This window comes from Streptomyces acidiscabies (genome assembly GCF_020010905.1).
In the GTDB taxonomy this organism is placed as follows: domain Bacteria; phylum Actinomycetota; class Actinomycetes; order Streptomycetales; family Streptomycetaceae; genus Streptomyces; species Streptomyces acidiscabies.
In genome coordinates this window covers 4,654,057-4,711,106 of the sequence record NZ_JAGJBY010000001.1, presented here as the reverse complement: position 1 = coordinate 4,711,106, position 57,050 = coordinate 4,654,057, and the positions used below count along the sequence as shown (strand labels likewise).

Below are 57,050 nucleotides of genomic sequence, written 5' to 3'. Positions count from 1 at the left end.
CCCCTTGCGCGGACGGGAGTTGCTTCGCCAGCGTCAGGCCGCCGACGATGCAGCCGATGGCCTGGTTGCCGGCCTCCTGCGGGTTGAAGAACGTCGCCTCGGTGAGCCAGCGCCAGTAGCCCTGGGCCACGTCGAGGAGCCGCGCCCGCTGGTCCTCGGGGACCAACCCGTCCGACAACTCAAGGACGTTGAGCGCCTGGAGCAGCGCCCACACCGTGCTCGGCCAGTCCCCGATGGGGTGCGCGCCGGAGGCGAGGACGTAACGGGCGTACGGGAACCCGGAGCCCCGGACCCGAAGGTTCGGGTAGCCGGGGTTGTCCTCGGTGTAGACGCGCTGGTCGAGGTGGAAGGCGAGGCTGCGGCGGACGGCGTCGGGGAGCCGCTCGTCGCCGGACCGCTGCCAGGCGAGCGCCAGCAGCGAGGTCATGCCGAGGGACGTGTCGCCGATGTCGTCGTCGCAGTCGGGGTGTTCGAGGTTGCCCTCGGGGGTCAGGCGGGCGAGGGCCTGCTCGACGACGTCGGCGAGGACGGCGTCGTACGCCTCGGGGCTGTCGGGAAGGTCGTGCAGGGGGCCGCGTTGGTGGAGGAGGTGCACGCGGGTCAGCCCTTCATGCCGGAGGTGGCCATGCCTTCGACCAGCCTCTTCTGGAAGATGAGGAAGCAGATCAGGGTGGGCGCGAGGGCAATCGTCGACATCGCGAACATGGCGCCGTACGAGGAGCCGCTGGTCTGGTCCATGAAGAGGGTGAGTCCGAGGGGGACGGTGAACTTGTCGTTCTGCTGGAGGTAGACGAGCTGGTGCAGGAAGTCGTCGTAGGTCCAGATGAACGTGAAGATCGTGGTGGTGACCAGCGCCGGCTTCATCAGCGGCAGGATGATCTTCCAGTAGATCTGCCAGGGGTTGGCGCCGTCCATCATGGCCGCCTGGTCCAGCTCGCGCGGGATGGAGCGGATGAACTGGACCATCAGGAAGATGAAGAAGGCGTCCACCGCGAGGAACTTGGGCACGATGAGCGGCAGGTAGGTGTTGATCCAGGTCAGGTTGTAGAAGATCGTGTACTGCGGGATCAGCACCGCCTGCGTCGGCAGCATCAGCGTGCCGAGCATCAGGCCGAACCAGAGCTTCTTCCAGCGGAACTCGAAGCGCGCGAAGGCGTAGGCGGCCAGCGAGCAGGAGATGATGTTGCCGATGACCGCGCCGATCGTGACGATCAGCGAGTTGGTGATGTACAGCGAGAAGGAGTTGCCGGAGCCGCTCCAGCCCTTGCTGTAGTTCTCGGGGTTGAGCTTGTCGGGGATCAGCCCGGGGTGGGTGAAGATCTCCGTGTCGGGCTTCAGGGAGCTGCTGAGCATCCACATCAGCGGGTAGAGCATGACGATCGCGACACCGATGAGGACGGTGTGGATGAAGATACGGCGGGCGCCGGTGGCGGAGCGAAGCCTCTGCAACGGCGACGGGGTGATGGCGGACATCGAAGCTTTCCTCAATCGTCAGACGGCGTCAGGCATTAGTCGTCGTAATGAACCCAATAGCGGCTGGCGATGAAGTTGACCGCCGTGAAGCCCGCGATGACCAGGAAGAGCACCCAGGCCAGCGCCGAGGCGTACCCCATCTGAAGGTCGGTGAAGCCCTTCTTGTAGAGGTACAGGGAGTAGAGCATCGTCGAGTTGAGCGGCCCGCCCGAGCCGTTGCTGATGACGAACGCGGGGGTGAAGGTCTTGAACGCGTCGATGATCTGGAGGACGACGTTGAAGAAGACGATCGGGGTGAGCAGCGGCAGGGTGATCTTGAAGAACCGGGTCGCCGGGCCGGCGCCGTCGATCTCGGCGGCCTCGTAGACGTCCCTGGGGAGCTGCTTGAGTCCGGCCAGGAAGATGACCATCGGGGTGCCGAACTGCCAGACGGCGAGCAGGATCAGCGTGTAGAGCGCGGTGTCGGGGCTGGAGATCCAGTCCTGGCCCTTGATGCCGAACCAGCCGAGGAAGTCGTTGAACAGGCCGTCCCCGCCGAAGACTTGCCGCCACACGATGGCGACGGCGACCGCGCCGCCGAGCAGCGAGGGCAGGTAGAACGCGGCCCGGTAGAAGCCGATGCCCTTGATGTCCCGGTTGAGGAGCATGGCCACGCCGAGCGCGAGGCCGAGCTTGAGCGGGACGGAGACGACGACATACAGCAGGGTCGCGTGGACCGAGTCCCAGAAGACCGGGTCGTCGGTGAACATCCGCTCGTAGTTGGCGGTGCCGACCCACTTCTCCGGGGTGAGCAGGTCGAAGTCGGTGAACGACAGGTACAGCGAGTCGAGCATCGGATAGATCGTCAGCCCGAACAGGCCCACGAACCATGGGGCCAGGAAGAGGTACGGCCACCAGCCGCCGCCTCGCTTCCTCGCGAGGCGGCGCCGCTGCCGGTCGCGCTCCCGCTGGTCGGAGGGGGTCGCCGCAGGCGACTCCTTCACGACCTCGTCGGTCTTCGCGGTGGTCATACTCATCTCCCTGGCCCTCTTTTTCGTACGTAGGCCCGCTCAGGCGGACAGAATGCCTGCCGCCTGATCGAAGAACTTGCCCGACTGCGACTTGATGGTGGCCTTGCCGAAGGCCACGGCGAGGTTCGACTGGAACAGCAGGTCCCAGATCTGGTCGGCGCCCTGCGGCGGCGGCACCGGGTTGGGCAGCACGTTGGCGGCCTTGCCGACCCGCTGGGAGATGTAGTCGGCGCTCGCCATGTTCAGCTTGTCGGTCGCGGTGAGGCCGGAGGCGATCAGGTTGCGGGCCTTCTCCGTCGGCGGGATGCCGCGCAGCAGCTGCATGTCCTTGATCGCGGAGTCGTTCTGCGCGAAGAAGGAGATGATCTTGACGGAGTCGGCGATCCGCTTGCTGGTCTTGGTGGCGCTCAGCAGCACACCGCCGTTGACGTAGTTGCCTTCCCGCGCGCCGGACCAGTTGCCCTGCGGGGTGGGCAGGAAGTCGAGCTGCGCGTCGGTGATCGAGCCGCCCGCGCCGTAGACGCCGGAGTCGAAGGTGAACAGCGCCTTGCCGATGACGACCGCGTTCTTCGTGAGGTCGTTGTGGGCGGCCGACGTGATCGCGGCCGGCGGGCAGGCGTTGGTCTTGCGCATCTCGGCCCAGAACTCCCACCACTCCTGGAGGGTGTCCGGGGTGAAGCCGATCTTCTTGCCGTCGTCCGAGAAGAACTGCTGGCCCTTCTCGCGGGCGAAGATCTCGAAGCACTGGAGGGTCCCGCCGCCGCCGTCGTCGACGCCGTACGTCTTGCCGCCGCTCTTCTTGTAGATCTCCTGGCTGATCGCCTTGAGGTCGTTCCAGGTCCACTCGCGGTCCGGGAGCTTCAGGCCGAGCTTCTCCAGCGCGCTGCGGTTGACGGTGAGCTGGTTGACGCCGATGCCGGAGGGGACGCCGTAGAGCTTGCCGTCGACGGTGCCGGCGGCCAGGAGCGTCTTGGAGAAGCCGGTGAGGTCCAGGGACTTGCCGACGTACTCGTCGATCGGCGCGAGGACGCCCTTGCGTGCGTACTGCGCGACGAGCGCGGTGTCCATCTGCATCAGGTCGGGGGCGGAACCGCCCGCGACGTTGGTGTTGAACTTGTCGAAGTATCCGTCGTACCCCTGGTAGGTCTCCTGGATCTCGATCTTCGAGTTGTCCTTCTGGAAGGTAGCAAGCGCTTTCTTGTACGCCGCGTGACGCTGGTCGCTGCCCCACCAGGTCATCGTCAGCTTGGAGTTGCTGCTGCCCGCTCCCGTGCCGCCGCCGCAGGCGGTCAGCGTGGTGCCGAGCGCCGTCGCGACGGTGATGCCGCTCGCGGCGCGGAAGATGGTTCTGCGCGAGATCTGGTGACCCACCGGGTCCCTCCCTGGATGTGCGTGACGGAATCTTCCGGCCGGTGAGGCGGCTCGGGGTCCTGTTACTGGAGTGCGCTCATGGTCCGCGACCTCGCCCGGTCGCGCCACCTCGACGAGCGGGATCCGCCCACGAACACGCCCTCGTGGGTCCGTACGGTCCGTACGGCCGGATTCGCCGCTCTGTGCCGGGGTCCCGCCCGGCTAGAAAGCGCTTGTCCGGACATTGGCAGAAGCTGACGGAGTCCGTCAATGCCTCTTGTCCGACCCCTCGGTCACGGTTTGGATTCCCCGGGCCACCGCGAGGCGCGCCGCGCCGGCCACCGTGGCGTCCTCACCGACCTCGCTGCCGACCACCTCGGTGGGCCAGCTCAGCCGCGCGAGTTCGGCCCGGACACCCGGCAGGAGCTGCGGGTTCGCGCCGATCCCGCCGCCCAGCACGATCAGGCCCGGGTCCAGTACGGCGACGGCGGCAGCCGCCAGCCTGCCCACCTCCCGGGCGTGTCCGGCGACGAACCGTGCCGCCGCCTCGTGCCCGTTTCCGGCCAGCGCGAAGAGTTCGGCGGCGCCCTCCGGTACGCAACCCTCCGTCCACCCCTCGCGCACTCTGCGCATCAGCGAGCCCGCGCCGACGTACGCCTCCATGCCCTCCAGCACGGACTCCCGGTCCGGCAGCCACGGGTACGGCAGCCGCGCGATCTCCCCGGCGGCGCCACCGGCTCCCCGCAGCACGTGTCCGCCGACGACGATCCCGAGGCCGATGCCGTAGCCGACCTGGAGGTACCCGAAGGTGTGCCGCCCCTTGGCCGCGCCCTCGTGGAGTTCGGCGAGGGCGGCGCAGTTGACGTTGTTCTCGATGTGGACGGGGAGGTGGGAGGGGAGGGCCAGGGCGTCTATGGCTGCGGCGATGGAAGGGGTGGCGGGGTAAGGGCGGGACGGGGGGTGGGTGTCGGAGGCCGGGTCGGCGCCGGAGGCTGGGCGGGCGCCGGAGGCGGGGCGGGGGTCAGCGGCGAGGCGATCATCGTCTTGTATGCCCGCACCTCGCCCGCCCGCACCCGGCCCGCTCACCCCCCGTACGCCACCCCCAAGCCGCACCACATCCGGTACCGCCACCACCACCCCCCGCACCGGCCCCAGCTCCTCCCGCGCCAACCCCCACAACACCCCCCGCACAACCTCCGCCGGATTCCCCTCCTCACGCGCCGTGTGCGACGCGACGACCGTCCCGTCCAGCGTGCACGCGCGAACCGCCGTATGCGTGGAGCCGAGGTCCACCGCGAGGACCGTTCCGGCGGCGGGGCCGATGCGGTAGACGGCGGCCGAGCGGCCGGTCGTGCCGCTCGTCGTGCCCGTGCGCGCGGCCAGGCCCGCCGACTCCAGTTCGGCCACCGCGCTGGAGACCGTCGGCTTGGACAGGCCCGCGAGCTGGGCCAGCCGGGGCCGGGTGACGTCGCCCGCCTCCGCGAGGACGGTGAAGACCGCGCCCGCGCTCTCACTCAGGTGCTGCACAGCTCCCCCAACAGAAAAGGTCGGCGAGCACTCCGGCGCATTGTGTCGCCGGAGTTACGAATGATTGAATGTCTGGACAGCCAGCGACCGACATCCGCCGTATGACAACGGTGTCGCCTCCCATACGCAGGCAGAACGGGTCACCCACCCGTCACCTGCGGAACGCGGCTCTCACAGGGTGCACAACAACCTCTTGACGCACCCTACTTCGTTAGTTAGCTTCCTAACGAAATCCCTACGGTACTCGCCTGCCGTGTCCGACCGAAGCCCGTCCCGGGGCTTCCCGAGAAAGTTCAAGATCCGTTCACACTCCGCACGGTTCGCCCGCCGTCGCAGCTCAGCGCACACGCCCGGCGCTGTTGATGTCTCGACGAAGGAAGAACCCGTGCAGGACGCACCCCCCTCACGCCCGCTCCTGGTCGGCATCGACGTGGGCGGCACCAAGACGCACCTCCGCGCGCTCGCGGGGGACGAGACGGTCGCCGACCACGTCCGTGCCAGCAGCGGCTGGCGCCCGCACGACACCGACGCCGCCGCCCGCTGGCTCGCCGACCTCGTGAGCGAGGCGCTGCCGCCGGGCGCGCGTCCGTCCGCCGTCGCGGTGGGCGCGCACGCCTGCGAGACGCCGCGCCAGTGCGCGGACATCCGTACCGCCCTGCAAGAACTTCTCGGCGTCCCCGCGTCGATCGTCGGGGACGCCGAACTCCTCGTGCCCGCCGCCGGGCTGAACCAAGGGGTCGGGCTCGTCGCCGGCACCGGCTCGGTCGCGGTGGGCCGGCTCGCGGACGGCTCGGCGGTCCAGGTCGGCGGCTGGGGCGCGGTCCTCGGCGACGAGGGCGGCGCCGCCGGTCTGGTCCGCGAGGCGGCGCGCGCCTCCTGGGCCGCGCACGACCGGGGGGAGGCCCCCGACTCCCTGGCCCAAGGGCTCGTCGAGGCGCTCGGCGTGCCCGAAGTCCCGGCGCTGGGCGCGGCGTTGGAGAGCGCGGCCAACGCCTCCTCCGACTGGGGGCGGCACGCGCCGGTCGTCTTCTCCGCCGCCGCCTCCGGCTCCCCCGTCGCCCACGCCGTCATCGCCGAGGCCGGCCAGGCCCTCGCGGCGCTCGTCGCCCGGCTCGCCGCGCGCGGGGTGCCGGTGGACGACGTGGTGGTGGCGGGCGGGACCGTCCTCGGCCAGCCGGTGCTGTACGACGCGTTCACGGCGGGCCTCGCCGAGGCCGTACCCGGCGCGAAGGCACGGCCGCTCACGGTGGCGCCGGTCGAGGGGGCGGTGGCGCTGGCCCGCGCGCTCCTGTAGAACTCTCTCTCCTTATATATGTGCACGGCGTCGGCCGAACTGCCCGTTCACCCACGGGACATGATCCGGTTACCGTTCCCACCCGGAACGGTCACGACTCCGCCGTAGATCTTCGCTGGTACGCATCACCCGGCTCAGTCGACGGCAGTTGCCTCCGAGCCGCACCCGATCGCACGATCCTTGTCGCTTCCAGAGAGGCACCCGCATGTCGTCCCCCGTCGCAGTGAACAGAAGGCGTTTCCTCAAGACCTCCGTGGGCGGTTCGGCCGCGCTGGTGGCCGCGCCGACGCTCGTGTCGTGGCTCGGCGCCGCCGACGCCAAGGCCGCGACCCCGGCTCCGGCGGCGTTCGTCGACGACTACAAGACGAACATCCCCGCGAACCTCACGCCCGAGACGAACGCCGTGGTGCGCGTCCTCGGCGGGATGACGAAGGTCTGGAAGACCGGCGACGCCTGGAACACCGGCACCGTCCTGGACCGCGAGGTGCTGCGCGCCAACGTGCGCTACAGCATCCAGCTCACGCACGCGCGCACCGAGGCCCAGGGCAAGGAGGCGTTCGTCTACGACCGCCAGCACCAGAGCTACGCGACGATCGGCGGCCTCGGCCCGCTGGCCCCGCTGTACCGCTCCGGCGCCAAGGCGGTCACCTCGATCACCGCCGCGCCCGACGGCGTCCCGGCGACGAAGATCGACGACGCCGTCCCGGCCGACGCGCCCGCCGGTTCCGCGCTCGGCGCCGGTTCGCACGACTCGGACCTCGGTCTGGTCGCCACGCTCGTCGACACCCTGCGCGGCAACTACGCGTCCGGCAACCAGGGCAAGTACGCCTACCAGTACCCGCGCCCGTGGCGCATGAACGAGGACAGCCAGGTCGTCGACACCGGCAAGACCGACGATCTCGGCTTCCCGGTCTACGACTCGAAGGTCGTCGTCGTCCCGCAGCTGCTGCGCCAGCGCAACATGTCGCCCAAGGACGACGGCGGCTACCCGAGCGGCCACACCAACGCCTTCCACCTGGCCTCGCTCGCCTACGCGTACGCCGTCCCGGAGCGCTTCCAGGAGCTGGTGACCCGGGGCATCGAGCTGAGCCACACCCGGATCATGTCCGGCATGCACTCCACGGTCGACGTGATCGGCGGCCGGATCATGGCCACCGCGCTCGCCGCCGCGACCCTCGCCGACCCGGCGAACGCCGAGCTGAAGGCCGCCGCGCGCGCCCAGGCGCTGGCGTACTTCACGGCGAAGACCGGCACGAACGCGAACACCCTGTACGCGTACGCCCACTCGGACGCCTCCGACAGGTACGCCCACCGCGAGGCCAACGCCCACCTGGTCGAGCCGAAGCTGACGTACGTCCTGCCCCGCAGGGGCCGCAAGACCCCGCTGACCGTCCCGAAGGGCGCCGAGGTCCTCCTGGAGACCCGCCAGCCGTACCTGACGGCCGCACAGCGCCGCGCGGTGCTGCGGACGACCGCGCTGGAGTCCGGGTACGTCCTGCTGGACGGCTTCGAGCAGTGGGGCCGCCTGAACCTGTTCGCGGCGGCGGACGGCTACGGCTCCTTCGAGTCGAATGTCACGGTCACCATGGACGCGGCCAAGCACGGCTTCCACGCGGCCGACGCCTGGCGCAACGACATCGACGGCCCCGGCGGTCTGATCAAGAAGGGCTCCGGCACGCTCACCCTCACCGGCCACAACCGCTACCACGGCGGCACGGCTCTCAAGGAGGGCACGCTCGTGGCCGGTCACGCCAACGCGCTGGGCGAGGGCCATGTCACCCTCACGGGCGGCACCCTCAGCGCCGCGCTGCCGGTGCGGGTGCGCGGCCCCTGGACGCAGGGCGCCGCGACGCTCGACCTGACGGTCGCCAAGGGCCACGGCACCCTGCTCACCGTCTCCGGCCGGGCCCGTCTGGAGAAGGGCGCCACGCTGGTGCTGAACCTCGACGCCAAGCACCCGCCGGCCGCCGGGACGGTCGTCCACGTCCTGCACGCCACCCAGCTGCGCGGCCAGTTCGACAAGGTGAAGCTGAACTCGGCCCACCTGCGCGCCGTACCCCACTACACGGCGGACGGTCTGTCGGTACGACTCGTGAAGCGGTGACGTAACCGAGGGGTGGGAGCGGCCTAATCTGGGCAGAACGGGCGCTCCCGCCCCGTACGGTCACCTAGGGCGGACGATGGCGAGCACAGCACTCCTGCGAGACCCCCCGGCACTCGTCCGGGCCCGTCAACGCCCTTGGCTGGTCCCCCTGTTGGTGTTCCTGCTGCTGGCCCAGATGGCGGCGGCCATGGTGACGACGGCCGTCCAGCAGACGCCGACGATCGACGAGCCGGTGTACGTCGGGACGGCGGCCGACTACCTGCACGCGCACGAGGTCCGCTACAATCCCGAGCACCCGCCGCTGGGGAAGCTGATCGTGGCCCTCGGCGTGGCCGTCGCCGATCCGCACGTCGACGATCAATTCACCGGCAACCAGGGCGCGTTGGGCCGTCACCTGCTGTACGAGTCCGGCAACGACCCCTGGGACGTGATGTTCTGGGCCCGGTTGCCCGTCATCGCCCTGACGCTGCTGTTCGGCCTGGTCGTCTTCTTCTTCGCGCGGGACGTCGCCGGGCGCGCGGCGGCCTTCGTCGCGCTCGCGCTGTACGCGTTCTCGCCGGACGTCATCGCACACGGTTCGCTGGCCACGCTGGACGTCCCGGCGGCTGGGTTCCTGCTGACGTCGGCGTGGCTGCTGTGGCGGGCGGACCGGAATCCCCGGCTGTATCTCGCCCTGGCCGGGCTGGCGTTGGGGGCGGCGCTGGCGACGAAGATGAGCACGCTGACGGCCGTACCGGTGTTCGCGGGGCTGGCGGTGGTGTCGCTCTGGCGGGCAGGTTGGCGCAAGGCGCTGTTGGGTGCGTGCGGGGTCGTGGTGGCGGCGTTCGTCGTCGTGTGGGTGTCGTATCTCGTCGTCGATCCCCGGTTGCGGTGGAGTCCGGCGCCGGGTGAGGTTCCGTCAATTCATGGTCTGCGGGGGCTGGTTGTGGATCTGCTGCCGGTGCCGGAGTCGTACCGGGACGGGATGCGGGTGCAGTTCAGGTTCGAGAACCAGCAGTGGCAGGGGTTCCTGTTCGGGCAGGTCTACAGCGGGTCGCGGTGGTACTACCTGCCGGCCGCGCTGCTGGTGAAGACGCCGCTGGGGATGATCGCGCTGTGGGTGGCGGGCGTGGTGGCGATGCTGTCGGTGCCGAGGCTGCGGCGCGCCGCTGTGTATGTGCTGGTGCCGACAGGGGTGTTGCTGGCGTCGGCGATGACGGGGGCGCGGGATCTGGGGACGCGGTACGCGGTGTTCGTGCCCATGTTCCTTGCCGTGGCTGCGGGTTGTGCGCTGGCGCTGCGGCGGGTGTGGGTGGTGTGGGCGCTGGTGGCGTTCGTCGCGGTGAGTTCGCTGCGGACGTTTCCCTACTATCTGCCGTACTCCAACGAGGCGTTCGGGGGTCCGTCCCGTACGCATCTGCGGCTGCACGACTCCAACGTGGACTGGGGGCAGGATCTCGGGCGGCTCGCGGAGGAGTACCGGGGTGAGCCGATGTGGCTCGTGTACAAGGGGGCCGGGGTGCCGTCGTACTACGGCGTCGAGGCGAGCGATCCGCTGACCGTGCCGATCGAGCGGGTCCGGGGGCTGCTGGTCGTGTCGGACTCGGCGGCGGCGAAGGCGAAGGGGCGGCTCGCCGAGCTGCTGCGGACCAGCCGGGCGGTGGACGAGGTGGGGTACTCGATCACCGTCTACCGGCGGTGATCCTGGGTTATGTTGAGGCGCGTGGGAGACACAGGAGGAGGCTCCGGGCCCTCGGAGCAGCAGGCACGGGCGCAGGCGTCGGCGATCACCTCGGGGAAGGCCGTACCGGAGACGGAGCTGTCCCCGGCCTCGCAGCTGCGGGCCCTGTTCGACGGTCCGCACCTCTCCCCCGGCCAGCGGCGCATCGCGCAGTACCTGATCGAGCACCTCACCGAGGCGTCCCTCCTGTCGATCACCGACCTCGCCGAGCGCGTCGGGGTGAGCCAGCCCTCGGTGACCCGGTTCGCGGCGGCCGTCGGCTTCAGCGGCTACCCGGCGCTCAGGGAGCGGCTCCAGGCGCTGGCGCTCGGGGCGCACGGCACGGCCGAGGTGAACCGGGGCAACGAACTCCAGGCGGCGGTGGACGCCGAGATCCGCAACCTGGAGAACCTGCGCCGTGACTTCGCCGACCCGGACCAGGTCATCGAGGTGGGCCGGGGTCTGTCGGAGTCGACGCCGCTGACCGTGCTGGGCCTGAGGATCTCGGCGTCGCTCGCCGAGTACTTCACGTACGCGGCGCGCCGGGTCCACCCGGACGTGCGGCCGGTGACGCGCGGCGGGAGCGTCGCCTACGACGCGCTGCTCCAGGCCCGGGCGGCGGGCGGGACGTGGGTGCTGGCGTTCTCGATGCCCCGGCACGCGCACGAGACGCTGACGGCGGTGCGGGTGGCGCGCGGGGCGGGCCTGAAGGTGGCGCTGATCACGGACCTGGCGCTGGGCCCGCTGGCCGACGAGGCGGACGCGGTGTTCGCGACGGGGACCGGGTCGCGGCTGGTGTTCGACTCGTACGCGGCGCCGGGCGTGATGGCGGCGGCGCTGCTCCAGGCCATGACGGACGCGGGCCCGGAGCGGACGCAGGCGCGGCTGGAGGAGTACGAGCAGGTGGCCGACCGCCACCACTTCTTCCTGCCTGACTGACTGACTGCCTGACTGCCTGATGCCGCTTACGCGCCGGTAACCGGAGCGTGGAGTTCCCCTGGCGAGGCGGTGAATGTTTCCATACGTCTTGCAAAGGCGACGGCATATATAAATACTGCTCCGGTCGCACTGCCGCACATCGGAAGCCATGCTCATGAGTCTCACGACGACGCGCCTCAGCCCGGACTGGCCCCGCCACGTCAAGACGCCCGGCAGTTACGACTGGGAGCGTTCGGCCGTCAAATGGCTGCGCGACCTGGTGCCCGCGCGCTACGCGGGCTATCCGGCGCTGCTGCGCCACCCGGTCCTGCTCGCCCGGCACGCGCACCTCCAGGTCCAGCAGGAGGTCCGGGTGGCCCGCACGGCGCTCCAGACGGCCCGCGCCGACCTGCCGGCCCTCGGCCTGCACGAGGCGGCGATCGAGCACACGATCAAGATGTACGCCGCCGAGCTGACACAGCTCCAGCACCTGGCGCGCGGCGTGCGGGCGGTCGCGGAGGCGCTGGCGGCTCAGTCGTCCCCCTTGCGGCGCTGACGCCAGTACCAGACCAGCCCCGCCAGCAGGGCCACCAGGAAGATCACGGGCAGGACGAGGCCCGGGACGCGCGAGACGGACATGGCACGGCTTTCGGCTCGGTGGGCCGGAGTGCCGGACGCCCACCGGCCCACTGTGCATAGTGACATGGGACACAGTCACCGAGCCCCGTGTGTCAGGAGGTGCGCGACTCCAGGTCGTGGCGCGTGTTGTCGCCGTACACCCCGGACTCGTCGCCCCGGATGCCGTACCAGACCTGGAAACGGGCCACGGCCTCGGTGAGTGTCGCGTCGTACTCGCCGTCGGTGGCGCCGTGGTCGTACACGTTCGGGATGCGGCGCAGGCGCTCCTGGAGGGTGACGACCTCGGGGCCGGTGGCGCCCTCGCGCAGGACGCCGGTGGTGTCGGGGGCCTCGCCGGGCTCCTCGGCGGGGGCGCTCGGGGTCGGGGTCGGTGCCGGGTTCTGCTGGGCGGGGGCGCTGCTGACCGGGGGCCGGGCCGCCGCCGCGTCGCTCTGGCGGCCGGGCAGCAGGAGGATCGCGGCGGCGAAGCCGACCAGGGCGGCGGCGGAGATCGCGATGACCCCGGCCGCTCTGCGCACGCCCTTGCCGGTGGCGGGCGGCGGCGGTGGCGGGGCCGTGCGGCGGCGCGGGGGCAGGGGCGGGAGCGGCGGGATGCGCTGGGTCTGCGGCTCCTTGGAGACGGTCACCGCCTCGTAGGCGCGGGTCTTCTCCTGGTCCGGCGGGTCGTCGACGCTCAGCTCGGTCAGTTCGCGGAACAGGTCCGCGAGCGCGTCGGTGCGGCGTGGTCGGAGCACCACGATGGGTTCCAGGACCTCACGCTCGAACGGTTCGCCACTGGTCTCCGGTGTCGGCACGCCGGTCTCCCCTCTCCTGTGATCCCTCCGGAGAGATACGGGTGGGTGGCGGGAGTGGTTCAGTGACGTGGGCGGCCGGTGATTTTCGTACGACCGCACAATCCGTCCGGCGCGGGGTACCCCACTCGGGCGACGTACGATGGAGTGACGGGGGCCGAGGACGTCACCGGCCTCCCGACCGGCGTCTTCGTCCCGAAGGGTTTTCTCCTCCCGTGACCACCGCGACACTTCTCGACGGCAAGGCCGCTGCGGCCGACATCAAGACCGAGCTGGCCCAGCGGGTGAGTGCGCTCAAGGAGCGCGGGATCACCCCCGGCCTCGGCACCATCCTGGTCGGCGAGGACCCGGGCAGCCGCTCCTACGTCGGCGGCAAGCACCGCGACTGCGCGCAGGTCGGCATCGCCTCCATCCGCGTCGAACTCCCCGCCGACGCCTCGCAGGCGGACGTGGAGGCGGCGGTCCTGCGCCTCAACGAGGACCCGGCCTGCACCGGCTTCATCGTCCAGCTCCCGCTGCCCGCGCACATCGACACGCACGCGGTCCTCGAAATGATCGACCCCCGCAAGGACGCGGACGGCCTGCACCCCACCAACCTCGGCCGGCTGGTCCTCGGCATCCCGGGCCCGCTGCCCTGCACCCCGCGCGGCATCATCGACCTGCTGCGCCGCAACAACGTGGCCATCACCGGCCAGCAGTTCTGCGTCATCGGCTGCGGCATCACCGTCGGCCGTCCGCTGGGCCTGATGCTGACGCGCTCCACCGAGCACGCCACGGTGACGCTGTGTCACGAGGCCACGCAGGACGTCGCCGCGCACGCCCGGGTCGCCGACGTGGTGGTGGCCGCCGCCGGTGTCGCCCACCTCGTCACCCCGGACTGGATCAAGCCCGGCGCGACCGTCCTGTCCGTCGGCCTGACCCGCACGGTCGAGGGCATCCTCGGCGACGTCCACCCGGACGTGAGCGACGTCGCGGGCTCGTACTCGCCGCCGGTCGGCGGGGTGGGTCCGATGACGCGGGCGATGCTGCTGACGAACGTGGTCGAGGCGGCGGAGCGGCAGTAGCACTCAGTACCTCCGTGGCAGGGAACTGAGTGCCATCGCGTGCTACGTTCCCTGCCATGAGCAAGCCCTCCATGCGGGACGCGCTGGTCGCGGCGGCCTTCCGGCTGTTTCTGGAGCGCGGGTACGAGCAGACCACGGTGGACGACATCGTGGCGCTCGCCGGGGTCGGACGGCGGTCCTTCTTCCGGTACTTCCCCTCCAAGGAGGACGTGGTCTTCCCCGACCACGAGCGGTGCCTCGCCGACATGACCGCGTTCCTCGCCGAGGACGACACGGGGTTCGAGCCGGTGCGGCGGGTCTGCGACGCGGCCCGCCTCGTCCTGCGGATGTACGCCGAGAACCCCTCCTTCTCCGTCCAGCGCTACCGGCTCACCAAACGCGTCCCGGGGCTGCGGGCCTACGAGTTGTCGGTCGTGTGGCGGTACGAGCGGGCGCTGGCCGAGTATCTGCGCCAGCGGTTCGCCGGGCTCCCGGACGGGATCCTGCGCGCGGACGTCATCGCCGCCGCCGTGGTCGCGGCGCACAACAACGCGCTGCGGTCGTGGCTGCGTTCGGACGGTGCGGGGGACGCGAGCGCGATGGTGGACCACGCGCTGGAGTACGTCCAGTCGACCTACAGCTCCCCCTCTCCCGCGCCGGTGGCCGAACACCCCGAGGACGTCGTCGTGGTCGTCTCCCGGCGGGGTGCGCCGCTGTGGCGGGTGGTCCAGGAGATCGAGACGACACTCGGCCGAAGCTGAGGAGCCCTGATTTCCGGGGTACGCAGTGCCTTTACGACTGGCACTGAGTGCCATACGCTGCTCGTGTGCACGGTGGCACACGCGAGCGCCCCGTGCCGTTCCGTCCGGGCGAGCGCAGGGAGATCAGCGTGTACCACCACACGAACGCCACGCAGCGGGCGGCCGGCGGGGCCGCCGTACTCGACCGGCGCACCGTCGACCACGAGGCGATCCTCTTCCAGCGCTGCAACTACTGCGGTACGGCGATGTACCACCGGCTGCTGTGCCCGGTGTGCCGGGGCAGCGACCTGCGTACGGAGCGCGCCGAGGGCACCGGCACCGTCCGGCACACGACGGTCGTGCACCGCAACACCCCGGCCGCGCGGAACGTGTCGATGGTCGAGATGGCCGAGGGGTTCGTCGTACGCGGCCGGGTCATCGGACCGGCGATCGGGATCCACAGCGGGGACCGGGTGCGGCTGACGACCGCCCAGGACCCGGTGCGGGGCGAGCCGGTGTTCCAGCTGCTCGAAGAGCCGTACCGGTCCTGGTAGTCGGCCGGGTTACCGGTCGGGCATCTTCTTGAAAGTTTCAGAACTGGCTGAAAAACGTTGGCCGTTGATCCGAACAGAGATCCCACAGCCAACCCATAGGACATGCTTCGCATCCTCAGTGACGTGCGAGGCACCCGGTTCCGACGGGACGCCCGCACTCCATGTGCGAGGAGGCAACTCCCTTGTCCCGTTCCCGGCGAATAGGTGTCACCGCTGTGGCCGCGCTCGCGGTCCTGGCGGGTTCACCGGGGTTGGCCACGGCGCAGGAAGCGCCGTCGGCAGCGAACATGCTTCCGCCCGGCTGGCGAATATCCGGCCATGATCTGCTGTGGCGCGCGCCGCAGCCCGTGCCCATGGGCGACGCGCGTGTGGAGTTCCACGCGAACGGCCGTCTCCTGGGCCTCCCCGAACAGGCCGCCGACGGCCGTACGTTCACTCTTCCCCTCGACGACGCCGCGCAGGCCGAGCAGCTCACGCGGCTCCAAGTGCAGTCGAGCGGGCGCCGGTTGGACGCCGAGGAGTCCGGGGCCCGGTCCTCCCTCGCCGCTCCGCAGGCCGCTCCCGCGCTGCCGGTCAACCCGGTCGATCCCGGCAAGCCGGGCCCGTACCGCACGACGCGCGGCGAGTACTCCCTGCCCTCCGTGAAACTCCCCGGCTTCAAGGTGCCCGTGGAGATGCGGGGTCTGGTGATCGCGCCGAAGGGTGCCGCCGGGAAGCGTCCCGTGGCGCTGTTCCTGCACGGCCGCCACTCGACGTGCTTCAAGCCGGGCGGCGGTGACGACTCCGCCACCGGCGACTGGCCGTGCGCCAAGGGCTTCAAGGAGATCCCCAGCTACCAGGGGTACGTGAAGGACCAGCAACTCCTCGCGTCCCAGGGCTATGTGACGGTCTCCATCTCAGCGAACGGCATCAACGGCCAGGACTGGGAGGCCGAGGACGCGGGCGCCCAGGCCCGTTCCTCGCTGGTCCGCCGTCACCTGGCCGACTGGGCGGACTGGGCCGCGAAGCCGTCGTCCGCACCCGCGGTCGTCCGCAGCGCGCCGAAGACGGACCTGTCGAAGGTGCTGCTCGTCGGGCACTCGCGCGGCGGTGAGGGTGTCAACCGCGCGGCGATGGACAGCCTCTACCCGCCGCCGGCCGCCGAGGACGGCGCGCCCGGCAAGGCGCGCTGGCACGTCAGCGGCACCGTCCTGATCGGGCCGACGATCTTCGGCCAGAATCCGGTGGCCGACGTCCCGTCCGCGACGATCCTCCCGGGCTGCGACGGCGACGTCTCCGACCTCCAGGGCGAGGTGTACGTCGACGGCACGCGCGGCGTCAGCAACGGCAAGGCGCTGCACAGCGCGGTGTACGTGGTCGGCGCCAACCACAACTACTTCAACACGGAGTGGACGCCGGGCAAGGCTCAGGCCCCCGCCTGGGACGACTTCGGCAGCGACCCCGACCACCCCGACCCGATCTGCACCCCCGGCAAGGCGACCCGCCTGACCGCCGACCAGCAGCACCAGGTCGGCTCCGTCTACATCGCCGCCGCCGCGCGCCTGTTCGTCGCCGGCGACGACCGGGTCCGCCCGCTCCTCGACGGTACGTCCGTGCGCGCCGCCTCCGCCGGGAAGGCGCAGGTCCTCACGCACGCCGTGGGCGCGAACCGGGGTGCCGGGTTCCTGCCGGACGGCGCGGTGAGCGTGTCCGGCGCCCGCCTGTGCGACGAGGTCAACGCCGACGAGAAGAAGGGCTGCGGACTCGACCGGGCCAAGGGCTCCTCACCGCACTTCGCGCAGTGGGACACCCAGCGGGAGAGCGGCCGTCGCGCGGTCGCCGTCTCCTGGACCAAGCCGGGTACGGCCGCGCGGATCACCCCCGCGAAGGCGCTCTCGCTGGCCGGTTCCTCCTCCGTCGCCCTGCGCCTCTTCGTCCCGCCGAACACCAGGGGCACGCAGTTCGACGTCACGCTCGTCGACTCCGCGAACCGGCGCGCGGGGCTCGGTCGGGTCACCGTGGACGGGCTGCCCGGCTCCGCGCAGACCGCCTCCTACTGGGCGCGTGAGGTCCGGGTCCCGCTGAAGACGGCGCGGACGTTCGACCTCAAGCGCGTCAAGTCCCTTGAGATCACGCCGCGTTCGAAGTCGGGCAAGGCGTGGCTGATCGACGCGTGGGGCTGGCGTGCCGGTACCCCCGCCGCGCAGGCCGCCGCGCTGCCGCGTGTCGACGTCGGCCGGCTCACGGTCCTGGAGGGCTCCTCCGGGACGCGTACCTACCGGATACCGGTGAAGGTGTCCGGGAAGGGCAGCGGGCAGGTCCGCTACTACGTCCTGGACCCCAAGTCCGGGACGGCCACGGACAAGGTGGTGACCGTCCGGCCGGGCGCGAACGCCATCGACGTACCGGTGATGGTCAAGGGCGACACCCGGTTCGGGTACGACCTCCAGCAGGACATCGTCGTGAAGGCGGTGCACGGCGCGGTCGTCGGCAAGTACCGGGGCGGGGTCACCGCGAAGAACGACGACCCGGAGCCCAAGGCGACGCTCGTACCGGTGGCCGACAAGGTGACCGAGGGCGGGACGCTGCTGTGGCGGGTCACGCAGTCGGAGACCGCGGACGTCGACATCTGGCACCCGATCCGGCTCGTCCCGGTGACCGAGGGGGCCGAGCTGTCCACGAAGGACGTCGATCCGAAGTGGCTGGAGGACAACTCGGGCCAGAAGCCGGACCCGGAGCGCCCGCTGTCCCAGGCGGACGTCTGGGTGTGGGTGGTCGTCGAGGCCGGGAAGACCACGGCGGACTTCGACGTGCGGACCGTCAAGGACTCGGTGACCGAGCCGGTGGAGTCGGTACGCGCTGTGCTGACCGACCAGGACGGCAAGGAGATTCCGGGGACGGGCGTCACGGGAACGGTGACGGACGCGTCGTAAGGTCGGCGTGAGGTCGGCGTGAGGTCGGCGTGAGGTCGGTGCGAGGTCGGTGCGATTTTAGGATCGTACGACTGGAGGGGTACGAGCCGCAGGTGGCTCGTACCCCTCTCTCATGTCAGCTTTCATGTCAGCGTGATGCGGATGCCGACGGTCCCGTCCAGCCCGCGCCGCAGCTTGCTCCCGAACAGCGTGAGCCGGCCGATGATCCCGTACTTCCGGGCGATCAGCGTCCGGTACCGGGCCGTCGTCTCCGCGTCGCAGATCTCCGCCGTCCCCGGAACCGGCTCCCCCTTCGGGTTGCCCCGGGCGTCGCAGGGACCGACCAGCACGTCCCCGCGCGCCCTGATCCGCTTGACCTTCCAGGAGCCGGACGCCGTCCACGCGCCCAGCGCGTCACCGTCGGGCACCACCCACACCGGCGTCGCAACACCGGTCCCGTTCTTGCGGTAGCTGGTGATGAGCAGATACTTTCCCGCAGCCAGATCCTGTGTCATGCCCGCAGTCTAGGGACCTACCAGCGCGGAAGCTTCAGCTCGTACTCGGGCTGGAAGTTCTGGATGTAGCCGGTGTCGTCGCGACCGCGCATCCCGGAGTCGAGATAGCGGCGGTGCAGGCGCTCCAGGACGTCGTGGTCGAGGTCGACGCCGAGGCCAGGTCCGGTCGGGACCTTCACCTCGCCGCCCTCGATCTTCAACGGCCCCCCGACGATGACCTCGTCGCCGCTGTTCCACGGGTAGTGCGTGTCGCAGGAGTGGTCGAGGTTGGGGATCGCGGCGGCGACGTGGGTCATCGCGGCGAGGCTGATGCCGAGGTGCGAGTTGGAGTGCATGGACAGCTTGATGCCGAACGCCTCGCAGACGGCGGCGAGTTCACGGGTGCGGCGCAGGCCGCCCCAGTAGTGATGGTCCGTCAGCAGGACCTGGATCGCGTTCTGTTCGATCGCCGGCTTGAGGTGTTCCCAGGCGATGACGCACATGTTGGTGGCGAGCGGCATCGGCGCGGTCCTGGCGACCTCGGCCATGCCCTCGATGCCCCGGGTCGGGTCCTCCAAGTACTCCAGGACGCCGTCGAGTTGCTCGGCGACGTACCGCGAAGTCTCCACGGTCCAGGCGACGTTGGGGTCCAGGCGCAGGGGCCGGCCGGGGAACGCCTCGGCCAGGGCGCGGATCGCGGCGATCTCCTCGTCGGGCGGGAAGACGCCGCCCTTCAGCTTGAACGACGTGAACCCGTACCGCTCCTGCATGAGCCGGGCCTGCTCGACGATCCCGGCGGGGTCGAGGGCGGCGCCCCAGTCGTCGGTGATCGCGGGACGGCCGTCCAGCTCGGGGTGTTCGGCCCACTTGTAGAAGAGGTACGCCGCGAACGGCACCGCGTCGCGGACCTTGCCGCCGAGGAGGTCGCTGACCGGGCGGCCGAGGAGCTTGCCCTGCGCGTCGAGGCAGGCGACCTCGACGGCGGAGTGGGTCCAGCCGCGCTCGTGGGAACTCGGAACGGTCGGCCGGAGCGCCTTGTCGATGGCGGCGCCGATCGCGGTCGCGTCGAAGACGTCCATGCCGACGACCGTCTTCGCGGCGATCTCAAGTCGCTCCAGGCGCGCGGCGCCGCCGGGGGACTCGCCGAGGCCCACCGTGCCGTCCTCCAGGACGAGTTGGAGGATGATCCGCAGGGCGAGGGGCTCGTGGCAGCCGTTGGAGTTGAGGAGCGGCGGGTCGGAGAACGCGATCGGGGTGATGATCAGTTCGCGGATGCGGGTGGCGCTCATGCGGCGACGGTCTCCAGTCCATGGTCGAGGAGTTTCGCGAGCCTGTCGAGGTGGTCCGGGCTCGGGTCGACGAGGGGGGCGCGGACGCCGCCGACGTCCAGGCCGCGCAGCGTGACCCCGGCCTTGACCAGGGCGACAGCGTATCCGGGGACCTCGTCGCGCAGGGCGACGAGGGGGGCGTAGAACTCGTCGAGGAGGGTGGCGACGAGGGCCGTGTCCCCCTCGGCGAGCGCCCGGTGGAAGGCGAGGGCGATCTCGGGGGCGAAGGCGAAGACGGCCGAGGAGTAGAGGTCGACGCCGATGCCCTGGTAGGCGGGGGCGGTCATCTCTGCGGTGGGCAGGCCGTTGAAGAACTGGAACTCCGGCTGCCGCGCGCGCACCCGGCGCACGATGCGGTGCAGGCGCTCCAGGTCGCCGAGGCCGTCCTTGAGGCCGACGACGTTCGGCAGGGCGGCGATCTCGGCGGCCGTGTCCTCGGTGAGGCGGGCCGTCCCGCGCTGGTAGAAGATCGCCGGGAGACCGGTGGCGGCGGTGACCTCGGCTGCGTACCGGACCAGGCCCTGCTGGGGCGCGGTGACCAGGTACGGCGGGAGCAGCAGGATGCCGTCGGCTCCGGCGCGGGCGGCGCGTACGGCGTGGTCGCGGGCGACCGGGGTGGGCCCGCCGGCCGCCGCGAGGACCGGGACGCGTCCGGCGGTCGTCTCGACGGCGACCCGGGTGGCGCGCTCGACCTCGTCCGGGGTGAGGGCGTGGAACTCGCCGGTCCCGCAGGCGACGAAGACGCCGCCCGCGCCCGCCGCGACACCGCCCTCGATGTGCTGGGCAAGGCGGTCCTCGTCGAGGCCGCCGTCCCTGTCGAAGGGGGTGACCGGGAAGAACAGCACTCCGTGGAACTTCATGTCTTCTCTCAACTGGGAGTGTTTCAGCCCTTGGTGGCACCGGCCGCGATGCCGGTGACCAGCGAGCGCTGGAGGAGCAGGTAGACGATCAGGCTGGGGACCAGGGCGATGACCGCGCCGGCCAGCAGCACCCCGGAGCCGACCTCGGGGTCCGTACGCAGGACCGACAGGGCGACGGTGACCGTGTAGTCGCTGGGGTCCTTGGAGGCGATGAGGGGCAGCAGGTACTGGTCCCAGATCATCACGAAGCCGAGGACACCCGCGACGCCGAGGGCCGGCTTGCACAGCGGGAGGACGACCTGCCACAGCATGCGGAACTCGCCGACGCCGTCCAGGCGGGCCGCTTCCTCGATCTCGATGGGGATGTCCTTCATGAACTCCGTCAGCAGCATGATCGAGAAGCCCCAGGCGCCGAGCGGCAGGATGACGCCGAACGCGGTGCCCTTCAGGTCGATGCCGAGGACGGGTACGTGGCCGAGGACCAGGGAGAGCGGGATCGCGATGACCTCCTCGGGCAGCATCATCGTCAGCATGAACAGCGTGAGGACGAGGGCCTGGCCCCGGAATTTGTGCCGGGCGAGCGCGTAGGCGGCCAGCACCGAGACGGCGAGCTGGAGCAGGAGGGCGCCGCCCGCGATGACCAGGGAGTTCGTGAAGTAGTCCCAGATGCTGCGCTCGTTCGCGACCTTGAAGTTGAGCAGCGTGGGGTGGTGCGGGAGGAACGACAGGTCGGAGCCGCTGGGGTTCTTCGAGAACGCTCCCGCGAAGATCGTCAGGAAGGGCGCGGCGAAGACGCCGAGCGCGATCAGGCAGAGCAGGATCCGCAGCGCCCAGGCGACGCCGGGGCGGTCGTTCCAGCCGAGGGCGGTGTCGAAGCGGGCCGGGGTGGTGCGGGCGGCCTTGGCGGTACGGCCGCGCGCGGGGGCCTGCGGCGCGCTGACGGGGTCGATGACAGGTGCGCTCATCGGGCGTCTCCCCTCTTGCGGAAGTAGTTGACCGTGACGGTCAGCAGGAGCGTCACGCACAGGAGGACCACGGAGGCCGCCGAGGCGCCGCCGATGTCGTTGCGGGTGAAGCCGAGCGTGTAGGCGCGGGTCATCCAGACCTCGGTGGAACCGGCCGGGCCGCCGCCGGTGAGGACGTACACCTCGGTGAAGACACGCAGGCCACGGATGGCGGCGAGGGTGAGGACGATGCCGATCGCCGGGCGGATCGCGGGGATCGTGATGTACCGCAGGCGCTGCCACAGGGAGACGCCGTCCATCGCGGCGGCCTCGTACTGCGAGCGGTCGACGCCCGCGAGGCCGGCCAGGATGATCACCATGTTGTAGGGGGCGGCCATCCAGATGCCCATGGCCATCGTCGACCACAGCGCGGTGCCGGGGTTGTCGAGGAACTGGGTCGGGCCGAGGCCGAGGAAGCCCAGGCCGTGGTTGAGGAGGCCGTCCGAGGTCGGGTAGTACATCAGCCGCCACAGCTCGCCGACGACCGCGGTCGCGGTGACGACCGGCAGGAAGACAGCCGTACGGACGATCTTCAGCGAGCGACTCTGGCCCTCCAGGAGCAGGGCGAGCGCGAAGCCGACGAGGATGCCGCCGACGGACTGGCCGAGGCCGAGGGTCAGGGTGTGTCCTACGGCGTCCTGGAAGCGGTGGTCGCTCAGGACGCGGGTGTAGTTGTCCAGGCCCACCCACTGGTCGCCTAGGAACGGGCGCACCTTGAAGAAGCTGAGCCAGATGCCCTTGGCCATCGGCCAGAACTTGAAGACGAGGGCGAGGAGCAGGCCGGGGGCGAGGAACACCCAGGGCAGGACGCTCCTCTTGCTGATCCCCCGGGCGCGGCGCACCGGGGTCGGGGTGGTCGCGGTCATTTCAGCAGGTCCTGGTCCTTGAGGTCACCGGCGAGGGTGTCGTTCAGCTCCTTGAGACCGGAGCGGACGTTCCCTCCGCAGTAGGTGAAGATCGAGTTCAGCGCGTCGGCGGTGTCCTGGCGGAAGGGGGCCCAGTCGAGGGCGTTCGGGAACTGCACGGAGGCGTCCTCGTACGCCTTCTGTACGACGCCCCAGCGCGGGTCGTCGTGCACGGTCGCCGCGTTCAGCATGGAGTTCACGGGGATGCGGACGACGGGCTGGTGGTCGCCGGTCATCGCGAGCTTCTGCCCTTCCGGTGAGACCAGGAACGCGGCGAGGGCCTGTTCCTGCTTGTCCTTGCCGGTCTCGGCGCCGAAGTAGACGTTCTCGCCGTCCGCCAGGACGTCGTTGTTGCCGGCGGGCCCCGCCGGGGCCTGGACGACCTCGAACTTGTCCTTGCCGAGCACCGTGTCGAACGTGGCGATGTTGTACGGGCCGGTGAGGTACATACCGGCGTTGCCGTCCTGGAAGTTGGTGGCGTTGCTCGTCATCGCGGTGATCGCGCCGGGCTGGATGACAGCGTTGTCTTCGGTGCAGAACAGGTTCTTCTTCAGCCAGGTGACCGCGTTCACCGCCGCGTCCGAGTCCATGACCGGCCGGTAGCCGCCGGCCTTCGTGGGCTCGATGATCCGCGCGCCCGACTGCCACAGGTAGCTCGCGCCCCACCAGGCGACGTAGCCGTTCTGGGCGCTGCCCGGGACGACCATCCCGTACGTGTCCTTCTTGCCGTCGCCGTCCGGGTCCTTGTCCGCGAACGCCTTCGCCAGGGTCAGCATCTCGGCCCACGTCCTCGGGACGGGCAGGCCGAGTTTCTCGCGCCAGTCCTTCCTGATGAACAGGGTGAACGCCTGGCGGGAGTACGGGACGCCGTAGTGCCCGCCGTCCAGGCCGACCGTCGTGGCCCAGGTCTTGGCGTCGATCTGGCCGCCGCCCGCGATCGTCGCCGGGTCGATCCGCTTCAGGAGGCCCTGGCTCTGGTAACTGCCCATCAGCGCCGTGTCGTTGATCATCACGTCCGGGAGGTCCTTGGTGGACGCGCGCGCCTGGAGCTGCTGGTCGAAGTTGACGACCGGCTGGTAGTCGACCTTGATGCCGGTCTTCTTCGTGAACGCGGCGAACACGCGTTTGTACGTCTCCGCGGGGTCCGGGTTGCTGCGGGTCCAGACCTCCAGGGTGTTCGGGTCGCCACTGTTCGCTCCGCTGGATCCGCCGCCGCACGCGGCGACCCCGAACATCAGCGCCGCGGCACCGAGACCGGCGGCCAGGCGGCGACTTCGTCGGCGATCCACCATGGGCACTCTCCGTTCATATCCGTGAACTCGCTTCACGAATCTAAATTAGGGGCTCAAGCTACGAACGGTTTCGGCCGCATGTCAAGACATTGCGGGAACGTTGCACCGGTTGGGCCGGGCGGCCAACGGGAGGGGTGGGGTGGTCTGGCGCCGGGTGCGGGTGCGGATGCCGCGCTCGCCGCGCTCGCCGCGCTCGCCGCGCTTGCCCTGCTTGCCCTGCTTGCCCTGCGGAAAACTTCTGGTTCGGGTGGGCCCCGGGGAGCAAGATGGGGGCGTGATCGAGATCGGGTGCGACGAGTCCGGGGCCGATGGGGAGAATCTCGTCGGGGGGAACACTTTGTTTTTTGCTCACGGCAGCGTTGGGGTTTCTGTTGAGGTTGCCGGGGCTGTGATATCCGAGATTCGGGAGCGGATTCGGTCGCCTGCCGAGGAGTACAAGGCGAATCATCTGTTGCGGGAGAAGCATCGGGCCGTATTGGAGTGGTTCCTTCGGACATTGCGCGGGAGCGCTCATGTCGAGTTGGTCAGGAAGGAGTCGTTCCTGGTGGGGCGGGTGGTGGAGGTGTTGGGTGGGGAGGCCGGTGATGCCGAGGTGTTGTTGCGGGAGGGGTTTTCGGGGGGAGCCTGGGAGGATTTTCTGGTGAGCGGGAATCGGCTGCTACGAATGCGGGCCGAGGTCGATGGTGAAGTTCTCGTCCGGGAATTCCTCGGCAGCCTCCATGCGCTGCGGAGTGTCGCCGTGGGGGCTGCGGCGAGGGAAATTCTCGGCACGCTCGCCGGGCAGCAGGACAGGGCCCTCGCTTATCGCGCCTCGATACCGGCCCTGATCCCCGTCCTCGACCCCCTCTTCCCCACCGTCGTCGACACCGCCGCCCACTGGTCCTCCCCCGGCACGCCCGTCCACCTCGTCCACGACCGCCAGACCCTCCTCACCCCGGCCCGTATCGAGTGGATCCGGCAGCGGGCGGAGGAGCGCGGTGTCGCGCTGGCCGGTATGCGCCTCGTGCAGGCCCGTTCGGATCCTCGCGTTCAGCTCGCGGACTTCCTCGCCGGTATCGCACGGAAGATCGCCGGGGACGAGGTGAGCGGGGTCGGGGATCCGGTGCTCGGTGAGCTGCTGCGGCCGTATCTCGGGAGCAGCGGGCTACCTCAGAGGCAACCCGCTGAAGAACCCGGTCACTTGAGGTGAACACCCGTACGGCCGCGTTCGTATGAACAGTGGGCGCTCCTCCACGACCACGGCGCCCCGCGGCGCCCCGCGTCGCGTGTTCGGGTTCGGGAGCCAGGTATGAGGCACGTACGACGACGCACCGTCCGGCGAGTGACACGGCTGGCGGCCGTCGGCGGGGTCCTCCTGGGAGGCGTCATGGTCGCGCAGGCGGCGATGGCGGGCGAGACGCCGAACTCGTCGTCGCTGGTGAGGAGTTCGGCGGATACGGCGGGCCAGACCGGGACCGAGCTGACGAAGAGGCTCGGCACCGCGCGGACGGCGGGCAGTTGGATCGGCGCGGACGGCAAACCCGTCGTCGCGGTCACCGACGACACCGCCGCGGACGAGGTCCGCAAGGCCGGCGCCCAGCCGAAGATGGTCGGCCACAGCATGAACGAACTCAAGGCGGCCACCACGACGTTGAAGGACGCGCCGAGGGTTGCGGGCACGGCGTGGTCGGTGGACTACCGCACGAACAAGGTGGTCGTCCAGGCGGACAGCACGGTGTCGGCGGACGACTGGTCGCGGATGACGAAGGTCGCGTCCGGCATCGGCAGCTTCGTACAAATGGAGCGCACGAAGGGCAAGTTCACCACCCGGGTCAACGGTGCGCTGCCCATCCTCTCGACGAGCGGCCGGTGTTCGGCCGGGTTCAACGTCACCAACGGGCAGCAGGACTTCATCCTGACCGCCGGGCACTGCGGGCCGAACGGTTCGATCTGGTTCGGGAACGACCAGGCGTCGCAGGAGATCGGGCAGACGGTCGACTCCTCGTTCCCGGGCGGCGACTACTCGGTGATCCAGTACGCGAACGGCAAGGCGGGCGAGGGCGCGGACATCGTCGCGATCGGCAACGGGAACGGCGTGAAGATCACGGGCTTCGGTGACCCGGTCGTGGGCCAGCGCGTGTTCCGCAGCGGGAGTACGACGGGGCTGCGCGACGGCCAGGTCACCGCGCTGAACTCGACCGTCAACTACCCGGAGGGCACGGTCACCGGGCTGATCGAGACGAACGTGTGCGCGGAGCCCGGCGACAGCGGCGGCCCGATGTTCTCGGAGGGCATCGCGCTCGGCGTCACCTCGGGCGGCAGCGGGGACTGTACGGCGGGGGGTACGACGTTCTTCCAGCCGGTGACCACGGCGCTCGCGTCGACGAAGCTGAAGCTGATCGTGGCCGCGCGAGCGGACGGCGCGCAGCAGGGCGGCGCGGCGCCGAGCCCCTCCCCCACGCAGGCGGCGATCGCGCCGGGTTCGGCGGCGCCGGGATCGACGACTCCGGTGAACGGCACGTCGCTGGCCTCGAAGCTGACGAATCCGCTGGCGATCGGGCCGGGGCTGCTGATCATCGCGGCGAGCATGGGGGCGTTGTTCTTCACTCGGTATCTGCGCGAGGAGCGGGACCGTAAGGAGTACCAGCGGTATTACGCGGCGAACTGGAGCTGAGGGGGCGGGGCGCGCAAAAGGGCACCCACCGCGTCGGTAGGTGCCCAAGAGGTAAGGGAGGCCGGGGAGTTCAGGCCACGCGGTCCGTCCGGTGCGAGACCGCGGCCCACTCCGTCACCAGCCGCTGATACTCCTCGCGCTGGTCCCCGCGCAAAATCCCGCCCGACCGGAGCCACAGGGCCCTGATCTCCTCGTTGACCTCCGCGGCCGATCGCTCGGTAAGGGGTTCAACAGTGATGGACATGGTGTGAATCTTACGGCGCCGGGGGTGAAGACCGCGTGAGTTAATAGGTTTCATTCCGGGCATATCGGACCGTGTTACTGATCACGTCAACTGCCCGGAACAAAAAGGCGATCCGGCCTCAAAGGGGACCCCTGTCAGGTGCCCGGCTTACGGCCGTAGACGAAGACGTCGTCCCCGTTCCGCAGCAGTGACCAGTACTTCTTCGCCGCCGTGGTCGTCATGTTGACGCACCCGTGCGACCCCGGCGGGTTCCACACGCTGATCCCCACGGAGTGGAACGCCTGGCCGCCGTCGAAGAACTGGCTGTACGGCATGGGCACGTTGTAGATCGTCGACACGTGGTCGATGTGCCGCCAGTAGATCTTCTTCAGCCCCGTACGCGTCTCGAACCCGTCCCGCCCACTGCGCACCGGCACCGGCCCGTACACCAGCTTCTTGCCGTCCTGGATCCAGCTCAGCTGGAGCGTCAGGTTCACACAGGCGATCCGGCCCTTGTTCGTCGGGCACTTGCCGTCCTTGTTGGGATTGCTCCCCACGGCCTTCTGCTTGTTCATGAGATCCATCACGCCCCACGTGACGGACCCCGCGTACCCGATGTTCGGGCTGATCCCGTGCTTGTTCTGGAACGCCCGGATCGCCTTGCAGTCCGCACTGGACTGCTTCCCATCAACCGGCCGCCCCAAAAACTTCTCGACCTGCTTCTGGTACGGCCCCGCCGAGGTCGTACAACTAGCCGCCTGAGCCGTCCCGGCCCCGAGCGCAATCGTGAGCGGCGCCACAAGCCCCGTCACTCCGGCCACGATCGCCGCTCGTCTACGTATGTCCCCCATGCCCTGCCTCCCTCAAGATGTTCCTCGCCTGTCTAGACCCTTCACCGGACACGTCGGTTGTACCCCACATGGGCCTGTGACAGAACAGTGAACTTTCCCTCAGTCGGCAACGGGATCACCGATAGCCGGACACATCCGCCGGTTTCCCCGCGTCCTGGACTTCCACCAGGTAGCGCCATGCGTCGGGGCGGCTTCCGTCGAGGTCGGTGAAGTTGTATTTCTGGGCGAGGGCTCCGCCGGAGAGGGACTGGCCGTTGTAGCGGGAGACGTCGGGGTCGGCCGCTAGGGCGGCGACCGCGCGGCCTACGTAGCGGGGGGTCTCGGAGATCGCGAAGTGGGGGACCTTTTCCAGGGCGTCGCGCCAGTTGTCCTCGCGGACGCCGTAGTGCTCCAGCATGAGTTCGGAGCGCATCCAGCCGGGGGTGAGGACTAGGGCGGTCGCGCCGCGTGGGGCGAGTTCGTGGCCGAGGGCGAATCCCATGCGCAGGACGGCGGACTTGGCTAGGTCGTAGAAGTAGTTGAGGCGGTAGTTGTCGCGGTTGTACTCCGCGGTGCCGTCGGTCATCTCGACGACCAGGCCACCGGGGTGGCGCAGCAGGAGCGGGAGGGCGTGGTGGGAGGTGATGGCGTGCGTGTCGATCGCCAGCCTCAGCGTCCGCAGCCCCTTCTCCAGGTCGTGCTCCCAGACCGGCGCGTCCCACTCGACGAGGTTCTCGGCGCCCCAGATGTCGTTCACCAGGACGTCGAGGCGGCCCTGTTCGGCGTCGATGCGTTCGACGAGGGCCTTGACCTGGTCGGGCTCCAGGTGGTCGGTGGGTACGGCGATCCCCTGGCCGCCCGCTTCGGTGACGAGGTCGGCGGTGTCCTCGATGGTCTCGGGGCGGTCGTACTCGGAGCGCTTCTGCCGGGTGCTGCGGCCGGTGACGTACACGGTGGCTCCGGCGGCGCCGAGTTCTACGGCGATCCCGCGCCCGGCGCCGCGCGTGGCACCGGCGACGAGGGCGACCTTGCCGTGGAGGGGGGTGTCCGGGTTCTCGTTCTGGCTCATGTGTACGAGGGTTCCCGAGAATCCGGACACCTTCTGTCGCCTATTCAAGCGATCTCGCGCTTTTCAGTGCCCCCGCGCGATCCACTCCTCCAGGTGCGGCGCCTCCGCCCCGATCGTCGTCTCGTCCCCGTGCCCGGTCAACACCCGCGTCTCCGCGGGGAGTTCGAGCAACCGGCCCCGGATCGAGTCGATGATCGTCGGGAAGTGGCTGTACGAGCGCCCCGTCGCCCCGGGCCCGCCCGCGAACAGCGTGTCGCCCGTGAAGACGGCACCCAGCGCGGGGTCGTACAGGCACACCGCGCCCGGCGCGTGCCCCGGCGTGTGGATGACCCGCAGGTCCGCGCCGGCCGCCTCGATGACCTGCCCGTCGGCGAGGTGCTCGTCGGGGTCCCGGTCGGGATGCGCGAGCTTCCACAGCGGAAGGTCCTCGGGGTGCAGCCAGATCCGCGCGCCGGTCAACTCCGCGAGCGCGGGAGCCGCGTTGACGTGGTCGTTGTGGGCGTGGGTGCAGATGATCGCCGTCAGCCGCCGATCCCCGACCGCGTCGGCGATGGCCTGCGCGTCGTGCGCGGCGTCGATGACGATGACCTCGTGGTCGTCGCCGACGATCCAGACGTTGTTGTCGACGTCCCAGGTCCCCCCGTCGAGGGTGAACTGGCCGGACGTGACGAGCCGTTCGATGCGCGCGGCCATCAGAGGACCACCACCGAACGCAGCACGTCGCCCTGGTGCATCCGGTCGAACGCCTTCTCCACCTCGTCGAGTTGGATGGTCTCGGTGACGAACGCGTCGAGCGGCAGCCGCCCTTGGAGATGCAGGTCGATCAGCATCGGGAAGTCCCGCGAGGGCAGACAGTCCCCGTACCAGGACGACTTGAGCGACCCACCGCGCCCGAACACGTCCAGCAAGGGGAGTTCGAGCTTCATCTCGGGCGTGGGCACGCCGACGAGGACGACGGTCCCGGCCAAGTCCCGCGCGTAGAAAGCCTGCTTGTACGTCTCCGGATGGCCGACCGCGTCGATCACGACGTCCGCCCCGAACCCGCCGGTCAGCTCCTGGATCGCGGTAACGGCGTCGGTCTCGCGGGAGTTGACGGTGTGCGTCGCCCCCAGCTCGCGCGCCTTGGCGAGCTTGCGCTCGTCGATGTCGACGGCGATGATCCGCCCGGCACCGGCGAGGCGGGCCCCGGCGATGGCCGCGTCCCCGACGCCGCCGCACCCGATGACGGCGACGCTGTCACCGCGTCCGACGCCCCCGGTGTTGATGGCGGCACCGATCCCGGCCATCACGCCGCACCCGAGGAGCCCGGCGACGGCCGGGGACACCGACGGGTCGACCTTGGTGCACTGCCCGGCGGCGACGAGGGTCTTCTCGGCGAACGCCCCGATCCCGAGCGCCGGCGACAGCTCCTGCCCCGTCGAGGCGAGGGTCATCTTCTGCTCGGCGTTGTGGGTGTTGAAGCAGTACTGCGGGCGCCCACGCAGACAGGCCCGGCAGTTCCCGCACACGGCACGCCAGTTGAGGATCACGAAGTCGCCGGGGGCGACGTCGGTCACCCCCTCGCCGACGGACTCGACGACACCGGCCGCCTCGTGCCCGAGGAGGAACGGGAACTCGTCGTTGATGCCGCCCTGCTTGTAGTGCAGGTCGGTGTGACACACCCCGCACGCCTGGATCTGGACGACGGCCTCACCGGGACCGGGGTCCGGGACGACGATCGTCTCGACCCGTACCGGTTCGTCCTTCCCCGGTGCGATGACTCCGCGTACTTCCTGTGCCATGTGCTGACCCTTTCTTTACGTCCCGCCTCCGACCCTACGCGGAAGTGATCACGCCCGGTATCACATCCGGCCGACCGTAGGCTGGTGATGTGTCCGACGAACCGAGGAGAGACGTGCAGCAGACCACTCCCCCCTGGCGCCTGCTCCTCGGGTACGTCCGGCCGCACCGCCGGGCCATGCTCGGCGGAGCGATTCTCTCGCTGCTGACCGGCGCTGCGGGACTGCTCCTCCCCTTGGTGGCACGGGAGTTGATAGCCGACCTGTCCAACGACCGGGCGATCAGCGGGGCGTTGGCTCTGATGACGGGCCTGGTGCTCCTCAACGCCGTGCTGGGCGGCCTGGGTTCGTTCGTCCTGCGCCGCACCGCCGAGTCGGTCGTGCTCGGCGCGCGCAAGGCGCTGTCGTCGTACCTCCTGCGCCTGCGGATCACGGCGGTCGACCGCACCGAGCCGGGTGACCTGATGGCCCGGATCACGTCCGACACGACGCTGTTGCGGGAGGTGACGACGGACTCGCTGGTCGGGCTCGGGACGGGCGGGCTGACGCTGGTGGCGACCGTCGTGGCGATGGGGTTCGTGGACGTGGTGCTGCTGGCGGTGACGCTGGGCGTGGTGGCGTGCACGGCGCTGGTGATCGGCCTGATCGTGCCGCGCATCAACCGCGCGAGCCGCAGGGCGCAGGACGCGGTCGGGGTGATGGGTGCCTCGCTGGAGCGGGTGCTGGGCGCGCTGCGGACGGTGAAGGCGTCGGGCGCCGAGCACCGTGAGGAGAAGGCGCTGCACGCGGCGGCCGAGGAGTCGTGGCGGCAGAGCGTGCGCGCGGCGATGTGGTCGGCGGCGGCCGGGAACACGGCGGGGCTCGCGATCCAGGTGGCGTTCATCACGGTCCTCGCGGTGGGCGGGGCGCGGGTGGCGACGGGCGCGATCGGGATCGGCACGCTGGTGGCGTTCCTGCTGTACGTCTTCTATCTGATGTCGCCGATCCAGGAGTTGGTGGGCGCGGTCGCCCAGTACCAGACGGGCTCGGCGGCGCTGACCCGGATCCAGGAGGCGCTGGACCTCCCCGCCGAGCCGTCGACCCACCCGGCGCCTCTCCCCGCGTCGGACGCCGAACCGGCCTCGGTCACCTTCACGGACGTCCGCTTCCGGTACGCCGACGACCTGCCGTTCGTCCACCACGGGGTGACGTTCTCCGTGCCGCCCCGGGGTATGACGGCGTTCGTGGGCCCGTCGGGCGCGGGCAAGACGACGGTGTTCTCGCTGATCGAGCGGTTCTACGACCCCGAGGAGGGCGTCGTCACGGTCGACGGCCGCCCGCTCGACGACTGGGACCTGTCCGAACTCCGGTCGGCCATCGGGTACGTGGAGCAGGACGCGCCGGTCCTGTCGGGCTCCCTGCTGGACAACCTCCTGCTCGGCAACCCGGACGCGGACGAGGCCGCCGTCCAACGCGTCCTGAAGACAACGAGGTTGGACGACCTGATCGAGCGACTCCCCCAGGGCCTGGAGACGTTGGTCGGTCACCGGGGTACGAAGCTGTCGGGCGGCGAGCGCCAACGAGTGGCGATCGCGCGGGCGTTGCTGCGTCGGCCCAGGCTGTTGATGCTGGACGAGGCGACGTCCCAACTGGACGCGGTGAACGAGGCGGCTCTGAGGGACACGGTCGCGGACGTGGCGCGGTCGACGACGGTTCTGGTCGTGGCGCACCGGCTGTCGACGGTGACGATGGCGGACCGGATCGTCGTGATGGACGCGGGGAAGGTACGCGCGGTGGGCACGCACCGTGAACTCGTTGGCGGGGACCCGCTGTACGCGGAGTTGGCGGCGACGCAGTTCCTGGCGGCGGGGGATTCACCGCCGCAACCGGTGAACTAGCCGAGCCTGCGCAGGCGTTCGGCGTCGGAGGTGCGCGGGCAAGTACCGCACGCCTCGGCCGGGCGTACCGCGTAGAACATGCAGCATCCGGCGCGGGTGCGGGTCGGGTGGCAACTGCCGTCTGCGGCCGTCAAGTTGCGGAATCCGGCGCCTGTCGGGAAGCGGCCGGTCGGGCCGGGGAGGATCTCGCTCGCGGCGCGTATGCCGTCGTCCTCGCGGTCCAACACCCGTCCCAGGTACCAGAGTCCGGAGACGAGGTCGTCGCCGACCATGCCCCACAGTGCTCGTGATCCGCGCCGGGTGAGCGGTGCGAATGCGTCCAGTACGGGTTCCATGTGGGCGGTGAGGGCGTCAAGGAGGTCGTCGGCGAGAGCTTCGGTCGGCCGTACCTCGTAAGACGCCGTCGCGAGGTCGACACGGATGTCCTGAGGCCGGATCAGCGGCACCCGGCGTTCCAGGAACCACGGTCCGCTCATCAGCAGCGCCGCTGACCAGGCGTAGTCGTGGAGGGCGCGGGAGGCGGCGACGTGGCGGGGGACGGTGACGTCGTAGCGCTCGCGGATGCGGTCCGCCTCGGCGTCGACGAACGCGGCGGTGTCGGTGAGGAGGTCGGCGCCGAGGGGTTCCTCGGCCGTCACCCGGACGTCGAGGACGTCGCACAGGGCGGTGACGCGGTGCAGGACGTCGGTGACGGGCATGGGGTGCTCCACACGGGACAAGGTTTCCAGCTCGGGGGTGTTCCCAACCGCGATGTACCGTGTGAAGATCGCAAGAAAGATCACAGTGATTCCACAGCGGTTGAAAACTAAAGGAAGCCTAACCTAAGCTCACCGCTCGTGACTGCGACTCATCGGGACACACCACCTCCAGGTGTGTCCTCCCGTGCCTTTCGGCACATGTCCCTGTTCCTGCTGGGAACCGCCGCGTTGGTGCTGTGCACCGCGCTGAGCCTCGCGCTCGGCGCCCGTTCCGTCCCTCTGTCGACGGTGGCGGACGCGCTGTTCGGCGACGCGCACGGCCGTGACGCGCTGGTCGTGACGGGCCTGCGCCTGCCGCGCACGGTGATCGGCCTCTTCGTCGGCGCCGCGCTCGGCGTCGCCGGTGCGGTCGCGCAGGGCGTCACCCGCAACCCGCTCGCCTCGCCGACGACCCTCGGCATCAACGCGGGCGCGGGGTTCGCGGTCGTGGTCGCGATCTACGCGCTCGGGCTCGACAATCCGGTGGAGTACGTCTGGTTCGCGTTCGCCGGCGCGGCGGCAGCCGCCCTCTTCGCGCAGGCCCTGGCCCGCCGCTCGGGCGACATCGACCCCGTACGCCTGGCACTTGGCGGCACGGTCCTCCAACTGGTGCTGATCTCCTGGACGTCGGCGGTGATGCTCCTCAACCAGCGCACGCTGGACGAGGCCCGCTTCTGGCTGGCCGGCTCGCTCGCGGAGCGTCCGCTGTCCGCGCTGTGGCAGGTGCTGCCGACGCTGGTCCTCGGCCTGGTCGTCGCCCTCGCGGTCTCCCCCGCGCTCAACACCCTTGCGCTGGGCGACGATTCGGCGGCGGCGCTCGGCGTCCCGGTCGGGAAGGTACGGCTCGCGGGCGGTATCGCGGTCGTCCTGCTCGCGGGGTCCTCGGTCGCCGTCGCGGGTCCGGTCGCGTTCATCGGACTGGCCGCGCCGCACCTCGTACGCCCCTTCCTGGGCAGCGACCACCGGCTCCTCGTACCCGGCTGCCTCCTCGCGGGCCCGATCCTGCTGCTCTCCGCCGACGTCCTGGGCCGGCTGGTGATCCGCCCCTCGGAGCTCGAAGTCGGCATCGTCACCGCCTTCTTGGGCGCCCCGCTGCTGGCTCTCCTCGCGCGGAAGGTGACCCGATGAACGCCTACCGCAGGCGCGTCCTGCTCTTCGCGGGGACCGGCCTCGTCGCCCTCATCGTCCTGCTGGCCGTGTCGCTGGCGACCGGCACGATGTCCATCCCGGCCGGTACGGCGCTGCGCGCGCTGGTCGGGCTCGGGGACTCCGGTGACGTCCTGGTCGTCCAGGAGTTCCGCGCGCCCCGGGCGTTCGCGGCGATCGTCGCGGGTGCCGGGCTCGGCGCGGCCGGGTGCGTGCTGCAACGCCTGTTCCGCAACCCGCTCGCCTCGCCGGACGTCATGGGCGTCACCGGCGGCGCGTCCCTCGGCGCGGTGTCGCTGCTCGCGGCCGGTGCCTCGCAGACCCTGATCCCGCTCGGCGCGCTCGGCGGCGGCCTCCTCGCGGCGCTGCTGCTGGGCGTCTTCAGCTGGGGTTCCGGGCTCTCGGTCACCCGCCTGGTCCTCACCGGCCTCGCCGTGCAGGCGGCGCTCGCGGCGGCCGTCAACCTGATGATCGTCCGCTTCCCGGCGGAGCTGGCCGGATCGGCGCTCCAGTGGACGACGGGTTCGGTGTACGGGCGGACGTGGACCGAGGTGTGGGGCGGTACGGCGGCGATGGTGCTCGCGCTCGCCGTGGCGCTGGTGATGAACCGGCGGCTCGCGGTACTCGACCTCGGGGACGACTCGGCGGGCGCGCTCGGCCTCAACACGTCCCGCACGCGACTCCAACTCCTCGTCCTGGCCGTCGTGTTGGCGTCCCTCGCCGCCGCGCTCGCCGGGCCCGTGACGTTCGTCGCGCTCGCCGTGCCACACATCGTGCGGTTCCTGACGGGACCTCCTACGGCCGTGACGCTCGCGCTGGCCGCGCTCACCGGCGCCGTCCTGCTGCTCGGCTCCGACCTCGTCGTCCAGCACCTCCTGCCGGTCGAGGGGCTGCCCGTCGGCGCGGTCACCGCGACCCTCGGGGCGCCCTGGCTGCTGGTGCTCATGCTCCGCCAGTCCTCGCCCGTGAACGTGAAGAGGAACTCCTGATGACCAACCAGCTCACCACCGAGGGCCTCGCACTGCGTTACGGCGACCGGACGATCGTCGACGGCCTCGACCTCACGATCCCCGGCGGGGCGGTCACGGCGATCGTTGGGCCCAACGCGTGCGGAAAATCAACCCTGTTGAGGGGCCTGAGCCGCCTCCTCGCACCGGCCGCCGGGACCGTCACGCTCGACGGCTCCGACATCCACCGCATGGACGCGCGGACCCTGGCCCGCCGGATGGGGCTGCTGCCCCAGCAGCCGGTGACCCCCGAGGCGATCACCGTCGAGGCGCTCGTACGGCTCGGCCGCTACCCGCATCAGCGGCTGCTGAGCCCCTGGTCGGCCGCCGACCAGAAGGCTGTGGACGAGGCTCTGGAGCGGACCGGCACGACGCCGCTGCGTGACCAGCCCGTCGACCGGCTCTCCGGCGGGCAGCGTCAACGCGCCTGGATCGCGCTCGCGTTGGCCCAGGACACGGAGCTGCTTCTGCTGGACGAGCCGACGACCTTCCTCGACCTGCGTCATCAACTCGACGTCCTCGACCTGGTGTCCGCCCTGCACGCGGACGCCGGGCGGACCGTCGTCATGGTCCTCCACGACCTCGGGCAGGCCGCGCGGTACGCCGACCACATGGTCGTCCTCAAGGACGGCCGACTCGCCGCCGCCGGGGCGCCGTCCGAGGTGCTCGACGCGGAGCTCGTGAAGTCCGTGTTCGACGTCGACTGTCGGATCGTTCCCGATCCGGAGACCGGCACGCCGCTGGTCATCCCGAAAAGCAGCGCGGCGCGGCATACGGCCGCTTCGCGCGACTGAACTCATCTCCCCTACAAGAAAGTTCACCCCCCATGTTCACCATGCGTTCCTCCCTGCGCGGAATCGGCCGTCTCAAGGCCGTTCCGGTCGCTGTCGCCCTCGGTGCGGTCGTGCTGACCGGTTGCGGCAGCAGTGACAGCGGAAACGATTCCCCCAAGGCCGACGCCTCGGCCGCCGGCGACTCCGCCGGGTTCCCCCGGACCGTCAAGACCGCCATGGGCGACGTCAAGATCCCGGCCAAGCCCAAGAGAGTCGTCGTGCTCGATACGGGTGAGCTGGACGACGTGACCCTCCTCGGCATCGATCCCGTCGGTGCCGTGCCTCCCCACTTCAAGACCGAGGGCGGGTTCCCGACGTACCTCAAGGGCGAGTTGGGCGGGACCCAGGATGTCGGGCCGCTGCTTGAGCCCAACCTGGAGAAGATCGCCTCGCTGAAGCCCGACCTCATCCTGTCGTCCAAGGTTCGGCACGAGAAGATTTATGACAAGTTGAGTGCTATTGCGCCGACCGTCTTCACGGAGACGACCGGTGGGGTGTGGAAGCAGAATCTCTCCGTTCACGCGCAGGCGTTGGGGTTGGAGTCGGAAGCCGCCGCCGCGCTGAAGAAGTACGAGACTCAGGCCGCTGCCCTCGGGGCCGAGATCAAGAAGAAGGACGGGGGGAAGATGCCCGTCGCTTCTGTCGTGCGGTTCATCGCCGGTCCTACCCGGCTCTACCAGACCAACTCCTACAGCGGGATCGTGCTCAACGACATCGGTTTCCGGCGGCCCGCTTCCCAGACGTCCACCGACCCCACGGTGACGATGAAGGACGTCAGCCCCGAGCAGATCGATCAGGCCGATGCGGATCTGATCTTCGTGACAACCGCCGACACCCCGGACAAGACCCAGGAGAAGCAGGTCACGTCCAACCCCGTGTGGAAGGACCTGCCGGCGGTCAAGGCGGGCAAGGTGTTCAACGTCCCGGACGAGACGTGGATGTCCGGGATCGGCGTCCAGGCCGCCGAGCAGATGCTGAAGGACGTGGCGAAGGCCACGGGGGTCACGCTGCCCGCCGCGCAGTAACCACCCCACCGCACCCCCCACTTCAGCGGAAGCCCCCCACCTATGCGTCTGTATCTCCTCGCCCTCAACCCCACCGATTCCGTCACCGACGGATTCCTTCCCGCCGCCGCCCGGCTCGGGATCGAGGTGACCGTTCTGACCGATCGGCCCGACTCCTACGCCGGGCTGGATGTGCTGGCCTGTGATGTGCGGGACTTCCGGGACGTCGTCTCCCGGATCTCCCGGCATCACCGGCCCGACGGGATCTTCACCAACAGCGATCACCTCCAGACCCAAGCCGCCCTCGCCGCCTCCTACTTCGGGCTTCCCGGGAAGGACTGGCGGGCCGCGTTGCGGTGCAAGGACAAGGCCGAGATGCGGCGGCAGTTGGCTGCCAGTGGGCTCGATGCCGTCTGGTCCGCCGAGATTTCCTCGCCTGTCGCCCTGGACGCGCCTTACCCCTGTGTGGTCAAGCCGCGTGAAGGGGTCGCCAGTGAAGATGTCGTTCTGGTGGGCGGGCCGGAAGAGTTGGTGGCTCGGTCCGAGGAGATCTTCGCCCGGCGGCCCGGGAGTGTGCTCGTCGTCGAGGAGTATCTGCCCGGCGAGCTGTACACGCTGGAGACTCTTGGGGACGGGCACATCCTGCACGTGCTGGGCGGGTTCCATACCGAAGTGTCGCCGCCGCCCTTCTTCATCGAGGAGCGGATGACGTTCGTTCCGGCGCATCCCGAACCGGTCGTCGAGCAGGTGCTGGCTCAACTGGACGCCCTGGGCGTCGGGTTCGGGATCTGTCACACCGAGTTCGTCGTGCACGAGGGGCGGGCTCGGATCATCGAGGTCAATTACCGGGCCATCGGCGATCAGTGCGATCTGTTGCTGGCCCGGTTGTTGGGTGTGCCTCTCTTCGAGCACGTCCTTCAGGTGCACTTGGGGGCTCGCCTGCCCGGTGACCTCGGCGTCCGGCGTGACGGTGCCGCACGGCTCGACTACCCCTGCGCCGATCGGGAGGGCACGCTCGTCTCGGCTCCCGAGGCCATCGAACTCGACGTGGACGGCGTGCACTTGACGTACCGTCCGCTGCGGCCGGTCGGTACGACGCACCCCCTCTATCGAACCAACCGTGACTACCTGGGAGTTCTCCGGGCCACCGGCACCGACCAGGCGACCGTGGACCGTGTCTCGGCGGAGTTCCTGGCCGCACGGCGCTGGGAGATCGAGGCGTGAGCGGGGACTTGGGGCGAGGAGCGCCTGCGGGCGCGGAGTTGTTGCTGCGGGTCCTGTCCGCGTTCCTCCGCGAGGACGTCGTGGGGCTGCGGACCCACGGCACCCTGGAGGAGCACCCCGACGGTCTCTGGCTCCGCCGCGCCGGGCTGTCGCTCCCGGTCGAGACCGACGGCTTCCAGAGCGACCACGCCGCCCGGCTCCCCCTGCTCGTACGGGACGGCGGCGCCCGACTGACCTCCTACGACACCGTCCTCGCCGCCCTGCGCGACCTCGCCGACCCCGAGGACCGGGCCGGGTTCGACGCGTTCGCGGAGGAATACCGGCAGACGGCGGAGACGGTCCGGCTGCACGAAGAGACGCGGGCCCCGGTACTGGCCTCGCTCGCCGAGCGGTACGGCGCCGATCCCGCCGACTGGCCCACGCTCGCCCTCGACACGCTCGCCGCCCGTCTCGACCACCCGGTGTATCCGACGGCACGGGGACGCGCGGGCCTCTCCCCCGAGCAACTCCGGCTGTACGCCCCCGAGTTCCACCCCCGCTTCACCCTGAGGTGGGTCGCGGTCCCCCGCGGGACGGTCACCCTCAGCGGCACGCTCCCCGGGGTCTGGCCGACGCTCGCCGCGCTGGGGCTGCCAGAGTTGACGGACACTCATATCGCGTTCCCGGTCCACCCGTTGACCGTGGACGCCATCCCGCCGGAAACCGGCGCGGTCCTCTCCGACATCCCGTACCTGGACGTCGTCCCCACCCTCTCCATGCGTACCGTCGCCGTCCTCGACGATCCCTCCCTCCACCTCAAACTCCCGCTGGCCACCTCGACGTTGGGGCTGCGCAACAAGCGCTCGATCAAACCGGGCACGCTGGTGGACGGCGCTGCGGGACAGCGGCTCGTGGAGTCGGTGCTGGAGCGTGAACCCCGGTTCCGGGACAGCGTGTTGCACGCCGACGAGACGACGTACGCGCACGCCGGGCACGAGTTGCTGGCGGTGCTGTGCCGTCGGCAGCCGAGCGAGACGGCCGTACCGCTCGCCGCGCTGCTTGCGGAGGCGCCGGGTGGGCGGCTGGTGGTCGACCATCTCGCGGAGCGGTACTTCGGGGGTGACCGACTCGCCTTCTTCGACGCGCTGTTGACCCTGCTGTTCGACTGGCACACCACCCTCTTCGGGTACGGCGTCGCCCTGGAGTCGCACCAGCAGAACGTGTCGGTGGTGCTCGAACCGGGGCGGATGAAGCTGCTGTTCAAGGACAACGACGGGCCGCGCGTCAACACCGGGCGACTCTTCGAGGTGCCGGCCTTCGACGACCCTCGTACCTTCACCACGGACGACGGGCCGATCGCCGACGTCTTCACGACCATCACCCTCCATCTCTGCGCGGGCGCCTACGCGTTCGGGCTCGACGACCCCGATCTCCTCGACCTGGTCCGGGAGCGGCTCGCCGAGGCCGTCGAGCGGCTGGGCGGGGACGCGGGTGCCGTGCTGCGGAAGCGGGTTCTGGAGGCTCCCCGGCTGCCGGTGAAGGCGATGGTGTCCGCCGGGACGCTGCTCGCCAAGGAGCGGTCCGGGGCGGCCGACGTGAACAAGCACTACACCGACGGGCCCAACTACCTTGTGGGGAAGGGCTCATGAGCGCCGGGTTCGGGCGGGCTCAGGTGTACGCGGTGGCGGGGTGTTACTTCGTCGCGTCGTTCGCCGCGCTGGGGCTGCCGCCGTATCTCACCGAGATTCTCCCGGAGTTGGGGGATCACGAGGCTCGCTGGGCCGGGGTGCTGTATGTCGTGCCGACGGTGTTCGGTGCGCTGGGGGCGCCCTTGTGGGGGCGGCTCGCCGACCGGTTCGGGCGTAAACGGCTGTTGCTGCGGGCCCAGTTGGGGCTCACGCTGTCGTTCCTGCTCGCCGGGTGGGCGGACTCGCTGCTCACGTTCACGCTGGCGCTCGTCCTCCAGGGCATCCTGGGCGGGACGTTCGCCGCGTCCAACGGCTATCTGGGCGCGGCACTTGAGGGGCCCGCGCTGTCGCGGGCGCTCACGCTGATGCAGGGCAGTGCGCGGGCCGCGCTGGTCGTGGCGCCGATCGTGGTCGGTTCGCTGTCGGGGTGGCTGTCGCCGCACCGGCAGTACGCGCTGCTGGCCGTGCTGCCGCTGACGGCCGCCGTGCTGCTGGCGCTGCTGCCGGAGCCCGAGCCGGGTCAACAGGCCGTGCGCCGGGCCGAGTCGGCCGTCGAGCACACGCCGGTCGTGTCCCTGCGGGTGCTGTACACGCTGGAGTGCGCGTTCGTGTTCTCCACCGTCATCTCCTTCCCCTATCTGATCTCCCTGGTCGACGAGCGGGTGCCGGGGACGTCGTCGGCGCTGTCCGGCGTGCTGTTCGCGCTGCCCCATCTCTGTTATCTGGTCGCGGCGTTGCCGGTGCACTCGGCGTTCCGGGACCGGCCGCTCGGCGGGCTCGCGCTGGGGTTCGTGCTGATCGCGCTGGGGCTGGCCGGGCACGGGGTGGCGGGGTCGCTGACCACGTTGATCCTGGTGCGGCTCGTGCTCGGCGCGGGGCTCACCCTCGGGCTCGTCTGTCTCTCCGTCCTCGCCGCCGACTGCGCCCACGGGCGGGCGCCCGGCGGGATGTTCGGGTCGCTGGAGTTCTTCTCCAAGGCCGGCGCGGTCGCCGCCGGTGTCGCCGCCGCCGTGGGCAGCGCCCGCTACGGTCCGGCGGCCCCCGTCCTCACCGGTGGCGCCGCTGCGGCTGTCACCGCGCTCGCGGTCCTCTTCCTCGCACCACGTACTCGCTGGAGCCGTTGATGCACTCCCTCACAGCCTCCACCCCCGTCGAACTCCCCACCGCCGACCGGGCCGTGGCCCACACCCTCCTCAACTGCCTGCTGCGCGAGGTGTCCGGGCCCGAGCACCAGAGCGTCGTCGACGACGGTCATCTACTGCTGCGCCTGCCTCGCCGGGGTGCTCTCCTCCGCGTCGCCCTGCGCCGGACCTCTCTCCTCGGCGCCCACCGGTTCGCCGGGCCCGTCGCCGAGCAGCAGGGGGACGGGTGGGCGGAGATCGACTGGCGTCGGCTCGCCCAACTCACGCACGACGAGCTGTCGCTCAGGACCGGCGTACGGAACGAGGAGTTTCTCGCACAGGTCGTGTCCAGTCACGACGCGATCGAGTCGGCGCTGACAGACGTACACGGCAAGGGCGTTGACGATCCTTACCTCGCCTCCGAGCAGTCGTTGTTCTTCGGGCATCGGTTCCATCCGACTCCCAAGGCGCGGACCGGGGACGCTCGTGACTGGGCCGCGTTCGCGCCGGAGGCCAGTGCCGTGTTCCCGCTCCGCTACCTCGCCGTACGGCCGGAGTTGATCGCCGGGGACAGCGCGGAGGCGTGGGCCACCGAGGCGTTGGACGGGCTGCGGGAGGTGCCCGAGGGGTACCGGCTGCTGCCGGTGCACCCTTGGCAGTACGAGTATCTGCGGGAACACCCCTTGCTGCTGGCCGCGTTGGAGCGCGGTGACGTGGTCGACCTCGGTACCGGGGGCCGGGAGTTCGCGGCGACGGCGTCCGTGCGGACCCTGTACGACGGGGAGACGTTCCTCAAGTTCAGCCTGAACGTGCGGATCACCAACTGCCTGCGCAAGAACAGCAGTTACGAGCTGACCGGGGCCGTCGAGCTGACCCGGATGCTCGCGCCCGCGCTCGCCGACCTCGCGGAGCGGTTCCCCGGGGCCGCCGTGCTGCGTGAACCCGCCTACCGTTCCCTCGCGTTGCCCGGCCCCGACGGTGCGCCCGACCGCGATCTCCTTGAGGGCTTCGGGGTGATCGTCCGTGAGGGGCTGCCCCGGCGGCTGGCTCCCGGGACCACCGCGCTCCTCGCGGCGGCCGTCGCCGACGAGTTCCCCACGAGCGGCGCGCAGATCTCGCGGCTCCTGCCCGACGGGGCGCCCGCCACGGCCCTCGCCTGGTGGTCGGCGTACCTCGATCTGCTGCTCCCGCCCGTCCTCGCCGCGTACTTCGACCACGGGCTCGTCCTGGAACCCCACCTCCAGAACGTCCTCGTCTGCGTCGACGCGACCGGGATGCCCGCGCAGGTCCTCTTCCGCGATCTGGAGGGCACGAAGCTGCTCCCCGAGCACCACTCCGACACCCTCGCCGCGCTCCCGTCGGACGTCGCGGGGCCCATGACGTACGACGCGCTGCGCGGCTGGGACCGGGTCGTGTACTGCCTGTTCGTCAACCACGTCGCCGAGCTGCTCGCCGCCCTCGCCGATCTCCACCCGTCCCTGGAGGGCGAGTTGTGGGCGCGGGTGCGGGGCGCGATCGAGGGGTACGCCACGCGGCACGGCTGTCCGCCGAGGCTCGCCGCGCTCCTTGCCGGGGTGCCGTTGCCCGCGAAGGCGAATCTCCTCACGCGGTGGGAGCGGAAGGCGGACCGGGAGGCGGGGTATGTGCGGTTGGCCTCGCCGTTGGCGGAGTCGATCCTCGCGGGGAGTGTGGGCCGGTGAATCGGGTGCATGAGTACGCGTTGGGCCTTTCTGCCGGGGAACTCCCTTCGTACGTCTACGACTTGGCCGCTTTGCGCGAGCATGCCGCCGCCGTCCGGGATGCGTTGCCCTCTCGGGTCGAGGTGTACTACGCCGCCAAGGCCAATCCCGAGGCGGAGATCCTGGCCGCGTTGGGGGCGTACGTCGACGGGTACGAGGTGTCGTCCGGGGGTGAACTCGCCCATGTGGCGCGGGCGGTGCCCGGTCGGGCCTTGGCGTTCGGCGGGCCCGGGAAGACGCCGGACGAGGTGCGGGCCGCGCTGGACGCCGGGGTCGAGCGGTTCCATGTCGAGAGTGAGTACGAGCTGGCGATGCTGGCCGCGTTGGCGGGCGGGCGGCGGGTTTCGGTGCTGCCTCGGGTCAATCTGGCTGTGCCGGACGGGGCGTTGACGGGCAGTCAGCTCGCGATGGGTGGGCGGCCTACGCCGTTCGGCATGGATCCCTCGCGGGCGGCGGCCGTCGCGCGGGGGCTCGCCTCAGGGGCGTACGGGAATCTCGAACTCGTCGGCGTGCACGCGCACTTGGCCAGTGGGCTCGACGCCGAGGCTCAGGTCGCCGTCGCCGGGGCCGTCGTGGAGTGGGCCACCGGGATCGGGGTTCCGCTGACCGAGGTCAATGTGGGTGGGGGGATGGCCGTCGACTACAGGGACCCTGAGAGTCGGTTCGACTGGGTGGCGTACGGGAAGGGGCTGGGCGAAATCGCCGACGCTCACCCCGAGTTGACGTTGCGGATCGAGCCGGGGCGGGCGCTCACCGCGTACTGCGGGTGGTACGTCACCGAGGTGCTGGACGTGAAGCGCAGTCACGGGGAGGAGTTCGCGGTCGTGCGTGGGGGGACCCATCATCTGCGGACGCCTGCGACGAAGGGGCACGATCAGCCGTGCGTGGTGTTGCCGGTGGAGGAGTGGGCGTATCCGTGGCCTCGTGCCGCTGCTTCCGGTGAACTGGTCACGCTGGCGGGGCAGTTGTGTACGCCGAAGGATCTGCTGGCGCGGGGTGTTCCGGCGGGTGGGGTGCGGGCCGGGGATCGGGTGGCGTTCTCGATGGCCGGGGCGTATGCGTGGAACATCTCTCACCACGAGTTCCTGATGCATCCGCGGCCGGGGTTCCACTTTTTGCGCTGAACTCTCTGCGTTGAACTTCCGCGTCGGGCATGGCGCGAGGGCCGCCCGGAGGTCTCTCCGGACGGCCCTCGTCGCGTAGCCGTTCAGCCCTCGATGGCCGGGACCATACCCGTCACCGGGGCGGCGAGGTCGGTGAGCTGGTGCAGCTGGCCCAGCTCGTTCGGGATGCCGCCCAGCTTCTTCACCTCGCTGACCTGGCTGGACACGCGCGGCATCTCGTCCCGGTGTTCGGCGGGGATGTCACTCATGGCGAGGTCGTCGAGCATGGCGATCGGGTTGAGCTTGCCGTCGTCCGGAACAACGTCCGCGGCGTTCGCCATCGGGGCGGCGAAGCCGGCGACACCGGCGGCGAGAGCGGCGGCGGCAAGCATGCGTCGAGTCGAGATCATGCCCTCCCCAACGCGCCGGGCACCCGGCCGGTAACGGGTGGTGACCGGCGCTCACCCGACAGGCTGAGCGGTTGCCGGGAGCCGCGGTGCGGAGGACGCTCGTAAGGGTGGGGGCCCTACGGCCCGTCCCCGTCTCGGCCCGCGGCCCTCCCAGGAGGTCATCACCATGGGCACCACCTTCGACACCGACACCCTGCGCCGGGGCATCGAGGAGTCGACCAGCTCCGAGACGCTGTTGTCGCTGTACGCGGACGACGCGGAGATCCACGTGATCGACCACAACACCCAACCCAGCCACCCCCTCGTCCTGCACGGCCGCACCGAGATCGCCGCGATGCTCAACGACGTCTACAGCCGCGACATGACCCACAAACTCGAACACTGCGTCGTCCAGGGCGACGAACTCGCCTACACAGAATCCTGCCGCTACGCCGACGGCACCCGCGTCCTCGCGGAGTCGGCGGTCTCCCTCCGGGACGGCAAGATCGTCCGCCAGACGATGATCCAGGCATGGGACGAGGAGAACACCGGCTGAGCCTCGGCACTCCGGTCACCGGACGGCGGGGGCGGCGCGAGTGCGGGTGCGTTGTGGCTGATCGCGCAGTTCCCCGCGCCCCTTAGGTACGTTGCCGACTCTGCGTGCACTGCACCCCCGTCCCCGGTGGAGTGGGGAGCGCCTCCTGTTCGGTGGCAGAGGCGCCCCCCCCAACTCACCTAGTTACGCGTCCACTTCTGATTCTCCTGCCCGTTGCAGGTCCACAGGACCATCTGCGTACCGTTGGCCGTGCCCGCTGTGTTCGCGTCGAGGCACAGGCCCGCGTTGACGTTCGTGATCGTGCCGTCCGCGTTGACGTTCCACTTCTGGTTGTTCTGGCCGTTGCAGTCCCAGATGACTACCTTCGTGCCGTTGGTCGTGCCGAGGTTGTATGCGTCCAGGCATTTCGTGCCGTACAGGACGAGTTCCTTGCGGGAGGTGTATGTCCAGGTCTGGTTCTGGCCTGCGTTGCAGTCCCAGAGTTGGGCTTGGGTGCCGTTGGTGATCGTGTTGTCGTTGATGTCCAGGCAGCGGGTGGACTGGGTGCCGATGATTTCCGTGCCGGTCGTTCCCGGTAGGGGGCGGACCGTGATGTCGGCCAGTGTCGGTGCGCCTGTGAAGGTCAAGGAGTTGGCCGAGCCCTTCGCCAGGGATGCCTGGAGGCTGATCGTGCCCTGCGACGCTCCCGTCGGCGGGAAGGAAACCGCCGTCGTGTGCTGGCCGTTGACGCTGAGCGTGGCCGTGCGGGCGGACGACGTGTTGTTGACGTACGCGACGTCTACGACCTTCACGCCCCCGGACCCGGCCGCGACTCCGGAGAAGGACGACGTACCCGTGTAGACGCTGGACGCAGCCTCGGTGCCGCCGGTGACGGTGAGCATGACGGAACCGCCCGCCGGGACGTTCGCGGTGTAACTGCCGCTGTAACTACCGATGTTGGAGCGCGTCCACAGGTCACGCACCGTCGCCGACGCGTCCGTGAGGCCCAGGTCGGACCAGCGGACGGTGATGTTCGCGGCGGCGGACGTGCGGTTGAGGAGGACGGCGGCGCGGTTGCCGGTGCCGGCGAGGACCTTGCCGTACGCCTGGAGTCCGGTCGTGTCCTCGGCGACCTTGACGCCCTGGAGGCCGCGCGGGTCCTGGTCGACGGCGATGACCTCGGGGTTCTTGAGGATCGCGGCCGTCTCGGACGTCATCGTCGCTAGGTTGTTGCCCGCGAGGAGGGGTGCGCCGGAGATCGCCCAGAGGTTCATGTGCGTGCGGTTCTGGGCCGCGGTGAAGCCGTCCATGCCGGTCATCAGCATGTCGGGGTCGTTGTAGTAGCCGGTGTGCTGCGCGGTGGGGTGCAGGTTCCGGTCGAAGTTGGTGAGCAGGTTCGTCATGGACGGCTGGTTGCCGTAGAAAATGATGTCGTCGTTGGTGCGCCACATCGCGCCCTGCCCGGGCGCCCAGTTCCAGGGGTTCTGGCGGCCCCAGTTGCACAGCGACAGCGTCAGCGGGCGGCCGGTGGTGGCGGTCGCGCGGGTGATCGCGTCGCTGATGGATTGGTACGTCGTGGCTGGGTCGAGGCCCTCCGCGTCGCCGCCGCACCAGTCGACCTTCACGAAGTCGAAGCCCCACTTCGAGAACTGGAGCATGTCCTGGTCGTAGTGGCCCTCGCTGCCGGAGCCGGGCGCGGCGGGGCGGCCGGTCGGGTAGTAGTACCCGCAGCCGTCCTTCCCCGCGTCGGTGTAGATCCCGGCCTTGAGGCCCTTGCTGTGGATGTAGTCGGCGATCGCGGCCATGCCGCCGGGCCACTCGGACTCGTCGACGGTGATGTTCCCGGCCGCGTCCCGCGTGCCCTGCCACCAGCCCTCGTCGATGTTGACGTACGTGTACCCGGCCTCCGACAGCCCGGCCGCCACGAACGCGTCGGTCTGCTGCTTGATGACGCCGGAGTCGATCTTCGCGGCGAAGCTGTTCCAGGAGGCCCAGCCCATCGGCGCGCTCGGTACGGCGATCTGGCGCGAGGTCGCGGCCTGGGCGGGGACCGGCTGGACGAACAGGAGAGCCGCCGCCGCGGACAGGGCGAGGGCGGCGACGGATCTGCATCGGCGCAGGAGAGGGGGGTACATGCGGCTCCGTAAGGGTCGGGGGGAAGCGACAGCCCGTCCGGGATCTCGAACAGAGATCGACGAACCGAACATGCCGCGCGCCGAAAGTAGAACCGGCGAGTGGCGAAGTCAACGGCTGGGACAGGAGTGAACTGGCTCTTTTCCCAGGGTCGTTCACCCCGTACCGGGGCCCGCGCCGCCATACTGTCGCTCGTGCGAGTCGCGATCATGACGGCGGGTTCCCGGGGTGACGTGGCCCCCTTCACCGGGGTCGGTCACGCCCTGGCGAACGCCGGACACGAAGTCACCCTGGTCACCCACGCCCGCTTCGAACCCCTAGTCGCCGGTTCCGGCGTCGCCTTCCACGCGCTGCCGGTCGACCCCCGCGCCGAGCTGGAGTCCGCGCGCGGCCGGAGCCTGCACCGCAGCGGCAGCGGCCTCGGGAAGCTGGCCCGCGTGGTGGGGCTGGCCCGGTCGCTGGTCGGCGAGATGGCGTACGACGTCGTCGCGGCGGCCCGCAAGAGCGACGCGCTGCTGCTGTCGGCGTCCCTGTCCCCGCTGGGCCATGTCGTCGCCGAGGCGCTGGACCTCCCCGCGCTGGATCTCCCGCTCCAACCCATCACCGCGACAAGGGAGTTCGCGCCGCCGATGCTCGGAGCGGGCTCCTACGGCTCGCTGCTCAACCTCCTCGCGGGCCATGTCGTGGACCGCTCGGTGGACCACGTCTTCGCCCCCGCACTCCCTTCGGTCCGCGCGGAGTTGGGGGTACCACGCCCCCCGCGCCGCGTACGCCGCCCCCGCCGCCCGATGCTGCACGGCTTCAGCCCCTCGGTCGTCCCCCGCCCCACGGACTGGCGCCCCGGCCTGGAGGTCACGGGCTACTGGTGGCCGTACGACACGACAACCCAACTCCCACCTCGCCTAAGGGACTTCCTGAACGCCGGTCCACCCCCGGTCTTCATCGGCCTGGGCAGCGCAACGGTCCCCGACCCGGCGGCACTGAGCACGCAGATCGTCCACGCGCTCCGCATGGCCGGCCTCCGAGGCGTGATCCAACGCGGCTGGGCGGACCTGGCGGCGGAGGGGGACGACATCCTGACGATCGAGGACGTACCGCACGCGCTGCTGTTCCCCCGGATGGCGGCGGTGGTCCACCACTGCGGAGCGGGGACAACGGCGGCCGGTATCCGCGCGGGGGTGCCATCGATCCCGGTCCCGATCCAGTTCGACGAGGGATTCTGGGCGAGACGACTGGTCACGCTGGGAGTGGCACCGGAGGCGATCCCGCTGCGCAGGCTGACGACGGAACGGCTCGCGGGGGCGCTGCGGCGGGCGACGGGGGAGGCGGAATTCAGGGAGCGGGCACGGGAGTTAGGGGAACACGTGCGCAGGGAGGACGGGGTGGCGAGGGTGGTGGAGGCGGTGGGACAGCTCGGGTGAAGCTCCGAAGCGGGCGCGACAACGTGACAACACGGGCGACGGGCGACGGGCGACGGGCGACGGGCGACGGGCGACGGGCGACGGGCGACGGGCGACGGGCGACGGGCGACGGGCGATCATGCCCCTCACCTCTGGAGGCAGCAACACCGCGCCGGGCTCCACACTTGCTACGCAACGCCCCGCGCCCGACCTCCCAGGCCCACTCCACGTCTTTTAGGGGCGCGGGGAACTGCGCGACCAGCCACAACGAGCCCGCACCCGACCACCCCCCTCTACACCCCTCCCCCTCCCTCCCACCCCCGAACCGGCCACTCCCCCACCGGCCGCAAGATACCCAGCAACTGCCGCACCAACTCCTCCACCACCTCATCCAACCCCGCCTCCACCCACCCCGCACTCCAGTCATGCAGCAACCCGTTCACGCTCCCGATGAACGCCGTAGCCGCCAGCCGATAGTCCCGCTCAACCGCCTCCCCCCGAAGCGCCGCAGAAGAAGCCTCCGCCACGATGAGGTCGATCCACCGAGCCCGCCGCGCAAGACGCTGAGACTCCAGTCGAGGACTGACCCCCACGATCTCCACGAACGTGATCCGAATCCGCCGAGGATCAGTCGTCACGTTGCGCGCATACGCCCGGAAGATCTCGGTCACCCGCTCCACCAACGGTAGATCATCCACCGCCGCGAACGTATCGAGCACCGCCTCCTCAGCCCACTCGTTCACCTGAAGATGCAGCGCCGCCAGCACATCCTCCAGCGCCCGGAACTCCTCGTAGAACTGCCGAGTGGACAACCCCGCAGCCTCACTGAGCGCGGCGACCGTCGTACTCCGGTACCCGGGCGACCCCCCGAACAGCTCCAGCGCAGCCGCGAGGAACCGCCGACGCCGCTCCGCCTGCCGTTCTTCCGCGCTTTTGCCACCGTACCGACCGGTCGGCCCTTTGAGCCTGCCCGTCAATGACCCTCCTCGTTCGTTCCCGCGGCCAATTTTGTCGTGTCCGGAGTCTTGTGGCGAAGGCCACCCCCTACTTACTTTCCAGTAAGTCAGATCTGGAACCGCACGTCTTCAGATCCGGCGAGCCGCGTTACCTCATGTCACCGCCCTCGGATGGAGGCAACACCCCCCATGCCTGCTGTCAGATCCAGGCACCTGTGCACGCTTGCCGCCGCTCTCACCCTGACTCTCGCCGCACCCGCCGCCTCGCACGCCGCCCCGGACGCGGCGGCGCTGCGGGAGGTGCTGTTCGTCGGGAACAACTGGGACGGCACCGCCGACGTCATCAAGTCGACCGGCGACTACGCGAAGATCGGCCGCATCAACGTCATCCCGGACAAGGACCAGCGGATGGCGGAGATCAACGCCAACCCGATCAAGTGGATCTACTTCATGGCGATCCGCAACGGCGTCGGTGAGGGCCACGACCAGTTCGTGGACGACATGTACACCACACCCGACGGGTCGTCGGTGGTCGTCTCCCGCCCGAGCTTCGCCGACGTCGTGTCCATCAACCTGGCCACCGGAGCGATCAACTGGCGCTTCCCGGTGTCGGGTTACCGCTCCGACCACATGGCGGTCTCCCCCGACGGCACCCGCGTCGCGGTCTCCGCCTCGATCTCGAACACCGTGCACGTGCTGGACATCAACACGGGCAACCAGATCGGCAAGTTCGCCACCGGCGACAAGCCGCACGAGAACATCTTCACCAAGGACGGCAAGTACATCTACAACATGGCGATCGGGGACGTGAACACGGCCCTCGACGCGCCCTGGCAGGACTGGACGAAGGGCGACCGGCGCATCACGGTCGTCGACGCGACCACGTTCCAGCAGGTCAAGGTCATCGACATGCGGCCGAAGCTGGACGCGATCGGCCTGACCGACTACTCGGACGCGGTCCGCCCGGCGGTGTTCTCGCCGGACGAGTCGAAGCTGTACTTCCAGGTGTCGTTCTTCAACGGCTTCTTCGAGTACGACGTCGCGACCGACCGCATCACCCGGACGAAGACCCTGCCGAAGAACGCGACGACCAGCGACGACCGCACGACGTTCGTCAACGACTCGCGCCACCACGGGATTTCGATGAGCCCGGACGGCAGCAAGCTGTGTGTCGCGGGCACGATGGACGACTACGCGACCGTCGTGAACCGCACGACGCTCCAGGAAGGCCCGCTGGTCACCGCCTCGAAGCCGTACTGGGCGACGGTCAGCGGCGACGGCAAGGCGTGCGTCATCTCGGAGAGCGGCGCCGACCAGGTCACCGCGATCGACTTCGCGACCGGCCAGAAGGTGACGTCGGTGCCGGTGGGCGACCACCCGCAGCGCGTACGGCTGGGGCATGTCGCGACCACATGGACAAGCCCGTCCTGACCAAAGCTCAAAAGCACTGCCCCTCGGGTGAGTTCCCGAGGGGCAGCGCCCAATTTCCGTACAGTCAGCTGAACTTCTGCGCGACCCAGCCCGCCAGCTCCGTACGAGCCGCAGCCAGCACCGAACTCGACGGCGCCGAAGCCCCGTTGGTGACCAGCGCGTAGTGCAGGGTCCCCGAGTCGGAGGTGCTCAGCAGCAGTCGCCGGCTCCCGGTCCCACCCGGCTCGGCAGCGGCGCCGATCTTCGTGGACGCCGAGTACGCGCCGGGCCCGTACACCGCCCCGAGGTCGGAGACGACGGTCGTAGTAGCCGTCGGGAACGTCGCCGGAAGGTGCAACTCGGTAGGCGCGGAGCCCCCGTTGGAGCGCCACACGAGCACGCTGTACTGCCCGGAACCGACGAGCGAGGACACGTTCGGCAGCGAACTCGGCACCGGGTTCCAGCTCAGGACGGTCGAGCCGTCACGCGAGCGGTCCTCGTAGGTGAAGGCCAGTGTCGTACCGGCCGTGGCGCTCGGGTAGACCCGGTCGAGGAGCCGTCCGTCCTGGCGCAGCACCGGCGTTCCGGAGTCGTCGAGGCGTACGGCGGAGAGGTCCTCGTCGTTCCAGGCGTCGCCTGCGGTGAGGAGTTTGTCGGGGTTGGCGTTCATGTATTCGTGGTGGCGTCCGTTGTAGATGTCCCACTGCCACTGCGAGCCGGACAGGACGGGTCCCGAACTCGCGGGCGTGGACCACCAGTTGGCGCCCTTCACGCGGGAGTCGAGGGCCTGGTACATGGCCTTGAGGACGGTCGGGGCCTTGCCGGCGGTGGCGCCGTTCAGGGGGTGGCCGAACTCGCTGACGATGGCCGTCGTGCCCGTCGCCGTGGCGCGGTCGCGGACGGTGCCGAAGTCGGTGACGTACTGGCCGTCGGAGGCGTTGCCCCACATGAGGATGCCGGAGATAGCCTTCTGGTCGTAGAAGTGGGTGTTGAAGACGTAGCGGGAGCCGAGGGTGCCGGCGTCGAGGAGGCCGCCCTCCTCCTTGCTGACGTTGCCGTTCCAGAAGAGGTTGGGTTCGATCATCGCGGGCTTGTCCTGCCAGCCCGCCGCGTCCATGCGGGCGCGGAACTTCACGTAGAACGGCCAGAGCAGGTTCTGCTCCCAACTCCGGCTCTTCTGGCCGGAGTCGTAGGTGCCTGCGTAGGGCTCGTTGTAGGGGTCGAAGCCGATGATCCCGGCGAACTGGTCCGACGTCAGGTTCTGCTTGAGGTAGGCCATGACGTTCTGGGCGGTCGTCAGGAAGCTGTCCTGGATGCCGTGGTTGTTGTGCCAGAAGTCGTACTGGCCTGCCTTCACCGCGTTGTTCTGGGTGATGTTCTGGCCCCACATGATGCAGATGCCGCACGACTCCTGCGGGTAACCCCCCAGGTCCACGGCCCACTTGGGGGCGCCGTCGCCGCTGTACCAGCTGCCGGAGTTGAAGAGGTAGCGGGAGTACAGGTCCTGGTGGAAGTCGGGGTAGACCCGGATCCCGGCGTCCAGGAAGGCGCCGATCTGGGCGGTCGCCGCCGAGATGTACGCGGCGTCGAGCTTGCCGCGTACGGGTTCGGCGTAGGCCCAGGAGAGGAGGAAGCGTACGGAGTTTCCGCCGCCGAGGGCGCGCAGCGCGGCGGCGGACTTCTTGGCGTCGGCGACCGAGGCGAAGGGCAGGCCCTTGTTCTCGTCGAGCTTGGTCTCGCCGGAGACGTTGTAGCCGCGCAGCACGACCTCGCGGCCGGTGGCGTCGACGAAGCGGCCGTTCGCGACGGTGAGGGCGGTGCCGTCGAACGACAGGGAGTCGGGGACAGAGGCGGCGGCACCGGCCTGTGGGACCAGCGTCGCCAGGAATCCGCAGAGGACAACCAGAACAGCGAGCAGACGCACCCGGATATTCGGCATGTCCATTACAGTCGGTTGATTTCCGGACAGCGTCAATACTTCTGACTCATGAGTAAGTTTCTGCTCTTGTATCCCACCAGCGGTTGGCGTTCCGGTCGGGAAGATCCTTGACTGTTCCATGGCCAACAGGAACGGCTCATGTCCCGTCTCTTCGGTACAGAAGTAGCAAAAGTTGTCCGGTAAGGATCAGGAGGTGGTCATGTCGCTGACAGGTACGGCGTTCTTCGTCGTTCTCGTGGCGGTGACCGCGCTGGCGGTGGTGGCGACCATCGCTTTGTGGGCGAGGGTTCGGGGACCGCGTGTGGTGCGGTGGGCGGTACAGGCGGTGCTGATCGGCGTGTGCCAGCTGACCGCGATCTCCGTGGTGGCCGTGTGGATCAACAACAGTTACGGCTTGTACGCCTCGTGGGACGACCTGATGGGCACGGACAACACGACCGCCATGACCATGCCGGGGCCGCCGGTCGACCGGGCCAAGTTCAGCAAGGGCACGCAGGGCGGGGTCCTCGACACCTACTTCCGGGGGAAGAAGTCGCTGCTCTCCGGGCAGGTGCTGGTGTGGACGCCGCCGCAGTACGACGAGGCCGCGTATCGCACGAAGCACTTCCCCGTGCTGATGCTGCTGCACGGGGTGCCGGGGTCGCCGCAGTCCTGGCTGGAGCACGGCGGGATGCCGGGCGACTTCGCCGACCTGCTGGCGCAGCGCGCCGTACACCCCTTCATCCTGGTGATGCCGGTCGTGAACCCCGGCAGCGTCGACACGGACTGCAGCGACCTGCCGGGCCACAAGGTCGCGACCTGGCTGTCCGCCGATGTGCCCGACCTGATCCGGACGAAGTTCCGGACGATCAACGGGCCCGGCGGGTGGGGGGTCGCCGGGTACTCCACGGGCGGGTTCTGCGCGGTGAAGCTGCCGCTCCAGTTCCCCAAGGTGTTCGGCGCGGGCGCGGCGCTCGACCCCGATCCGCTGACCGGCGACACGTCGGTGCTGACCGACCCCGCCGTACGCCGCCGCAACGCCCCCACCCACATGGTCAAGGGGACCAAGGCGCGGGTGAGCCTCTTCCTCGCGACGTCCCGGCAGGACCGGCTGAGCCCGGCGTCCTCCATCGAGCAGTTCGTGGCGGCTGCGGCGGGGACGCAGGTGGAGATCCGTACGCAGCTGCTGAGCAGCGGCGGGCACAACTACAACACGTGGAAGGCGGAGTACCCGGAGGCGTTCACGCTGCTGAGCCAGTGGCTGCGGGCGCCGCGCTGAGAGCGGGGGCTGCGGCCGGCGTGACTAGGCGTCCAGCCGCAGCTCGCACCACACCTGCTTCCCCCCGCTGACCGGCACCGTCCCCCAGGCCTCCGACATGGCCTCCACCAGCAGGATCCCGCGCCCTCCGGTCGCCTCCCACCCCAGCCCCGTCGGCTTCACCGGGGTCCGGGGCGAGGTGTCGGTGACCGCGAGGCGCAGCCGGCGGCCCAGCAGGGTCATGTCCAGCCGCACCTGCCCCTCCGTGTGGACCAGCGCGTTCGTGACCAGCTCGGACACGGCCAGCAGCGCCCCGTCCATGGCCTCCTCCTCGATGCCCCAGTCCTTCAGCGTGCGCCGGGTGAAGCGACGGGCGTGCCGGGACGCCTCGGGGACCCGCCAGACGGTCCACCCCTCGCGCAGGGGCCGCGTCTCCATGCCGTCGTAGCGCAGGAGCAGCAGCGCGATGTCGTCGCCCCGGTGCGCCTCCGCGAGGAGGCTGTCGGCGACGAGGTCCAGGTGGGCGGGGTCGGCGGCGCTGAGCCCCGTACAGAGCCGTTCGAAGCCGTCGTCCATGGAGGAGCTGGCGGACTCGACGAGGCCGTCCGTGGTGAGCGCGACCACCGTCCCGGCCTGTAGCCGCAGCGGCACCAGCGGGAACTCCGCCTGGGCGACGACGCCGAGCGGCGGCCCCCCGTCCTCGTCGGCGACCTCCGTGGAGCCGTCCGGGTGACGCAGGGCCGGTGGAGGGTGGCCGGCGCGGACGCACCAGGCCGTGCCGGACTCCATGTCGACGTCGACGTACACGCAGGTGACGAAGAGGTCCGTCTCCAGTTCGAGGAGGAGGCGGTTGGCGTGGGCGACGACGACGTCCGGCGGGTGGCCCTCGGTGGAGTAGGCGCGCAGGGCCGTCCGCATCTGGCCCATGAGGGTCGCGGCGGCGGTGCTGTGGCCCTGGACGTCGCCGATGACGAGGGCGACGTGGTTGTCGGGGAGGGGGATCACGTCGTACCAGTCGCCGCCCACCTCCAGGCCGGCCGTCGCGGGCAGGTACCGGGCGACGGCGACGCCGCCGGGCAGGCGCGGCAGGCTGCGGGGCAGGAGCTGGCGTTGCAGCATGCCGACGAGTTCGTGCTCGGCGTCGAAGGCATGGGCGCGGGTGAGGGCCTGTCCGGCGAGCCCGGCGGAGGCGGTGAGGAGGGCGCGCTCGTCGGGGCCGAAGTCGTGCGGGGCATTCCAGCCGACCAGGCAGACGCCGACCGTACGGCCCGCGGCGGCCAGCGGCAGCACGGCGAGGCCCCCGGGGCCCAGCTCCCCCAGCGCCGGTTCCAGGGCTGTTCCGGCTCCCCAGATCCGTACCCGGCCCTCGCGCAGCACGGCGGCCAGCGTCGGCAGGGACCGCATCGGCGCGTCGGGCCATTCGCCGCGCCACTCCAGGCGCCACAGCTCGGGCCAGGACTCGGGGTAGGGCGGGTCGAGGACGGTCACGACGAGCCGCTCGCCCTCCAGCTCGGCGAGGGCGATGCGGTCGGCGCGCAGGGGGCCGCGCAGGGCGGAGACGACGGCGTGGCTGACGTCGCGGACGGTCCCGGCGGTGGAGAGCGCGGCGGCGAGCCGCTGGACGCGGGCGACGTCGGTGACCTCGCCCCGTACGGCGGCGGCGTCGGCGACCGTGCCGACGAGCCGTACGGGGCGGCCCGCCTCGGCCTGGGCGAGCCGTCCGCTCAGCCGCAGCCAGCGGGGCGTGCCGCTGGGGCCGATGACCCGGAACTCCAGCTCGCGGTCGCCGAGGGACATGTGGTCGGCCTCGACGACCGACATCAGCGCGGGGAGGTCCTCGGGGACGGCGAGGCCGAGGAGGGTCTCCACGCGGCCGTCGAACCGCTCACGGGCGAGGCCGAACAGCTCCAGGAGCCGGTCGCCGACCTCGACGCGGCCGGTGTCCATGGCGAGCGCGAAGCCGTCGCCGCCGACCTCGTCGGGCGGGCCGGTACGGGACTCGGGCCAGACGAGGGCGTCGGCGACGAGGTCGAGGCACTCGCGGTCGTCGGCGTCGAAGGCCCGCTCCCCGACGGCGACCAGGCAGCCGCCGCCGGCCGGCAGGGCGGTCAGGTGGACCTCTCCGGCGGCCATCCGGCGGGATTCCGCGCAGTCGGCGAGGTCGCCGGGGCCGAGCCGGACGGGGCGTCCGGTGCGGACGGCGAGGGCGACCGGGGAGTTCCCGTCGGGCGGGTAGGTCTCGCGCAGGCCGAAGAGGGTGCGCGGGACGCCCGCGGAGTCGACGAGGCACAGCAGGCCGTCGGCGCCGGGCGCGTATCCGGCGGCGCAGGAGGCGCCCGCGAAGACGAGCGCCTGCTCCAGCGTCCGCCTCACCCGTTCGGGCGAATGCTGATCCGCGCCGACGGTCTTGAGGGCCACTTCGGCACGCGGCGCCCGCCCTCCCTGCCGCGCACCACCCTCAGTCACCACGTCCGTATTACAGCGCTTGCGCCGCGTTCGCGCAGCCCCTGGGAGCGTTCCGGGGTTCCGGGAGGTGCGGAAGGGCGCACTCCGGCGGACGGCGCGGATCGAAACATCCCGAACATGTCTTTACCCGTGCGTTCTGCATGTCCATCTCATGACAGGCGTGACTGTCGGCGGCTCCCGCGCCCTGGAAATCTCAGTGCCGGCCCACGGAGGGGGACGCATGGACAAGCGGTACGAGGTCTACGCGCTGGCGGACGCGCACTTCTACGAGACGCCGGACCGGCTGGGCGCCGGCCGGGACGAGTCCGCGGGGTGGTTCGCGACGGCGCGCAGGCCGGTGCCGGAGGGCTGGGAGTCGGCGCGCGTCGGCGACTGGCTGAACCTGACCCCGCCGCACGCGGAGGGCCCCGAGCAGGGGTGGAAGATCCACGCCTCGGCCACCCGCGAGAACGCCGACCGGATCGCGGCGATCGTGTGGGACTACTGCGTGCCGCGCCGCATCCCGTTCAAGTTCGTGCCGGGCCCGCACCTGCTGCACCTGCGCAACACGAAGTACGCGGGCCGCGACGGCAGCGGCAAGTTCGTCACCGTCTACCCGGCGGACGAGGACCAGCTCCACGAGGTGCTGCGCGAGCTGGGAGCGCTCCTGGAGGGCTTC

Annotated in this window: 49 protein-coding genes (2 of these 49 only partly in view); 26 read left to right on the top strand and 23 right to left on the bottom strand. The window is 70.3% G+C overall.

Features of this window, described 5'->3' with window-relative positions; all coding sequences use genetic code 11:
• The 5 genes from J8M50_RS21640 to J8M50_RS21620 form a co-directional block, all read right to left on the bottom strand.
• Positions 1-595 carry the start of a hypothetical protein gene (locus tag J8M50_RS21640; RefSeq protein WP_010354464.1) on the bottom strand. 1,232 nt of this gene lie to the left of the window's left edge, so the window shows 595 of its 1,827 coding nt (coding positions 1-595); it begins with the start codon at positions 593-595; its stop codon lies beyond the left edge, outside the window.
• Between the two features lie 5 nt (positions 596-600).
• A complete protein-coding gene (locus J8M50_RS21635; RefSeq protein ID WP_010354465.1) occupies positions 601-1,473 on the bottom strand; it encodes a carbohydrate ABC transporter permease in 873 nt (290 codons plus the stop codon).
• 35 nt (positions 1,474-1,508) lie between these two features.
• A complete protein-coding gene (locus J8M50_RS21630; RefSeq protein ID WP_010354466.1) occupies positions 1,509-2,483 on the bottom strand; it encodes a carbohydrate ABC transporter permease in 975 nt (324 codons plus the stop codon).
• A 39-nt stretch (positions 2,484-2,522) separates the two neighbouring features.
• Entirely contained in the window at positions 2,523-3,854 is a 1,332-nt protein-coding gene (locus J8M50_RS21625) for an ABC transporter substrate-binding protein (RefSeq protein ID WP_010354467.1), read from the bottom strand.
• A 246-nt stretch (positions 3,855-4,100) separates the two neighbouring features.
• Positions 4,101-5,360: an ROK family transcriptional regulator gene (locus J8M50_RS21620; RefSeq protein ID WP_010354468.1), complete on the bottom strand. Its 1,260-nt coding sequence runs from the start codon at positions 5,358-5,360 to the stop codon at positions 4,101-4,103.
• Between the two features lie 385 nt (positions 5,361-5,745).
• Between J8M50_RS21620 and J8M50_RS21615 the strand changes: the two genes are divergently transcribed.
• The 5 genes from J8M50_RS21615 to J8M50_RS21595 all read left to right on the top strand — a co-directional run bounded on the left by J8M50_RS21615 (position 5,746) and on the right by J8M50_RS21595 (position 11,931).
• A complete protein-coding gene (locus J8M50_RS21615; RefSeq protein WP_010354469.1) occupies positions 5,746-6,654 on the top strand; it encodes an N-acetylglucosamine kinase in 909 nt (302 codons plus the stop codon).
• 205 nt (positions 6,655-6,859) lie between these two features.
• Entirely contained in the window at positions 6,860-8,758 is a 1,899-nt protein-coding gene (locus tag J8M50_RS21610; protein ID WP_010354470.1) for a phosphatase PAP2 family protein, read from the top strand.
• Positions 8,759-8,834: 76 nt separating this feature from the next.
• Complete coding sequence (locus tag J8M50_RS21605; protein ID WP_078480847.1) at positions 8,835-10,439, top strand: phospholipid carrier-dependent glycosyltransferase; 1,605 nt, start codon at positions 8,835-8,837, stop codon at positions 10,437-10,439.
• 21 nt (positions 10,440-10,460) lie between these two features.
• The gene (locus J8M50_RS21600; RefSeq protein WP_010354473.1) at positions 10,461-11,396 is read left to right on the top strand and encodes a MurR/RpiR family transcriptional regulator; all 936 of its coding nucleotides are present in this window, start codon (positions 10,461-10,463) and stop codon (positions 11,394-11,396) included.
• 148 nt (positions 11,397-11,544) lie between these two features.
• Positions 11,545-11,931, top strand: coding sequence for a hypothetical protein (locus tag J8M50_RS21595; protein WP_010354474.1), 387 nt, complete (start codon positions 11,545-11,547; stop codon positions 11,929-11,931).
• Between the two features lie 175 nt (positions 11,932-12,106).
• Here J8M50_RS21595 and J8M50_RS21590 read toward each other — a convergent pair whose 3' ends face one another.
• Complete coding sequence (locus J8M50_RS21590; protein ID WP_059044928.1) at positions 12,107-12,808, bottom strand: peptidoglycan-binding domain-containing protein; 702 nt, start codon at positions 12,806-12,808, stop codon at positions 12,107-12,109.
• Positions 12,809-13,020: 212 nt separating this feature from the next.
• On the opposite strand from J8M50_RS21590, the gene J8M50_RS21585 reads away from it, so the two are divergent.
• From J8M50_RS21585 to J8M50_RS21570, 4 genes are all read left to right on the top strand, one after another.
• Complete coding sequence (locus tag J8M50_RS21585) at positions 13,021-13,869, top strand: bifunctional methylenetetrahydrofolate dehydrogenase/methenyltetrahydrofolate cyclohydrolase (RefSeq protein WP_010354477.1); 849 nt, start codon at positions 13,021-13,023, stop codon at positions 13,867-13,869.
• Positions 13,870-13,940: 71 nt separating this feature from the next.
• Positions 13,941-14,609 carry a TetR family transcriptional regulator gene (locus tag J8M50_RS21580; RefSeq protein WP_010354478.1) on the top strand — a complete coding sequence of 223 codons (669 nt, stop codon included), beginning with the start codon at positions 13,941-13,943 and terminating at the stop codon, positions 14,607-14,609.
• A gap of 128 nt (positions 14,610-14,737) precedes the next feature.
• Positions 14,738-15,142, top strand: coding sequence for a Zn-ribbon domain-containing OB-fold protein (locus tag J8M50_RS21575; protein WP_029183952.1), 405 nt, complete (start codon positions 14,738-14,740; stop codon positions 15,140-15,142).
• A 161-nt stretch (positions 15,143-15,303) separates the two neighbouring features.
• Positions 15,304-18,054, top strand: a complete 2,751-nt coding sequence (locus tag J8M50_RS21570) for an alpha/beta hydrolase (RefSeq protein ID WP_370516836.1) — start codon at positions 15,304-15,306, stop codon at positions 18,052-18,054.
• Positions 18,055-18,176: 122 nt separating this feature from the next.
• Here J8M50_RS21570 and J8M50_RS21565 read toward each other — a convergent pair whose 3' ends face one another.
• From J8M50_RS21565 to J8M50_RS21540, 6 genes are read right to left on the bottom strand one after another with little or no spacing between them, the layout of a single operon-like run.
• Positions 18,177-18,548 (bottom strand): PPOX class F420-dependent oxidoreductase, encoded by a 372-nt coding sequence (locus tag J8M50_RS21565; RefSeq protein WP_010354481.1) that lies wholly within the window; start codon positions 18,546-18,548, stop codon positions 18,177-18,179.
• 17 nt (positions 18,549-18,565) lie between these two features.
• Positions 18,566-19,816: a glucarate dehydratase family protein gene (locus J8M50_RS21560; RefSeq protein WP_010354482.1), complete on the bottom strand. Its 1,251-nt coding sequence runs from the start codon at positions 19,814-19,816 to the stop codon at positions 18,566-18,568.
• Positions 19,813-20,715 carry a 5-dehydro-4-deoxyglucarate dehydratase gene (locus J8M50_RS21555; RefSeq protein ID WP_010354483.1) on the bottom strand — a complete coding sequence of 301 codons (903 nt, stop codon included), beginning with the start codon at positions 20,713-20,715 and terminating at the stop codon, positions 19,813-19,815. Before J8M50_RS21555 ends, J8M50_RS21560 begins: the two co-directional genes overlap by 4 nt.
• Before the next feature lie 23 nt (positions 20,716-20,738).
• The gene (locus tag J8M50_RS21550; RefSeq protein ID WP_010354484.1) at positions 20,739-21,680 is read right to left on the bottom strand and encodes a carbohydrate ABC transporter permease; all 942 of its coding nucleotides are present in this window, start codon (positions 21,678-21,680) and stop codon (positions 20,739-20,741) included.
• Complete coding sequence (locus tag J8M50_RS21545) at positions 21,677-22,585, bottom strand: carbohydrate ABC transporter permease (protein WP_010354485.1); 909 nt, start codon at positions 22,583-22,585, stop codon at positions 21,677-21,679. The genes J8M50_RS21550 and J8M50_RS21545 overlap by 4 nt, the downstream gene beginning before the upstream one ends.
• Positions 22,582-23,916 carry an ABC transporter substrate-binding protein gene (locus J8M50_RS21540; protein ID WP_010354486.1) on the bottom strand — a complete coding sequence of 445 codons (1,335 nt, stop codon included), beginning with the start codon at positions 23,914-23,916 and terminating at the stop codon, positions 22,582-22,584. Before J8M50_RS21540 ends, J8M50_RS21545 begins: the two co-directional genes overlap by 4 nt.
• A gap of 388 nt (positions 23,917-24,304) precedes the next feature.
• Between J8M50_RS21540 and J8M50_RS21535 the strand changes: the two genes are divergently transcribed.
• Together J8M50_RS21535 and J8M50_RS21530 are read left to right on the top strand one after the other, a co-directional pair.
• Positions 24,305-25,105 (top strand): hypothetical protein, encoded by an 801-nt coding sequence (locus tag J8M50_RS21535; protein ID WP_141655587.1) that lies wholly within the window; start codon positions 24,305-24,307, stop codon positions 25,103-25,105.
• A gap of 99 nt (positions 25,106-25,204) precedes the next feature.
• Entirely contained in the window at positions 25,205-26,569 is a 1,365-nt protein-coding gene (locus J8M50_RS21530) for a S1 family peptidase (RefSeq protein ID WP_040836750.1), read from the top strand.
• A gap of 70 nt (positions 26,570-26,639) precedes the next feature.
• Here J8M50_RS21530 and J8M50_RS21525 read toward each other — a convergent pair whose 3' ends face one another.
• The 5 genes from J8M50_RS21525 to J8M50_RS21505 all read right to left on the bottom strand — a co-directional run bounded on the left by J8M50_RS21525 (position 26,640) and on the right by J8M50_RS21505 (position 30,472).
• Positions 26,640-26,813, bottom strand: coding sequence for a hypothetical protein (locus J8M50_RS21525; protein ID WP_010354490.1), 174 nt, complete (start codon positions 26,811-26,813; stop codon positions 26,640-26,642).
• 134 nt (positions 26,814-26,947) lie between these two features.
• Positions 26,948-27,643, bottom strand: coding sequence for a L,D-transpeptidase family protein (locus J8M50_RS21520; protein ID WP_040836752.1), 696 nt, complete (start codon positions 27,641-27,643; stop codon positions 26,948-26,950).
• Positions 27,644-27,758: 115 nt separating this feature from the next.
• A complete protein-coding gene (locus J8M50_RS21515; RefSeq protein WP_010354492.1) occupies positions 27,759-28,691 on the bottom strand; it encodes an SDR family oxidoreductase in 933 nt (310 codons plus the stop codon).
• Positions 28,692-28,754: 63 nt separating this feature from the next.
• A complete protein-coding gene (locus tag J8M50_RS21510) occupies positions 28,755-29,384 on the bottom strand; it encodes an MBL fold metallo-hydrolase (RefSeq protein WP_010354493.1) in 630 nt (209 codons plus the stop codon).
• Positions 29,384-30,472, bottom strand: coding sequence for an S-(hydroxymethyl)mycothiol dehydrogenase (locus J8M50_RS21505; RefSeq protein WP_010354494.1), 1,089 nt, complete (start codon positions 30,470-30,472; stop codon positions 29,384-29,386). Before J8M50_RS21505 ends, J8M50_RS21510 begins: the two co-directional genes overlap by 1 nt.
• Before the next feature lie 113 nt (positions 30,473-30,585).
• Between J8M50_RS21505 and J8M50_RS21500 the strand changes: the two genes are divergently transcribed.
• A complete protein-coding gene (locus J8M50_RS21500) occupies positions 30,586-32,346 on the top strand; it encodes an ABC transporter ATP-binding protein (protein ID WP_010354495.1) in 1,761 nt (586 codons plus the stop codon).
• On the opposite strand, the gene J8M50_RS21495 is transcribed toward J8M50_RS21500, so the two are convergent.
• Positions 32,343-33,044 (bottom strand): (2Fe-2S)-binding protein, encoded by a 702-nt coding sequence (locus J8M50_RS21495; protein WP_078480852.1) that lies wholly within the window; start codon positions 33,042-33,044, stop codon positions 32,343-32,345. The genes J8M50_RS21500 and J8M50_RS21495 overlap by 4 nt on opposite strands.
• Before the next feature lie 198 nt (positions 33,045-33,242).
• On the opposite strand from J8M50_RS21495, the gene J8M50_RS21490 reads away from it, so the two are divergent.
• From J8M50_RS21490 to J8M50_RS21450, 9 genes are read left to right on the top strand one after another with little or no spacing between them, the layout of a single operon-like run.
• A complete protein-coding gene (locus J8M50_RS21490) occupies positions 33,243-34,211 on the top strand; it encodes a FecCD family ABC transporter permease (RefSeq protein WP_010354497.1) in 969 nt (322 codons plus the stop codon).
• Entirely contained in the window at positions 34,208-35,218 is a 1,011-nt protein-coding gene (locus J8M50_RS21485) for a FecCD family ABC transporter permease (protein ID WP_010354498.1), read from the top strand. Before J8M50_RS21490 ends, J8M50_RS21485 begins: the two co-directional genes overlap by 4 nt.
• On the top strand, positions 35,218-36,030 hold the full coding sequence (locus J8M50_RS21480) for an ABC transporter ATP-binding protein (protein WP_010354499.1): 813 nt from the start codon (positions 35,218-35,220) through the stop codon (positions 36,028-36,030). Before J8M50_RS21485 ends, J8M50_RS21480 begins: the two co-directional genes overlap by 1 nt.
• Positions 36,031-36,062: 32 nt before the next feature.
• A complete protein-coding gene (locus tag J8M50_RS21475; protein ID WP_010354500.1) occupies positions 36,063-37,094 on the top strand; it encodes an ABC transporter substrate-binding protein in 1,032 nt (343 codons plus the stop codon).
• Between the two features lie 42 nt (positions 37,095-37,136).
• Positions 37,137-38,297, top strand: a complete 1,161-nt coding sequence (locus J8M50_RS21470) for an ATP-grasp domain-containing protein (RefSeq protein ID WP_010354501.1) — start codon at positions 37,137-37,139, stop codon at positions 38,295-38,297.
• Positions 38,294-39,925, top strand: coding sequence for an IucA/IucC family protein (locus J8M50_RS21465; RefSeq protein WP_223786236.1), 1,632 nt, complete (start codon positions 38,294-38,296; stop codon positions 39,923-39,925). Before J8M50_RS21470 ends, J8M50_RS21465 begins: the two co-directional genes overlap by 4 nt.
• Complete coding sequence (locus J8M50_RS21460; RefSeq protein ID WP_010354503.1) at positions 39,922-41,088, top strand: MFS transporter; 1,167 nt, start codon at positions 39,922-39,924, stop codon at positions 41,086-41,088. The genes J8M50_RS21465 and J8M50_RS21460 overlap by 4 nt, the downstream gene beginning before the upstream one ends.
• Positions 41,088-42,785: an IucA/IucC family protein gene (locus tag J8M50_RS21455; protein WP_010354504.1), complete on the top strand. Its 1,698-nt coding sequence runs from the start codon at positions 41,088-41,090 to the stop codon at positions 42,783-42,785. The genes J8M50_RS21460 and J8M50_RS21455 overlap by 1 nt, the downstream gene beginning before the upstream one ends.
• Before the next feature lie 5 nt (positions 42,786-42,790).
• Positions 42,791-43,948: a type III PLP-dependent enzyme gene (locus tag J8M50_RS21450; RefSeq protein WP_010354506.1), complete on the top strand. Its 1,158-nt coding sequence runs from the start codon at positions 42,791-42,793 to the stop codon at positions 43,946-43,948.
• Positions 43,949-44,031: 83 nt separating this feature from the next.
• Here J8M50_RS21450 and J8M50_RS21445 read toward each other — a convergent pair whose 3' ends face one another.
• Positions 44,032-44,337, bottom strand: coding sequence for a hypothetical protein (locus J8M50_RS21445; RefSeq protein ID WP_029183960.1), 306 nt, complete (start codon positions 44,335-44,337; stop codon positions 44,032-44,034).
• A gap of 166 nt (positions 44,338-44,503) precedes the next feature.
• Here J8M50_RS21445 and J8M50_RS21440 point away from each other — a divergent pair, with 166 nt between their 5' ends.
• Positions 44,504-44,872, top strand: a complete 369-nt coding sequence (locus J8M50_RS21440; protein ID WP_010354508.1) for a nuclear transport factor 2 family protein — start codon at positions 44,504-44,506, stop codon at positions 44,870-44,872.
• 179 nt (positions 44,873-45,051) lie between these two features.
• Here J8M50_RS21440 and J8M50_RS21435 read toward each other — a convergent pair whose 3' ends face one another.
• A complete protein-coding gene (locus J8M50_RS21435) occupies positions 45,052-46,986 on the bottom strand; it encodes a ricin-type beta-trefoil lectin domain protein (RefSeq protein ID WP_010354509.1) in 1,935 nt (644 codons plus the stop codon).
• 207 nt (positions 46,987-47,193) lie between these two features.
• Here J8M50_RS21435 and J8M50_RS21430 point away from each other — a divergent pair, with 207 nt between their 5' ends.
• Positions 47,194-48,405: a glycosyltransferase gene (locus J8M50_RS21430; RefSeq protein WP_029183961.1), complete on the top strand. Its 1,212-nt coding sequence runs from the start codon at positions 47,194-47,196 to the stop codon at positions 48,403-48,405.
• A gap of 272 nt (positions 48,406-48,677) precedes the next feature.
• Here the strand turns inward: J8M50_RS21430 and J8M50_RS21425 are convergent, their stop codons facing one another.
• On the bottom strand, positions 48,678-49,361 hold the full coding sequence (locus tag J8M50_RS21425; protein ID WP_010354511.1) for a TetR/AcrR family transcriptional regulator: 684 nt from the start codon (positions 49,359-49,361) through the stop codon (positions 48,678-48,680).
• Between the two features lie 168 nt (positions 49,362-49,529).
• Here J8M50_RS21425 and J8M50_RS21420 point away from each other — a divergent pair, with 168 nt between their 5' ends.
• Positions 49,530-50,771 (top strand): YncE family protein, encoded by a 1,242-nt coding sequence (locus tag J8M50_RS21420; protein WP_010354512.1) that lies wholly within the window; start codon positions 49,530-49,532, stop codon positions 50,769-50,771.
• A gap of 64 nt (positions 50,772-50,835) precedes the next feature.
• On the opposite strand, the gene J8M50_RS21415 is transcribed toward J8M50_RS21420, so the two are convergent.
• Positions 50,836-52,695: a glycoside hydrolase family 5 protein gene (locus J8M50_RS21415; protein WP_010354513.1), complete on the bottom strand. Its 1,860-nt coding sequence runs from the start codon at positions 52,693-52,695 to the stop codon at positions 50,836-50,838.
• A 193-nt stretch (positions 52,696-52,888) separates the two neighbouring features.
• Here J8M50_RS21415 and J8M50_RS21410 point away from each other — a divergent pair, with 193 nt between their 5' ends.
• Positions 52,889-53,947 carry an alpha/beta hydrolase gene (locus tag J8M50_RS21410; RefSeq protein ID WP_010354514.1) on the top strand — a complete coding sequence of 353 codons (1,059 nt, stop codon included), beginning with the start codon at positions 52,889-52,891 and terminating at the stop codon, positions 53,945-53,947.
• A 24-nt stretch (positions 53,948-53,971) separates the two neighbouring features.
• Here the strand turns inward: J8M50_RS21410 and J8M50_RS21405 are convergent, their stop codons facing one another.
• On the bottom strand, positions 53,972-56,395 hold the full coding sequence (locus J8M50_RS21405) for a SpoIIE family protein phosphatase (RefSeq protein WP_029183962.1): 2,424 nt from the start codon (positions 56,393-56,395) through the stop codon (positions 53,972-53,974).
• Between the two features lie 217 nt (positions 56,396-56,612).
• Here J8M50_RS21405 and lanKC point away from each other — a divergent pair, with 217 nt between their 5' ends.
• Positions 56,613-57,050: the 5' end (the start) of a class III lanthionine synthetase LanKC gene (gene lanKC / locus J8M50_RS21400; protein WP_010354516.1), read on the top strand. The gene runs 2,175 nt beyond the window's last position; 438 of the gene's 2,613 nt are visible here — the first part of the coding sequence; it begins with the start codon at positions 56,613-56,615; its stop codon lies off the right edge, out of view.

What these genes read in the sequence shown, in the direction of transcription:
- J8M50_RS21490 (WP_010354497.1), top strand. Translation starts at nt 33,243, where the DNA reads ATGTCCCTGTTCCTGCTGGGAACCGCCGCGTTGGTGCTGTGCACCGCG.
- J8M50_RS21570 (WP_370516836.1), top strand. Translation starts at nt 15,304, where the DNA reads ATGTGCGAGGAGGCAACTCCCTTGTCCCGTTCCCGGCGAATAGGTGTC.
- J8M50_RS21430 (WP_029183961.1), top strand. Translation starts at nt 47,194, where the DNA reads ATGACGGCGGGTTCCCGGGGTGACGTGGCCCCCTTCACCGGGGTCGGT.
- J8M50_RS21595 (WP_010354474.1), top strand. Translation starts at nt 11,545, where the DNA reads ATGCTCATGAGTCTCACGACGACGCGCCTCAGCCCGGACTGGCCCCGC.
- J8M50_RS21605 (WP_078480847.1), top strand. Translation starts at nt 8,835, where the DNA reads ATGGCGAGCACAGCACTCCTGCGAGACCCCCCGGCACTCGTCCGGGCC.
- J8M50_RS21440 (WP_010354508.1), top strand. Translation starts at nt 44,504, where the DNA reads ATGGGCACCACCTTCGACACCGACACCCTGCGCCGGGGCATCGAGGAG.
- J8M50_RS21415 (WP_010354513.1), bottom strand. Translation starts at nt 52,695, where the DNA reads ATGGACATGCCGAATATCCGGGTGCGTCTGCTCGCTGTTCTGGTTGTC.
- J8M50_RS21520 (WP_040836752.1), bottom strand. Translation starts at nt 27,643, where the DNA reads ATGGGGGACATACGTAGACGAGCGGCGATCGTGGCCGGAGTGACGGGG.
- J8M50_RS21560 (WP_010354482.1), bottom strand. Translation starts at nt 19,816, where the DNA reads ATGAGCGCCACCCGCATCCGCGAACTGATCATCACCCCGATCGCGTTC.
- J8M50_RS21435 (WP_010354509.1), bottom strand. Translation starts at nt 46,986, where the DNA reads ATGTACCCCCCTCTCCTGCGCCGATGCAGATCCGTCGCCGCCCTCGCC.
- J8M50_RS21495 (WP_078480852.1), bottom strand. Translation starts at nt 33,044, where the DNA reads ATGCCCGTCACCGACGTCCTGCACCGCGTCACCGCCCTGTGCGACGTC.
- J8M50_RS21510 (WP_010354493.1), bottom strand. Translation starts at nt 29,384, where the DNA reads ATGGCCGCGCGCATCGAACGGCTCGTCACGTCCGGCCAGTTCACCCTC.
- J8M50_RS21515 (WP_010354492.1), bottom strand. Translation starts at nt 28,691, where the DNA reads ATGAGCCAGAACGAGAACCCGGACACCCCCCTCCACGGCAAGGTCGCC.
- J8M50_RS21545 (WP_010354485.1), bottom strand. Translation starts at nt 22,585, where the DNA reads ATGACCGCGACCACCCCGACCCCGGTGCGCCGCGCCCGGGGGATCAGC.
- J8M50_RS21505 (WP_010354494.1), bottom strand. Translation starts at nt 30,472, where the DNA reads ATGGCACAGGAAGTACGCGGAGTCATCGCACCGGGGAAGGACGAACCG.
- J8M50_RS21635 (WP_010354465.1), bottom strand. Translation starts at nt 1,473, where the DNA reads ATGTCCGCCATCACCCCGTCGCCGTTGCAGAGGCTTCGCTCCGCCACC.
- J8M50_RS21550 (WP_010354484.1), bottom strand. Translation starts at nt 21,680, where the DNA reads ATGAGCGCACCTGTCATCGACCCCGTCAGCGCGCCGCAGGCCCCCGCG.
- J8M50_RS21480 (WP_010354499.1), top strand. Translation starts at nt 35,218, where the DNA reads ATGACCAACCAGCTCACCACCGAGGGCCTCGCACTGCGTTACGGCGAC.
- J8M50_RS21580 (WP_010354478.1), top strand. Translation starts at nt 13,941, where the DNA reads ATGCGGGACGCGCTGGTCGCGGCGGCCTTCCGGCTGTTTCTGGAGCGC.
- J8M50_RS21445 (WP_029183960.1), bottom strand. Translation starts at nt 44,337, where the DNA reads ATGATCTCGACTCGACGCATGCTTGCCGCCGCCGCTCTCGCCGCCGGT.
- J8M50_RS21630 (WP_010354466.1), bottom strand. Translation starts at nt 2,483, where the DNA reads ATGACCACCGCGAAGACCGACGAGGTCGTGAAGGAGTCGCCTGCGGCG.
- J8M50_RS21555 (WP_010354483.1), bottom strand. Translation starts at nt 20,715, where the DNA reads ATGAAGTTCCACGGAGTGCTGTTCTTCCCGGTCACCCCCTTCGACAGG.
- J8M50_RS21410 (WP_010354514.1), top strand. Translation starts at nt 52,889, where the DNA reads ATGTCGCTGACAGGTACGGCGTTCTTCGTCGTTCTCGTGGCGGTGACC.
- J8M50_RS21610 (WP_010354470.1), top strand. Translation starts at nt 6,860, where the DNA reads ATGTCGTCCCCCGTCGCAGTGAACAGAAGGCGTTTCCTCAAGACCTCC.
- J8M50_RS21420 (WP_010354512.1), top strand. Translation starts at nt 49,530, where the DNA reads ATGCCTGCTGTCAGATCCAGGCACCTGTGCACGCTTGCCGCCGCTCTC.
- J8M50_RS21565 (WP_010354481.1), bottom strand. Translation starts at nt 18,548, where the DNA reads ATGACACAGGATCTGGCTGCGGGAAAGTATCTGCTCATCACCAGCTAC.
- J8M50_RS21485 (WP_010354498.1), top strand. Translation starts at nt 34,208, where the DNA reads ATGAACGCCTACCGCAGGCGCGTCCTGCTCTTCGCGGGGACCGGCCTC.
- J8M50_RS21455 (WP_010354504.1), top strand. Translation starts at nt 41,088, where the DNA reads ATGCACTCCCTCACAGCCTCCACCCCCGTCGAACTCCCCACCGCCGAC.
- J8M50_RS21470 (WP_010354501.1), top strand. Translation starts at nt 37,137, where the DNA reads ATGCGTCTGTATCTCCTCGCCCTCAACCCCACCGATTCCGTCACCGAC.
- J8M50_RS21530 (WP_040836750.1), top strand. Translation starts at nt 25,205, where the DNA reads ATGAGGCACGTACGACGACGCACCGTCCGGCGAGTGACACGGCTGGCG.
- J8M50_RS21525 (WP_010354490.1), bottom strand. Translation starts at nt 26,813, where the DNA reads ATGTCCATCACTGTTGAACCCCTTACCGAGCGATCGGCCGCGGAGGTC.
- J8M50_RS21540 (WP_010354486.1), bottom strand. Translation starts at nt 23,916, where the DNA reads ATGGTGGATCGCCGACGAAGTCGCCGCCTGGCCGCCGGTCTCGGTGCC.
- J8M50_RS21460 (WP_010354503.1), top strand. Translation starts at nt 39,922, where the DNA reads ATGAGCGCCGGGTTCGGGCGGGCTCAGGTGTACGCGGTGGCGGGGTGT.
- J8M50_RS21475 (WP_010354500.1), top strand. Translation starts at nt 36,063, where the DNA reads ATGTTCACCATGCGTTCCTCCCTGCGCGGAATCGGCCGTCTCAAGGCC.